Origin of the sequence: Cohnella kolymensis (assembly GCF_000829465.1) — a bacterium.
GTDB lineage: Bacteria > Bacillota > Bacilli > Paenibacillales > Paenibacillaceae > Cohnella > Cohnella kolymensis.
This window is the reverse complement of the sequence record NZ_JXAL01000009.1, coordinates 1-48,338: the sequence shown is the minus strand read 5'-3', so window position 1 is coordinate 48,338 and position 48,338 is coordinate 1. Positions and strand designations below refer to the sequence as shown.

Annotated in this window: 44 protein-coding genes, 2 tRNA genes, 3 pseudogenes and 1 riboswitch; of the genes and pseudogenes, 5 read left to right on the top strand and 44 right to left on the bottom strand. The window is 53.5% G+C overall.

Annotated features, from left to right (window positions below):
- Nucleotides 1–21 precede the first annotated feature (21 nt).
- From rpmA to SD71_RS07875, 41 genes and pseudogenes are all read right to left on the bottom strand, one after another.
- Complete coding sequence (rpmA, locus tag SD71_RS08075; RefSeq protein WP_041061938.1) at nucleotides 22–333, bottom strand: 50S ribosomal protein L27; 312 nt, start codon at nucleotides 331–333, stop codon at nucleotides 22–24.
- Nucleotides 334–337: 4 nt separating this feature from the next.
- Nucleotides 338–682 (bottom strand): ribosomal-processing cysteine protease Prp, encoded by a 345-nt coding sequence (locus tag SD71_RS08070; protein WP_041061937.1) that lies wholly within the window; start codon nucleotides 680–682, stop codon nucleotides 338–340.
- Between the two features lie 12 nt (nucleotides 683–694).
- Nucleotides 695–1,006, bottom strand: coding sequence for a 50S ribosomal protein L21 (rplU, locus tag SD71_RS08065; RefSeq protein ID WP_041061936.1), 312 nt, complete (start codon nucleotides 1,004–1,006; stop codon nucleotides 695–697).
- 188 nt (nucleotides 1,007–1,194) lie between these two features.
- On the bottom strand, nucleotides 1,195–2,430 hold the full coding sequence (locus SD71_RS08060; RefSeq protein WP_041061935.1) for an Rne/Rng family ribonuclease: 1,236 nt from the start codon (nucleotides 2,428–2,430) through the stop codon (nucleotides 1,195–1,197).
- A 32-nt stretch (nucleotides 2,431–2,462) separates the two neighbouring features.
- Nucleotides 2,463–3,338: a M50 family metallopeptidase gene (locus tag SD71_RS08055; RefSeq protein ID WP_041061934.1), complete on the bottom strand. Its 876-nt coding sequence runs from the start codon at nucleotides 3,336–3,338 to the stop codon at nucleotides 2,463–2,465.
- Nucleotides 3,331–3,576, bottom strand: a complete 246-nt coding sequence (locus SD71_RS08050; protein ID WP_235427039.1) for a M23 family metallopeptidase — start codon at nucleotides 3,574–3,576, stop codon at nucleotides 3,331–3,333. The genes SD71_RS08055 and SD71_RS08050 overlap by 8 nt, the downstream gene beginning before the upstream one ends.
- A complete protein-coding gene (locus SD71_RS08045) occupies nucleotides 3,540–4,286 on the bottom strand; it encodes a hypothetical protein (RefSeq protein ID WP_041061930.1) in 747 nt (248 codons plus the stop codon). Before SD71_RS08045 ends, SD71_RS08050 begins: the two co-directional genes overlap by 37 nt.
- Before the next feature lie 147 nt (nucleotides 4,287–4,433).
- Nucleotides 4,434–5,580, bottom strand: a pseudogene (locus SD71_RS08040) (FtsW/RodA/SpoVE family cell cycle protein).
- Between the two features lie 6 nt (nucleotides 5,581–5,586).
- Nucleotides 5,587–6,381, bottom strand: a complete 795-nt coding sequence (gene minD, locus SD71_RS08035; RefSeq protein ID WP_041061929.1) for a septum site-determining protein MinD — start codon at nucleotides 6,379–6,381, stop codon at nucleotides 5,587–5,589.
- A 3-nt stretch (nucleotides 6,382–6,384) separates the two neighbouring features.
- Complete coding sequence (locus SD71_RS08030) at nucleotides 6,385–7,047, bottom strand: septum site-determining protein MinC (RefSeq protein ID WP_041061927.1); 663 nt, start codon at nucleotides 7,045–7,047, stop codon at nucleotides 6,385–6,387.
- A gap of 65 nt (nucleotides 7,048–7,112) precedes the next feature.
- Nucleotides 7,113–7,637: a rod shape-determining protein MreD gene (mreD, locus tag SD71_RS08025; protein ID WP_041061926.1), complete on the bottom strand. Its 525-nt coding sequence runs from the start codon at nucleotides 7,635–7,637 to the stop codon at nucleotides 7,113–7,115.
- Nucleotides 7,638–7,639: 2 nt separating this feature from the next.
- Nucleotides 7,640–8,509 carry a rod shape-determining protein MreC gene (gene mreC / locus SD71_RS08020; protein ID WP_326998723.1) on the bottom strand — a complete coding sequence of 290 codons (870 nt, stop codon included), beginning with the start codon at nucleotides 8,507–8,509 and terminating at the stop codon, nucleotides 7,640–7,642.
- Between the two features lie 35 nt (nucleotides 8,510–8,544).
- Nucleotides 8,545–9,576 carry a rod shape-determining protein gene (locus tag SD71_RS08015; protein ID WP_041061925.1) on the bottom strand — a complete coding sequence of 344 codons (1,032 nt, stop codon included), beginning with the start codon at nucleotides 9,574–9,576 and terminating at the stop codon, nucleotides 8,545–8,547.
- A 39-nt stretch (nucleotides 9,577–9,615) separates the two neighbouring features.
- A complete protein-coding gene (radC, locus tag SD71_RS08010) occupies nucleotides 9,616–10,305 on the bottom strand; it encodes a RadC family protein (protein WP_041061924.1) in 690 nt (229 codons plus the stop codon).
- A gap of 47 nt (nucleotides 10,306–10,352) precedes the next feature.
- Nucleotides 10,353–10,964: a Maf family protein gene (locus SD71_RS08005; protein WP_041061923.1), complete on the bottom strand. Its 612-nt coding sequence runs from the start codon at nucleotides 10,962–10,964 to the stop codon at nucleotides 10,353–10,355.
- A 21-nt stretch (nucleotides 10,965–10,985) separates the two neighbouring features.
- Nucleotides 10,986–11,228: a DUF4321 domain-containing protein gene (locus SD71_RS08000; RefSeq protein WP_041061921.1), complete on the bottom strand. Its 243-nt coding sequence runs from the start codon at nucleotides 11,226–11,228 to the stop codon at nucleotides 10,986–10,988.
- 139 nt (nucleotides 11,229–11,367) lie between these two features.
- Nucleotides 11,368–12,600 (bottom strand): SPOR domain-containing protein, encoded by a 1,233-nt coding sequence (locus SD71_RS07995; RefSeq protein WP_041061918.1) that lies wholly within the window; start codon nucleotides 12,598–12,600, stop codon nucleotides 11,368–11,370.
- Between the two features lie 151 nt (nucleotides 12,601–12,751).
- Nucleotides 12,752–14,176, bottom strand: a complete 1,425-nt coding sequence (gene murC, locus SD71_RS07990; RefSeq protein WP_052476076.1) for a UDP-N-acetylmuramate--L-alanine ligase — start codon at nucleotides 14,174–14,176, stop codon at nucleotides 12,752–12,754.
- Nucleotides 14,148–15,536, bottom strand: coding sequence for a bifunctional folylpolyglutamate synthase/dihydrofolate synthase (locus SD71_RS07985; protein WP_041061915.1), 1,389 nt, complete (start codon nucleotides 15,534–15,536; stop codon nucleotides 14,148–14,150). The genes murC and SD71_RS07985 overlap by 29 nt, the downstream gene beginning before the upstream one ends.
- 16 nt (nucleotides 15,537–15,552) lie before the next feature.
- A pseudogene (locus tag SD71_RS07980) lies at nucleotides 15,553–18,223 on the bottom strand (valine--tRNA ligase).
- A gap of 405 nt (nucleotides 18,224–18,628) precedes the next feature.
- On the bottom strand, nucleotides 18,629–19,975 hold the full coding sequence (locus SD71_RS07975) for a LysM peptidoglycan-binding domain-containing protein (protein WP_041061913.1): 1,347 nt from the start codon (nucleotides 19,973–19,975) through the stop codon (nucleotides 18,629–18,631).
- A gap of 407 nt (nucleotides 19,976–20,382) precedes the next feature.
- On the bottom strand, nucleotides 20,383–21,684 hold the full coding sequence (gene hemL / locus SD71_RS07970) for a glutamate-1-semialdehyde 2,1-aminomutase (RefSeq protein ID WP_041061911.1): 1,302 nt from the start codon (nucleotides 21,682–21,684) through the stop codon (nucleotides 20,383–20,385).
- A gap of 35 nt (nucleotides 21,685–21,719) precedes the next feature.
- Nucleotides 21,720–22,709, bottom strand: a complete 990-nt coding sequence (gene hemB, locus SD71_RS07965) for a porphobilinogen synthase (protein ID WP_041061910.1) — start codon at nucleotides 22,707–22,709, stop codon at nucleotides 21,720–21,722.
- Between the two features lie 6 nt (nucleotides 22,710–22,715).
- The gene (gene cobA / locus SD71_RS07960; RefSeq protein WP_041061909.1) at nucleotides 22,716–24,266 is read right to left on the bottom strand and encodes a uroporphyrinogen-III C-methyltransferase; all 1,551 of its coding nucleotides are present in this window, start codon (nucleotides 24,264–24,266) and stop codon (nucleotides 22,716–22,718) included.
- A gap of 4 nt (nucleotides 24,267–24,270) precedes the next feature.
- Nucleotides 24,271–25,209 (bottom strand): hydroxymethylbilane synthase, encoded by a 939-nt coding sequence (gene hemC / locus SD71_RS07955; RefSeq protein WP_041061908.1) that lies wholly within the window; start codon nucleotides 25,207–25,209, stop codon nucleotides 24,271–24,273.
- Nucleotides 25,210–25,216: 7 nt separating this feature from the next.
- Entirely contained in the window at nucleotides 25,217–25,870 is a 654-nt protein-coding gene (locus SD71_RS07950; protein ID WP_152619384.1) for a precorrin-2 dehydrogenase/sirohydrochlorin ferrochelatase family protein, read from the bottom strand.
- 42 nt (nucleotides 25,871–25,912) lie between these two features.
- Nucleotides 25,913–26,734: a cytochrome c biogenesis protein CcsA gene (gene ccsA / locus SD71_RS07945; RefSeq protein ID WP_041061905.1), complete on the bottom strand. Its 822-nt coding sequence runs from the start codon at nucleotides 26,732–26,734 to the stop codon at nucleotides 25,913–25,915.
- A gap of 28 nt (nucleotides 26,735–26,762) precedes the next feature.
- On the bottom strand, nucleotides 26,763–28,175 hold the full coding sequence (gene hemA, locus SD71_RS07940; protein ID WP_041061939.1) for a glutamyl-tRNA reductase: 1,413 nt from the start codon (nucleotides 28,173–28,175) through the stop codon (nucleotides 26,763–26,765).
- A 240-nt stretch (nucleotides 28,176–28,415) separates the two neighbouring features.
- A complete protein-coding gene (gene speD, locus SD71_RS07935) occupies nucleotides 28,416–28,814 on the bottom strand; it encodes an adenosylmethionine decarboxylase (protein WP_041061903.1) in 399 nt (132 codons plus the stop codon).
- Nucleotides 28,815–29,173: 359 nt separating this feature from the next.
- The gene (locus SD71_RS07925) at nucleotides 29,174–29,623 is read right to left on the bottom strand and encodes a non-ribosomal peptide synthetase module (protein ID WP_235427037.1); all 450 of its coding nucleotides are present in this window, start codon (nucleotides 29,621–29,623) and stop codon (nucleotides 29,174–29,176) included.
- A gap of 16 nt (nucleotides 29,624–29,639) precedes the next feature.
- Nucleotides 29,640–29,765, bottom strand: coding sequence for a hypothetical protein (locus SD71_RS25530; protein ID WP_268747722.1), 126 nt, complete (start codon nucleotides 29,763–29,765; stop codon nucleotides 29,640–29,642).
- A gap of 153 nt (nucleotides 29,766–29,918) precedes the next feature.
- A complete protein-coding gene (yihA, locus tag SD71_RS07920) occupies nucleotides 29,919–30,563 on the bottom strand; it encodes a ribosome biogenesis GTP-binding protein YihA/YsxC (RefSeq protein WP_041061901.1) in 645 nt (214 codons plus the stop codon).
- A gap of 18 nt (nucleotides 30,564–30,581) precedes the next feature.
- Nucleotides 30,582–33,020, bottom strand: coding sequence for an endopeptidase La (lon, locus tag SD71_RS07915; protein ID WP_041061898.1), 2,439 nt, complete (start codon nucleotides 33,018–33,020; stop codon nucleotides 30,582–30,584).
- A 111-nt stretch (nucleotides 33,021–33,131) separates the two neighbouring features.
- Nucleotides 33,132–34,898, bottom strand: coding sequence for an ATP-dependent protease LonB (lonB, locus tag SD71_RS07910; RefSeq protein WP_235427036.1), 1,767 nt, complete (start codon nucleotides 34,896–34,898; stop codon nucleotides 33,132–33,134).
- Between the two features lie 304 nt (nucleotides 34,899–35,202).
- The gene (locus SD71_RS07905) at nucleotides 35,203–38,391 is read right to left on the bottom strand and encodes a DEAD/DEAH box helicase (protein WP_052476075.1); all 3,189 of its coding nucleotides are present in this window, start codon (nucleotides 38,389–38,391) and stop codon (nucleotides 35,203–35,205) included.
- Between the two features lie 27 nt (nucleotides 38,392–38,418).
- Nucleotides 38,419–38,901 carry a PCYCGC motif-containing (lipo)protein gene (locus SD71_RS07900; protein WP_041061896.1) on the bottom strand — a complete coding sequence of 161 codons (483 nt, stop codon included), beginning with the start codon at nucleotides 38,899–38,901 and terminating at the stop codon, nucleotides 38,419–38,421.
- Between the two features lie 4 nt (nucleotides 38,902–38,905).
- The gene (gene ispG, locus SD71_RS07895; RefSeq protein ID WP_041061894.1) at nucleotides 38,906–40,003 is read right to left on the bottom strand and encodes a flavodoxin-dependent (E)-4-hydroxy-3-methylbut-2-enyl-diphosphate synthase; all 1,098 of its coding nucleotides are present in this window, start codon (nucleotides 40,001–40,003) and stop codon (nucleotides 38,906–38,908) included.
- Nucleotides 40,004–40,109: 106 nt separating this feature from the next.
- Nucleotides 40,110–41,365 (bottom strand): annotated as a pseudogene (clpX, locus tag SD71_RS07890) (ATP-dependent protease ATP-binding subunit ClpX).
- Nucleotides 41,366–41,378: 13 nt separating this feature from the next.
- Nucleotides 41,379–41,966: an ATP-dependent Clp endopeptidase proteolytic subunit ClpP gene (gene clpP, locus SD71_RS07885; protein ID WP_041061892.1), complete on the bottom strand. Its 588-nt coding sequence runs from the start codon at nucleotides 41,964–41,966 to the stop codon at nucleotides 41,379–41,381.
- Nucleotides 41,967–42,147: 181 nt separating this feature from the next.
- The gene (tig, locus tag SD71_RS07880; RefSeq protein WP_041061889.1) at nucleotides 42,148–43,437 is read right to left on the bottom strand and encodes a trigger factor; all 1,290 of its coding nucleotides are present in this window, start codon (nucleotides 43,435–43,437) and stop codon (nucleotides 42,148–42,150) included.
- A gap of 98 nt (nucleotides 43,438–43,535) precedes the next feature.
- Nucleotides 43,536–44,459: a HEAT repeat domain-containing protein gene (locus SD71_RS07875; RefSeq protein ID WP_041061886.1), complete on the bottom strand. Its 924-nt coding sequence runs from the start codon at nucleotides 44,457–44,459 to the stop codon at nucleotides 43,536–43,538.
- A 226-nt stretch (nucleotides 44,460–44,685) separates the two neighbouring features.
- On the opposite strand from SD71_RS07875, the gene SD71_RS07870 reads away from it, so the two are divergent.
- The 4 genes from SD71_RS07870 to SD71_RS07855 all read left to right on the top strand — a co-directional run bounded on the left by SD71_RS07870 (nucleotide 44,686) and on the right by SD71_RS07855 (nucleotide 46,141).
- A tRNA-Gly gene (locus SD71_RS07870) sits at nucleotides 44,686–44,759 on the top strand.
- A 347-nt stretch (nucleotides 44,760–45,106) separates the two neighbouring features.
- Nucleotides 45,107–45,556: a spore coat protein gene (locus SD71_RS07865; protein ID WP_052476077.1), complete on the top strand. Its 450-nt coding sequence runs from the start codon at nucleotides 45,107–45,109 to the stop codon at nucleotides 45,554–45,556.
- An 87-nt stretch (nucleotides 45,557–45,643) separates the two neighbouring features.
- A complete protein-coding gene (locus SD71_RS07860; protein WP_052476074.1) occupies nucleotides 45,644–45,994 on the top strand; it encodes a DUF2512 family protein in 351 nt (116 codons plus the stop codon).
- A gap of 70 nt (nucleotides 45,995–46,064) precedes the next feature.
- A tRNA-Arg gene (locus SD71_RS07855) sits at nucleotides 46,065–46,141 on the top strand.
- A gap of 191 nt (nucleotides 46,142–46,332) precedes the next feature.
- Here SD71_RS07855 and SD71_RS07850 read toward each other — a convergent pair.
- Nucleotides 46,333–46,572 carry a helix-turn-helix domain-containing protein gene (locus SD71_RS07850; protein WP_041061877.1) on the bottom strand — a complete coding sequence of 80 codons (240 nt, stop codon included), beginning with the start codon at nucleotides 46,570–46,572 and terminating at the stop codon, nucleotides 46,333–46,335.
- A 62-nt stretch (nucleotides 46,573–46,634) separates the two neighbouring features.
- Between SD71_RS07850 and SD71_RS07845 the strand changes: the two genes are divergently transcribed.
- The gene (locus tag SD71_RS07845) at nucleotides 46,635–46,862 is read left to right on the top strand and encodes a helix-turn-helix transcriptional regulator (RefSeq protein ID WP_041061874.1); all 228 of its coding nucleotides are present in this window, start codon (nucleotides 46,635–46,637) and stop codon (nucleotides 46,860–46,862) included.
- A gap of 152 nt (nucleotides 46,863–47,014) precedes the next feature.
- A riboswitch (cyclic di-GMP riboswitch) is annotated at nucleotides 47,015–47,099 on the bottom strand.
- Nucleotides 47,100–47,264: 165 nt separating this feature from the next.
- Here the strand turns inward: SD71_RS07845 and SD71_RS07840 are convergent.
- Entirely contained in the window at nucleotides 47,265–47,639 is a 375-nt protein-coding gene (locus SD71_RS07840; RefSeq protein ID WP_041061871.1) for a hypothetical protein, read from the bottom strand.
- Nucleotides 47,636–47,836 carry a hypothetical protein gene (locus SD71_RS07835; RefSeq protein WP_041061869.1) on the bottom strand — a complete coding sequence of 67 codons (201 nt, stop codon included), beginning with the start codon at nucleotides 47,834–47,836 and terminating at the stop codon, nucleotides 47,636–47,638. Before SD71_RS07835 ends, SD71_RS07840 begins: the two co-directional genes overlap by 4 nt.
- Nucleotides 47,837–48,338: the final 502 nt, after the last annotated feature.

The window sequence follows — 48,338 nt, the reverse complement described above, 5'->3', positions numbered from 1 at the left end:
CCGGGGTTCTGGATGCGATATTTAAACTTCAAGAGCGGCTGCAACAGGCGCTTGCTCCGCCGGGTATACGCTCACTTTCTTGCGATCGCGTCCCCAACGTTCGAACTTGACGACGCCTTCCACTTTCGCGAAGAGAGTGTCGTCTTTGCCGATGCCTACGTTGTTGCCCGGGTGAATCTTGGTGCCGCGCTGGCGTACCAAGATGCTGCCCGCAGTAACGGCTTGACCGTCAGCACGCTTTGCGCCGAGGCGCTTCGAGTGGCTGTCACGTCCGTTCTTCGTCGATCCGACCCCTTTTTTCGAGGCGAACAACTGAAGATTCAGCTTCAACATGGTGTCATCCTCCTTTTTCCGTAAATGTTTCTTTTATAATCACGTGTTTACTGTAAGATTCAACGATGGATTCAAGAGCGGCGACCATCCCTTCCAGCAGCAGCTGGACCTGGTCGTTCCGCACGGGATCAGCGCTGCGCGGCGCCTCCGCAATGAGCAGTCCGGACCGTGATTCCGCCTCGGGAACAAGTCCCGTCAGTTTCTCGATCGCATTGACTGCTCCGATGGCAACCGCAGACACGCCGGCGCAGACGATATCCTTGCCGGGGTCGTTGTAGAAAGCGTGACCCGAAACGGTAAACCGCGTAATATGCCTGTCAACATTGCGCACGATCGTTATCGTGATCATCTTGGCTGCCTCTTATGCCTTAATGTTCTCGATCGTCACTTTCGTGTACGGTTGACGATGGCCTTGCTTGCGCTTGTAGTTCTTCTTAGGCTTGTATTTGAAAACGATGATCTTCTCGCCTTTGACATGCTGCTCGACTTTGCCCGTTACGGACGCGCCGGACACCATCGGACTTCCCGTTGTCAAACCGTTGTCGTTAGATACGGCCAATACTCGGTCAAACGTGATGCTGTCGCCTTCGCTTGCGGAGAGTTTCTCCACGAAGATCACATCGCCTGCTTGAACTTTATATTGCTTGCCGCCGGTTTCAATAATCGCGTACATCTGGTGCACCTCCTCATACTTAGACTCGCCTCATGGGGTGCCGGATGCCACAGCCTAAAGCCGCCAGGACAGCGCCGATCTTATCGACCCGTTAAAGTGCGGTTACAGCATGCAAAATCTTCAGAATTGCACGCACTTGAAGATTCTATCACAAATCGCCGCAGGTTTCAATGTTCTGCGTGTACTTTTTATCTGGAAGCGATCTTTCCCCGCCCTTTGCATGTCGGGCACGTCTCGAAAAAATAGCTGGATACGCTTTGTCTTGCCTTCTTACGAGTAATTTCAAGCAGACCGAGACGCGTCCAACCGACAACCTGGCATTTCGTACGATCCCGTTTCATCGTCGTCTCCAGCCGCTGAACGACTTGCTGGCGGTGCTCTTCTTTCTCCATATCGATGAAGTCCACTATAATAATGCCGCCGATGTCCCTGAGCCGAAGCAATCGGGCGATTTCCTCGGCTGCCTCCAGATTCGTGCGGAATACGGTCTGTTCTAAATCTACAGAGCCGGTGTATTTGCCCGTATTTACATCGATTACGGATAAGGCCTCGGTCTGGTCCCACGCCACATCGCCGCCGGACTCCAGCCGGATTCGGGATTGGAACGCCCGTTCCAGCTGGTCGCTGATTCCGAATCGCTGAAACAGGGGGATGGAATCCGCATATAACCGGGCCTTATTTTCTAGGGCGGGCGCCGTTTGGCGCAAATATGCCTTGGCTTCTTCCAGGCAGTTTGTATCATCGATGATCAGCTCCTCCGTGTCGGGGGTAATAATGTCCCTAATGACACGATGGACAAGCCCGAAATCACGGTGAAGCTCGCTTGGGGCGGATGCCGCTTCGCTGCGGGCCAGCACCCCCTGCCACAGGCTGCGCAATGATTCCAGGTCTTCAGCGAGAGCCGGGCGGCTTTCTCCCTCGGCGTTCGTACGCATAATAACGCCTTCTCCTTTGGCGCGAATTTCATCCGCCAGCGTTTTCAGGCGAGCACGTTCGCTTTCCCGCTCGATCTTCTTGGATATGCCGACATAATCCGCGGTCGGCATATAGACCAGCCATCGTCCGGGTAACGAGAAATGAGTCGTTACTCTGGCCCCCTTGCCGCCGAACGGTTCCTTCATCACCTGAACCAGAAGCTCATCTCCGGGCTTCATCAGCTCGGCAATGGAAGGCTTCTCCTTCGGCTGCTTGTCCAAATGCGGATGAAGCGCATCGTCAATATACAGAAAGGCGTTCTTCGACAAGCCGATGTCGACGAAGGCCGCTTCCATGCCGGGCAGTACATTCACGACACGGCCTTTGTACACGTTCCCGATCAGAGAGCTGCTTTCCGTTTTCTCAACGCTGAATTCCGTCAGGCGCCCATCCTCCAAAAGTGCCGATTGGGTCACATTTGGCGAGCAATGAACAAACAGCTGCTTCATGCAAACCTCCACTGGGTGCTATTTTCTCTATTTTACATGAAAAAACGAAAATTCGCATTCCCCGCTGTCAATCGCCCGAGAAAACCGTCGATAATCGTCTTTTCGGGCACGACTTTGGCAATTTTTCCCCTTTTCATGACGTAAACAAGATGATACTGCTCTTTCATGAACAGACGGATGATATTAAAAAGCGGCCTGTCATCGGTAATAACGATAGGGCGGGACAATGTGCCTTCATTCATTCGATGTTCGGAACGCTCGCTGCGATGAACAAGAAAACGGAGAAACACGAACGGAACGTTGCGCATGTAATACCAGTTGGAGTAACAGAGGAAAATGCCTACCGCAAGCAGATTCAGCTGCAATAACCCGCCGTTCAGGACCGGATATACCGCTGCCGCAACGATAAGCCCGCTGAAAACAAGGCTGATTCTCGCGGTCCATAACAATGTACGGTGATACGGGACATGGAGGCTGATCCATGCCTGCAGTATGCGGCCTCCATCCAAAGGCAATACCGGGAGTAAATTAAAAAGGCCGATCAGTACGTTAGCACGCACGAAATCGTCCGACCATCCGATATCCACCCATCCCGCCAAACCCAGCAGCCATCCTGCCAAAGCCAATACGGCATTCTGCAGCGGGCCGGCGATGGCTACCCACACTTCCTCCCGGACCGGCAGCGTGCCCGCTTCCTCCACTTCCATTACTCCGCCGAAAGGGAGCAGCTTCACTTCGCGGACCGTCCATCCGAAACGCAGCGCAGCTGCCATATGCCCGAACTCGTGCCACAATACGATCACAAATAATGTCGCCAGCTCCAAAAAGCGCCCTGTCGCTACCGAGGCCAGCATGACAAGCACAAAAAGAGGATGCAGACGAAAGACGATTCCGCGCCATTTAATCAAAAGGCACCACGTCCGCAGGGTCGACCGATTTCCCCTTTTGCTGCACGGTGAAATAAAGCACCCCTTCGTGATCCCCGCCGGCGGACGTTTTCAGCCGTCCGAGCTTGTCACCTGTCTCCAGCCAATCGTTCAGCTTCACCGACGCGCTCTCGAGGTTGCCGTACACCGTGATCACCTGATTCGGATGCTGGACCAGGACGGTCACCCCGCCCTCGCTGTCCTTGACGATTTGCTGCACACGTCCGGTATATACCGCCAGAACATCGCTGCCCCCGACCGCCGCCACGTGGACGCCGGTTCCGCTTTGCGCAAGCTTTGGACGACTCTTCCTTTCACCGGAGGGACCGTATCCTCAGGTTTCAATACGGCGGACACTTCTTGTGTTTTCACTGAATCGCGGCTCATTGGAAAGAAAGAAGGGGATCCTCCGAACGTTTCCCCATACCAGGCCTCCACCGCTTGGAAGTCCATGTCCGTCGTAACCGCCGATACGAGCCAGTCATGGGCTTGCGGACTTCCCGGCAGCTCCAGCTTGAAATACCCCCATATTGCGGCGAAAAGAACCGTAGACCAAACAAGCCGCAGCGAAAAGCCCCGAAGGAGGCGTCCAACATCAAACTTTCCGCTCGAGTGAGGGGGTGCAGCGGGGGAATCGGACGTCGGCTTCAGCCCTTTGACGCCTGCCCACCCCCTGTTGTCATACGTCAGCCGGCGCTGCCTTTCTTTCCACCATAGCTCGGGATCGGGCTCGGATATTATGGTTTCAGGAATCAAGGAGGGGGGTTCCGGTGACTTATAGCTTGAAACATGTTCGACCTCAATAGCCGGCGGCTCCTTCAATTCCGTCTGACGCACGCCGGAATCCGGCATATTGTCACTCGTGTGCTGCCCGATCAGCTGCTGAATCCGCTCCCGCCTGCGCTGACGGACATTATCCCGTGTCTGCATGGCAAAGCCCTCCTTGTCCGCATCTCTACACTATCAACTTATGGCGGACAAGCGGGTATTAGACCAAGCTGTCAGGGATCTTAGTTCGATATCCCTTCCGTTCAGGATTCGGGCAAAAAAAAAAAAAAAAACGGGAGAAGCTCCCGCTTAAGTGTCCATCTCGTATTTCTCCTGATGCGCCCGAATGCTGAAAATGAGTCCGATCGACATCATGTTGAGCAGCAGCGACGTGCCGCCGTAGCTTATGAACGGCAGCGTAATGCCCGTGATCGGCATTAGCCCGATCATCATCCCGATGTTCTCAAAAATCTGGAACACCATCATGGTCGCGATTCCTATGATGATAAAGGAGCCTCGCAAATCATAACACTTGTAGGCGATCAGAATCATTCGATAAATAAAGATGAAGTACAGGAGAAGCAGCACGGCCGCTCCCTGGAAACCGAACTCTTCTCCTACGACCACGAAGATGGAATCGGAATACATGTAGGGAATGAATCGCTTTTGCTTCGATTCGCCCTGCATATAACCGTCGCCGGCTAACCCGCCGGAGCCTATGGCGATCTGGGCGTATTGAGATTGGCGGCTCTCGTCGGCCGAGGCTTGGTCGGGGTGGATGTACGTGTTGATCCGGGCATACCAGTGACCCTTTTCGTGGCCGTCCAAATAGGTTTTGATTTCCGTGTTAAAGCTGTTGAATAAGGTGACAAAAAGCAGCAACCCGCCTACGACCGCAGCCAATCCGATCAGCACATAAGAATAACGCACGTTTCCGATCCACAGCATCCCGAGGACGATGAACACGTAAATGATCGCATTACCCAAGTCGGGTTGCATCATAACAAGAAGGAACGGGATGAAAGCGGCGGCGGCTACAACCAGCACATCGCTGCGCATCCGCAGCGGGTCGCCTTCACGGCGTCCTAATATCGCTGCGACTGCTATGATAAGAAAAAGCTTTATCACTTCCGCAGGCTGAAACGAGAACAATCCCAGGTTGAACCAGCTGCGCGCTCCGTTTTTCACTTCTGCGAAAAAAAAACACGAGAACGAGCAATATAATTCCAAGCGCATACCAGACATACCAGGTTTTAAGAATAAGACGGTAATCGATCAAGGTGGAAAAAATGACGACACCAAAACCGACCCCGTAAAACATGAGGGTTTTGATGTCGGAACTCTCATATAGAGGGTTATCGTGCGTTGCGCTTCGTATAAGGATGGTGCTGATTGCCATAAATAACCCGAGGATCATCAGCATCAGCCAGTCCATTTTTTTAAGTCGGTTCAGCAAGCGAACTCATCCCATTCCCAAAAACTTCTTTACCTTGTGGAACATGCCGGATTTATCATCCAGCTGCGACAATGGGACGGTCTCTCCCAATATACGGCGGGCGATATTACGATAGGCGATCGCGGCACGGGAAGAAGGGTTCATTACCGTGGGCTCGCCCTGATTAGCGGCTCTAATCACCATCTCATCATCCGGCACGATGCCGATCAAGTCAATGGCTAGAACCTGGCAAATGTCGTCGATTTCCAGCATATCGCCGTTCTTGAGCAGGTTCGGCCGTATACGATTGATGATAAGCTTAGGAGACGGAAAACGGTCCTTCTCCAGCAAGCCGATGACGCGGTCTGCGTCCCTGACCGCGGCATTCTCCGGAGTCGTGACCACAATCGCCTGATCCGCTCCTGCGATGGCGTTGCGGAATCCTTGTTCAATGCCGGCGGGGCAGTCGATGATCACATAATCATAGTCCGGCTTCAAGCTCTCGATAATTTGCCTGACCTGATCCGGGGTAATGTCGTTCTTGTCTTTGGTCTGGGCGGCGGGAAGCATATACAGCTCGTCGAACCGCTTGTCTTTGATCAGTGCTTGGTTAACGCGGCATCGGCCGTCAGCGACATCGATCAGATCGTAGATAATCCGATTTTCAAGACCCATAACCACATCCAGATTGCGCAAACCGATATCCGTGTCGACCATGCACACTTTTTTACCCATTATCGCGAGTGCAGTACCCAAGTTGGCCGAAGTCGTGGTTTTACCCACTCCGCCTTTACCGGATGTAACAACGATCGCTTCTCCCATGATCTACACTCCTTTGAACTGCATGAGTTCCTTGCGGTGGCGGCTCAGGCTCGTCATCTTATCGATCGACATCGTGCCGTCACGTAAGAATGCGTATTCCATCCAAGGCTCCGCCGACGTCCATTCATCCGGAGGCCGGCTGATAATCTCCGCTATTCTAAGCTGCGTCGGCTTCATCAAAGAAGCCGCGATGATCGCTGCCTCATTGCCGGAGGATCCCGCGTGCACCGTTCCCCGAAGAGCTCCGAGCACATACACGTCGCCGGTACAGCGTATCGCACCTCCGGGATTGACATCACCCAACAGAAGCAGGTGCCCGTCGAACTCCAATGTCTGGCCGGACCTTACAATGCCTGCCATCGTATGTAAGCCGGGAGCGGCGGAAGAGTTCGCATCGGCCTCGGGAGGGTTGCTTTCAATCGATTGGATGATCAGGTTCCCTTGCCTGCGAATAACGGAACGGATCCGCTCCTTGTCTTCTTCTTCCAACATGCGGGTACCGAGCTTGATGAAAACATGTATGATCGGTCCTGTGAACTGCTTCTCATGCTTGTCGAGCTTGCTGTGCAATTCGTCCAGCAATGTGACGAATTCGCACCGGTCATCAAGGAGAAACACCAAGCCTTCTTTGGTGCCCTTAATCGTAATGTGAGATTTGCCGGCCACTTTTTCCGCTCCTCCCTACGTGTAATGAAATTCTGCTTAAGCATGCAGAATTCCTGCCTGAGTAGTTAATCGGAGCTTTCATCTGCTGAAGACAGCGAAGGATGAACCAGCCATCGACGAATCGGAACGTAGAGAATCAGTGCAATCAGCAGTTGAATCAATACCGTAGGTGCGATCTGCCAGTACATGACGAATCCTAGCGCAAGGTCTGTGAGGCTGAACAATTTGTAAATGAAATAGACGAGCGTATCCAGCACAACGCCGGCAACCATTAACAGCCACATAAAAAAACCGAGTGAGAAAGTCCGGCGTTCTGAGATAAGTCCGGCCAAATAACCTACCAATCCCATACCGAAGGCATAGGGTCCGATCAGGAAGCCGTAATACTGCATATCCGATAATATTCCGAAACCGAGACCGAATAAGAATGCCCTGTGGCGGCCTGAAAATCCGGCGACAAACATCGTCATGATAAAGGACAGATGCGGAAGCAAACGTTCACTCCAGTCGGAAGGCACCAGCCACGGGACAACGGCACTTTCCACGATCAGGAGCGCCAAAGTGCATATGATCACCCGATTGATCCGCATGGTCAAGGTCCTTCCACGTCGGGAGCGACAACAACGAATACTTCCCTAAGGTGATCGAATTTGGCGGCAGGCGTAATCGTTGCGGTCTGCGTCAGACCGAAGTCCCCGACTTGCTTGCTTTTTACGGTGCCGATCACGATACCCTTGGGGAAGACGCCGCCATAGCCGGAAGTGATGACGGTATCGTTCTCTTGCAGAGGATCGTTCTCGTCGATTTTAGTCATTAAGAGCGTGTGAGTTTGTTCGTCATATTCTATAATTCCGAATGATTCCGTTTCCCTGCCTTGAACCGTTGCGGATACAGGCATACCTTTGGCGGTATTCGCGTCGAGACTTGTAACGAGCGTCACGGTGGATGTGAAATTGGACACCCGGCTGACCAGCCCGACCAAGCCGTCCTCGGTCGTCACAGCCATCTGCGGTTTGAGGCCGTCTCGCGAACCCAGGTTGATTTTGATCGTGTTCTCATACGGGTTGGACGTCGCGCCTGCCACCTGTGCAATCATGTAACGGTAATTATTGAACTGCTTCTGACGTTCGGTAAACGACAATTTTTCCTTCAGGCGGGCATTCTCCGCATCAAGCGAATTAAAGCGGATTTGATCCTGTGTATACTTGGCCACCGTACGGCGGAGGACTTCATTTTCCTTATATACATCGGAAAGCCGGCCGAGGTCGCGGAAGAAATCCGCAACCGCTCCGACCGGCCGGTACAATGCTCCTTGCGCAGTCCCAAATGCGTCGTTGACAAACCTCTCCGGCCAAGTGAGACGGGGACGGCCTAAAGTGAAACCCATGAGGGCGATGAATAGGATGAGCCCGATCATAAGAATGAATGGCCTTTTGTTACGCATTAATTTAAAGATCTTCACTCACCTGCTTTCCCGTCAATGAGAGCGGCTGCTTATCAGCGGCCGGATCGGGATGCCGAGCCTTTGGATTTGAAGAGATGTATGTTATCCAATGCTCTGCCTGTGCCAATGGCTACACAATCAAGCGGATTCTCGGCTACGATAACCGGCATGCCGGTTTCCCGCGCCAGCAGCTTGTCCAGATTACGGAGCAAAGCTCCTCCGCCCGTAAGTACGATTCCCCGGTCCATAATATCTGCAGAAAGCTCCGGAGGACATTTCTCCAAAGTAACTTTTACGGCATCGATGATGGCATTCACGGTATCCGCCAAAGCTTCCGACACTTCGTCCGAAGTGATGGCAAGCGTTTTGGGCAGTCCGGTTACGAGATCGCGCCCGCGGATCTCGATGGATTCGACACGGTCAAGCGGGGTTGCAGAACCGATTTCCATTTTGAGCTGTTCCGACGTGCGCTCACCGATCATCAGATTGTAAAGGCGTTTAATATATTGGATGATCGCTTCGTCCATTTCGTCGCCGGCAATACGGATCGACCGGCTCGTAACAATGCCTCCGAGCGAAATGACGGCAACTTCCGTCGTCCCGCCGCCGATATCGACCACCATGCTGCCGGTAGGTTCCCAGACAGGCAAATCGGCGCCGATGGCAGCCGCGAACGGCTCTTCAATCGTATAAGCTTCCCGAGCTCCGGCTTGTTTGGTTGCATCCTCGACAGCGCGTTTCTCTACGGCTGTAATACCGGAAGGCACGCAAACCATTACGTTCGGATGGCGCGGGAACATCGAGCGCGGCTTCTGGGCGCTGCGAATAAAGTATTTGATCATGGTCGCAGTCGTTTCGAAATCGGCGATTACGCCGTCTTTCATCGGACGGATGGCGACGATGTTACCCGGTGTGCGTCCGATCATCCTTTTGGCGTCGCCGCCGACGGCCTCGATTTTCTTCGTATCGGTGCGCAGGGCCACAACGGACGGCTCCCTAACGACGATGCCTCTTCCTTTTACATAAACAAGTGTGTTTGCGGTTCCTAGGTCAATCCCCAAATCTCGTGTAAATCCTCCAAACATCTGCTGTACCTCCTGGTCTAGACAATCCTTATTATTATATTACAAGCAGCCCATTTCCTTCAAACTAATATAGCGATTGTCACCGATTACCAAATGGTCCAGCACATCGATTCCGATCAGCTGCCCCGCTTCCATCAACCGCTTCGTCAGCTGGATATCTTCCGGACTTGGAGTCGGATCCCCGCTGGGATGATTGTGGGCGCAGAGGATGGATGCGCTGCTGCGCCGGATTGCGGCGCGAAATACTTCTCTTGGATGAACGATCGAAGCGTTCAAGCTTCCAATGGATAAAGTTTGCCGTCCGATGACATGATTCTTCGTATTCAGGAACAAGCAGACAAAATGCTCCTCCCGGTAACGCCGCAAATCCTCCATCAGCAGGTCTGCGGCATCCTGTGGACAGCCGATCTTCACCGTCTCCGGCAGCCGGGAACGCGCAATGCGCCGGCCCAGTTCGATGGACGCCTGAAGCTGAATCGCCTTCGCAGGCCCGATGCCGCGAATATGCGTCAGATCGTCCCAATTGCATTCCGCCAAGCTCCGCAGTCCGCCGCATTCGTTCAAAATGCGCTGAGCCAGGTGGATCGAGGATTCATTGCTGGTTCCCGTACGCAGCAATATGGCGAGCAGCTCGGCATGGCTTAGCGCCGAGGCGCCCTGCTGCTGCATACGTTCGCGCGGCCGCTCCTGGGTTGGAATCTCCCTGATTCTGAATGAACGTTGTTCCACTTTCGCGTCCTACCTTCAAAACCCGCGTCGGCCGCGGAATTGGCTTGTCAGGGAAGGCTGACCCCGAATTGTTCGAGTTGAACGGCAAGCAGCGACAGCGGCAGTCCAACCACGTTAAAATAATCACCTTCGATAGAATCGACGAGCAAAGCGCCGAGCTCCTGGATCCCGTATGCACCGGCTTTATCCTTGGACTCCCCCGTCGCAACATATCGGGCAATTTGCTCTTCAGTCAAGCTTCTCATTCGCACTCGGGTAATACGGTGGGAAGTTACGGAAAGGCCGTCGGACGGCCGCACGCAGGACACGCCTGTGAACACTTCATGGGTTCGGCCTGCCAACTGATGCAGCATATTTCGAGCTTCTTCCTCATCTTTCGGCTTACCCATAACTTTGTCGTCCAAAACAACGATCGTATCGCTGCCGACAACGATGGAATCCCTGTCCGACGGTTCCGCAAGGGATTCTATGACCGCACCGGCCTTTCTTCGCGCCAGCCCCTCGACAATCTGCACCGGAGTCCAATCCTTCGGGGTATCCTCATCGGCTTGACTCGGCACGACTTGAAGCGGGAGACCCAAGATCTTAATCAGCTCTTGCCTCCGGGGAGATGAGGATGCGAGAATCAATGCCGGACGGCCGGGGGAGGCGCTGCTCATGAGGGCGACTTCCTTTCGATATTACTTTCTGCGGTAAAGCCAGATTGCCGCAATAGCGCCAATCACGCTCAACAGGGTTAAATTAATGTTTAAGTTCAGGTGATAGCTGATAACCGATAGATCCGCGGCCGGAGACCAGTTGATCCTGATCGCCCGGGTCAAAAAGCTGAGACCCGGAACCTCTTGCAGCCACTTGGCAACCAAAGCGCCTGCCAATACACCTAATGTGACATATAAGAGGAGAATCCATCCGTTTTTCTTCATAATTCCTCGTCTCCCACCATTTTTTGACACCCATCTTCTCATTATACGGTTCTCTGACAGGTCGCACAATGCACAAAACAAGAACAGCCCCTTGGAAGCAGGCTGTCCCGTTCTAAAGTCCCATTGGAGCACGCGGTGATTATGGCTTAACAGGCGGTTGCAGACCTATCCGCATATCGCGATCCGCTATTAGAGCTTTCATGATTGCGGTTTGGGCACTCCACAAATGATAGCGCGAAGGTTTTCGGTTATATTCCGTCATAGACATGACGGCGGAATTCAACGCCTGGATTAACGATTTGCCGGCTTCTTTGGCTTCGCCCTTCAATCCTTCCGCAGCAGCGGTTGTCTGCAGCCATGCCCGGTGTGCTTGCTGCAGGGAAGCCGCATGCTCAGAGCTAAGCGCCTTGGGTTCATTATCCTGCAAACCGGCAGCCGTGAATTCCGTCAACAAACCGATCAGCTCTCCGCTTGATTTCATCAGACCGGCCAGCCCTTGAGGATGCACGGTCGAGGAAATCGTAACCGGTTCCCCTTCCAGCGGCTTAATGTACACTTCTGTGCCGGACATCTGCGCCGCCAGAAGTTCAGCCTCGTTACGGGTCGCCGCAACGCCTGCGTAGATCCGGTAACCTTCGTTGGTGTCCGCCGCTGCCGCCAGCCCCTTCCCATCCAACTCCTGCGCGGCTCCATGCATGCTGTCTTCACTGCGAAATACGCCGTACTGCAGCAGATAGTATACATCACCCGGAATCTCCGACACTGCCTGCTCTCCATTCGGGGTTGATGTCACGGCGTCATCCTGAGCAGGGACGGCAGCCGTCGGCAGCGCGCCGCCGGCCGCTTGCACCGACGACTGCGTCGGCGGCTCGTTCACTCCCCCCGTTCGGCTTGGAAACAGAGGTTCTCCGGTGAACAATGACAACACCATATATCCGAACAACGCTCCCGTAGCAACCGCGGCGGTAACCGATAGAAAAACCCTCCACCACGAAGGTCCGTTTCTTGCGGCTAACCCGGTTCTCAGCCAGCCGGCCGGAGGCTCAGCGTCAAGTTCGATTTCGGGTCCGTCCGTCAAGCTCCATTTTTCCTCAGCGACTTCATTAAGAACAGGAGGAGCCTGTTCCCTCGGGCGCAGAGCGACCGGGTCGGAACGGCGAATCATTTCCTCCAATGCATGGATATCATTAAAAGGCGTGTCCCAAGACGCAAACACGTCTACAGCGACCTGGGGCTGAACTTCGCTCGAAAGTCCATGGTCCTGCTTGTCCTGCTGCTGTACGGCCGTACTCCTCCGCTGTCGCTCAATCGGTTTCGGCTCGGGCTTTTTGGGCGGCTCAAATCGAAAGGTCATCCTCGCTTTTTGCTCCATGCTGCTTCTCCCCTTGTCCCACAATCTAGTAATCAGAATATGAGAGAAGAGAGAGAAATATGATTCGAATAAGGAAAGCAAAAGAAAAGAGCCTCCCGCAGCGAGATGTTCGCTTCGAGACGGCTCTTTATTCATTCACACAGTATTCGGTTCAGGCTTTACCCTGACGTTCGCGCAGCAGCCGTGCCAGACCGTCTGCCGCTTTCCAGATATCGCCCGCGCCCATTGTCAGGACAAGGTCACCCGGCGAGACCCGCTCGGCCAGCAGATCCCGCACCTCTTCTTTAGTGGGAACGTAGCTGACGTTCGGGTTGCTGTTCTCGGCAATCATCTCGACCAGCTTCCGCGAATTAACGCCTTCGATTTTCTGCTCGCCGGCAGGGGAGTAGATGTCGGTAATAATCACTTCGTCCGCATCTTGAAATGCCCGGCTAAAGGCATCCAGAAGAAAGAAGGTCCGCGTGTAACGCTGGGGTTGAAATACCGCTATAATCCGTTTCCCGGTTGCTTTTGCGGCCTGAATCGTCGCTTGTATTTCCGTGGGATGGTGCGCGTAGTCATCAATGACCAGCATGTCCATCACTTCGCCAAGCACTTGAAACCGGCGTTTGGCGCCGCGGAACTCTTGAATCGCCTTTGCAATCGCATCGAAAGGCGCTCCCGCCTCAAGACACACAATAACGGTGGCGAGGGCGTTGTACACGTTATGGCGCCCCGGAACGGACAGTGTCACCGTGCCCAGCTCCGCCTCGCCCTTGCGCACTGTAAACGAAGCGCATCGATCGCCCAGCTTGATGTGTGAAGCCGTATAATCCGCCTCGTTCTCCACCGCATAGGTCACAATTCTGGACCCTTTCACCTTCGGCAGAAGGGAGCGGATATTCTCGTCATCCGAACAAACGACGGCACAGCCATCCGGCCTTATATTTTGAAGGAAAGAAACATACGCTTCTTTCAGCTTGTTGAAATCCCCGTCATAATTCTCAAGGTGATCCGCTTCAATATTGGTAACGACACCGACAGCCGGCTCGTACTTGAGAAAAGACCCGTCGCTCTCGTCGGCCTCGGCGACGACGAAATCTCCTTTGCCCGCCTTTGCGTTCGTTCCGAGATTCACGATTTCTCCGCCGATGATATAAGTAGGATCCAATCCGCACAGCTCCATAACCAATGCGATCATGGAAGACGTCGTCGTCTTGCCGTGTGCGCCCGCTACCGCGATACCCGTTCGGGCGTTAAGCAGCCGCGCCAGCATTTCAGCGCGGTGCAGGGTTGGAATGTTCAGCTGCTCCGCAGCTTTCCGTTCGACGTTGTCTTTGGACAACGCCGTGGAATATACGACCAGATCGGCACCGTTCACATTGTTCGGTTCGTGTCCGATGTAAATTTGGGCTCCTTTGGCAGCCAATTTTTCCGTCAACTCTTGGCCTACGACATCGGAACCGGATACTTGATATCCCATCTCAAGCATAACACGGGCGATGGCGCTCATGCCGTAACCCCCTATGCCGATAAAATGCACATGTTCAGAAGTTCGCAACGTCGCTTCACCAGCCTTTTTCAGATTTCGTTCCATGGAGCAGCCATGACCGGACATCTGCAATCAAATACAGAGTTCCGGTGACCACGCTAAGCGTATTCCCGGATTGGGACGACTGCCCGGCGCTCTCGCGCAGAAGTTCTAAAGCCCGCCGCCAATCCGGCTCCATGATCACGTTCCGCGGCCGTCCAAGCTCCTCGCGCAGTCGGTTTGCGACGGCGGCCAGCTCGGCCGCGTTCATTTTTTTATGAAAATCGGGTTCCGTGACAATGAGCGTATCCACCAGTGGTAGTATATGCCGCAAAGTTTGCTCGTGATTCTTATTGGGCATCATCGCGATCATCACGTTCAGCTTGTCATACTTGTAAATTTCACCAAGCGCGGCGGCAAGCGCCTCCATCCCTTCAGGGTTATGCGCGCCGTCGATCAGAATGCGAGGCTGCCTCGACACCATTTCAAGCCGGCCCGCCCACTCAGTTGACGCAAGCCCCGCCGCTAAATCTTCGTCGTCCACAATTAACGCGTAATACTGTCTGAGCACCTCCAGCGTCATTACCGCAACTGCGGCATTAGCGACTTGGTGGGCTCCGTTTAACGTTATGGTCAACGAATCGATTCTGCGGTGCGGTCCTTGAAAAGAAAATTTTTGCTCGTCTTCCCGCGCCGAGATCGTCTGATAAGAAAATTGGTCATCCAGCATGTACAGCGACGCTTTCTTGTCCGCTGCCGTCCGCCTGACGACGCTTACGGCTTCCGGCTGCGTCACGGCGGTGACAACGGGAACTCCGGCCTTGATAATACCGGCCTTTTCCTCCGCGATCTCCGTCAACGTCGCTCCGAGCACATCCATATGGTCGTGCCCGACATTCGTAATCACACTCACAACCGGCATTACGATATTGGTTACATCCAGCCGGCCACCCAAGCCCGTTTCCCAGACGACATAGTCCGGGTACACTTCCGTGCCGTAATAGAGCACAGCCAGAGCAGTCGTTATTTCAAACATCGTCACGGGACCATGCTCGCTCTCCGCCAGCTCGTCTGCGGCCGGCTTCAGCCGGTTTGCCAGCTTCAGAAGAACCTCATCGTCAATATCCTGTCCGTTATATTGCAAACGGTTGGAATAGGAAGTGAGGTATGGAGACGTGAACGTTCCGACATCGTAACCGGATTGCCTCAGCACACTCGTCAAATAAGCGCAAACCGAGCCTTTTCCGTTCGTACCCGCCACATGGATAAACTTTAACCTCCGCTCGGGGTGGTTAAACCTTTCGAGCAGCTTGAAGATTCGCTCCAAGCCGGGGCGAATACCGAACGAGGTAAGACCGGTGATCCATTCCATCGCTTCGCCAGCCGTGTGAAAGTATGCCGCCTCTGAGGTCATCTCGTTAGTCATATCCAGCTTCCCCCCGTCATCCCCGCAGCTCGGCAATCCGGGCCAGCACTTTATCGCGCTTTTCCCTGTAATCATGTCCTTTGGCACGCTCTTGTTCCACTACGTGCGCCGGAGCCTTGGCTGTATATCCTTCATTGGCGAGCTTCTTTTCTACGCGTTCCACTTCTGCGGTCAAATGCTCCACTTCCTTGTTCAGCCGGGCAATTTCTTGCTCGATGTCGATCAAGCCTGCGAGAGGAAAATACAGCTCCGCTCCGGTAATAATCGCCGTCATCGCCTTGTCCGGCGCGGCGAGTGCAGCGTCGAGCGTCAGAGAAGAAGTGTTGCAGAAACGGCTCACATACTCTTCGTTGCGGCGAAGAATGGCTTCTTCCGACGCGCCTGTCGGCTTGATGAGCAGCTCAATCTTTTTTGCCCGGGGATACGTTCACTTCTGCGCGAACGTTACGCACAGCGCGGATCGCCTCCATGAGCAATTCCATTTCTTTCACCGCATCCGCAGCTTCAAACCGCGCATTCTCGGTCGGCCAGGAAGCGAGCGTAATCGTATCGCCCGGCTCGTGCGGGAGATGCTGCCAGATTTCTTCCGAAAGGAACGGCATGAAAGGATGCAGCAAACGCAGGGTTCGGTCCAGCACGTAAGCCAGCACCGATTGCGTGCTCCGTTTGGCGTCCGCGTCATTGCCGTACAGAGTCAGCTTGGCGAACTCGATATACCAGTCGCAAAGGTCATCCCATATGAAATTGTACAGCAGACGTCCGGTTTCCCCGAATTCGTAGTTTTCCATTAACCGGGTAATATCTCTCGCCGTTTCATTGAACCGGTGCAAGATCCAGCGATCGGCAGTGGACAGGTGCCCGTTCAGGTCGATGTTTTCGAAGCGGAAGCCTTCCAAGTTCATCAATGCAAAGCGCGAAGCGTTCCAGATTTTGTTCGCGAAGTTGCGCGCCTGCTCCACCTTCTCGAAGCGGAAACGCAAATCTTGACCAGGAGTGCTGCCCGTCGAAATCATGAACCGCATCGCATCCGCACCGTACTGACGGATGACGTCAAGCGGATCCACGCCGTTGCCTAGGGATTTGGACATTTTGCGGCCTTCGGCGTCGCGGACGAGACCGTGTATGAGCACATCCTTGAACGGGATTTGTTCCGTAAATTCAAGCGCGGTGAAAATCATCCGGGCGACCCAGAAGTAAATGATGTCATAACCCGTCACAAGCACATCGGTCGGATAATATTTCTTCAGATCCTCCGTCTGCTCAGGCCAGCCCAGCGTTGAGAACGGCCACAGAGCGGAACTGAACCACGTATCGAGCACATCCTCGTCCCGCTTCAAGCTGCCGCTGCCGCATTTCGGGCATACAGACAAATCTTCGCGTGCAACGTGCGTTTCACCGCAGTCCTGGCAATACCAGGCCGGTATCCGGTGACCCCACCACAGTTGACGTGAAATACACCAATCCCGCACGTTTTCGATCCAATGCAAATATATTTTTTCGAATCTGTCCGGAACGAAGTTGACGCCTTGCCCCGACTTTTGCGAATGGATCGCCTGTTCTGCCAGCGGCTTCATCGCAACGAACCACTGCGTAGACAAATAAGGCTCCACAATGGCGCCGGAGCGCTCACTGTGCCCGACTTGATGGACATGATCTTCAATGCGGACGCACACGCCTTGATCCTGCAAGTCCTTGACGATCGCCTTGCGGCAATCCGCGCGATCCATACCTTGGTAAGGACCGGCGTTCTCGTTCATCCGACCGCCCTCGTCCATGACGGTAATTTGCGGAAGCTCATGGCGGGTGCCGACCTCAAAATCGTTCGGATCGTGCGCAGGCGTAATTTTCACAGCTCCGCTTCCGAATTCTTTGTCTACATATTCATCTGCGATGATCGGAATTTCCCGGTTCACGATCGGCAGCAGCAGCATTTTCCCGATCAGATGCTTGTAGCGATCGTCTTCCGGGTGGACCGCTACTGCGGTATCGCCGAGCATCGTTTCCGGACGGGTGGTGGCAACGGTCAAATGCCCGCTCCCGTCGGCCAGCGGATACCGAAGATGATACAAGTGGCCGTTCACTTCTTTATATTCGACTTCAATGTCGGACAACGCCGTACGCGCAGCCGGATCCCAGTTGATTATCCTTTTGCCGCGGTAGATGAGGCCTTTCTCGTATAAGCGGACGAATACCTCCCGCACAGCTTGAGACAGCCCTTCGTCCAGCGTAAAACGTTCGCGCGAGTAATCGAGACTGAGCCCAATTTTGGACCATTGATCCCGAATCGTGCCTGCGTAGTGATCCTTCCATTCCCATACTTTCTCCAGGAATGCTTCCCGGCCCAGGTCATACCTGGTTTGGCCTTCCTCGCGGAGCTTCTGTTCCACCTTCGTCTGGGTGGCAATTCCCGCATGGTCGGTACCCGGCAGCCAAAGCGCGTCATACCCTTGCATTCGCTTGAAGCGAACGAGTATATCCTGCAAAGTAAAATCAAGGGCATGACCGATGTGAAGCATGCCGGTCACGTTCGGAGGAGGAATGACGATCGTATACTTGGGCGCGTCGGGACGGCGGCCTGCCTGAAAATAACCGCTGCTGATCCAGTGCTCATACCATTTGTTCTCCGCGCTTGCCGGATCGTATGTTGTCGGCAGCTCCACGTTAAGCGGTTCTCGAGTTTCGGACATAACGGATACAACCTCCATGGGTCTCATAAAAATACAAAAACCTCCCGTCGCAAAGGACGAAAGGTTAAACTTCCGTGGTACCACCTTCGTTCCGTCCGGCATCCGTCGCCGAGCGGCACTCGTTGCAAGATAACGGCTGCTGCCGTCCTGTTCTATAGAGCGCAGAGGCGCCTATTCAAACAGAAAACTCCAGGGCGACCTGTAGCAGCTTGTGTCCTGCGGAACCTCCCAGCGCTGCCAAGGCAGCGGCTCCGCTCTCTGAAGGAATGGACTGCGTACTCTTCCCTTTCCGTGTCTTTCTACACTATTCTACCTGCCGGTTGAGGGAGAGTCAACCAGGCGCAGCGTTACAAAAAAGCGATCGGGCGGGCGCAGGTCCGCTCAATCGCTTCAGTCTCACTTCGGTTAAGGTATATACAACACTTGCCCTTCCGATAAGTACGGGTCATGCAAACGGTTATAAAGCTGCAGCTCCCGCGGCTGAACATTGTAGCGGGTGGCTATACCGTCGAGAGTGTCTTCCCTCTGAACAATACACAATTTCACTTTCTTGAACGTATTCGTGTCAGCGCCGTAGCTAAGGAACAACCGCGTCCACTCGAGCTCGTCGCCGGTCGTCGCAGGCGCATTATTCTGTGCTGCGGCTGCATAATCGGCTTGAGCCGCTTCCTGCTCTTTGAGTTCGGCCTCCCGTTTCGCGCCGCTCTCTCCCAATTGGGACAAAAGCCCGACACCGGACTGGATCCGGATGACCGTATCGACCGGCTTGGCGGCTGCCGGCAGCTTGTGCTCCGGCTTTTCCTCCAGCTTTTGCGGCGGCTCTTCAAGCTTTTGCGGCCAATACTCCTCTTGATTCAGTTCGAACCCGTACTCCGGTCTTTCTTCCGCCTGCTGTTGCAGTTCGGCTTCCGCTTCCGCCCAAGCGGCGGCTTCATCCTCATCCCTCGACTGCTCCGTGCTGTCGGCACGTTGCTCAAAATCGAAATTACCGTACGATGCAGGGTTAGAAGATTGCTCGTCGTTGTCAACCGATAGGGAATCCGGCTCATTGTCTTTCCGCAGGAGTTCGTCGCTCTGAAACATGGAGAGCCAGCCGTTCGGCTTCGGGTCCTCTTGCGGCGGGTCTGTCTGTTGTTCTGCATCTGACGGATCGGCGCTTTGCGCCTCATATTGAGGATATGCTTGCTGAGAGGAATGCCAATCCGCCTCGTGTCCATATGGCTCATCCGCCGCAAACCGCTCTTCACGGTCGGCGGTTCTATCCTCAGCCCACGCCTGTTCAGGCTGTCGATCGGTTTCAGGTGCGGGTGCGGGTGTCGGCTCGGGCTCAGGCTGCGCTTGATGCACAACCGTGAAGCTGTCATCCCGCCACACCGGAGCTTGAGAAGCCGATACTTGCAGCCCCTGCAGGGACAATACTCCGGTAACATTCAATGTACGGCTGGAAATCAGGTCCACGTCAAAATTGTCTATTTCGACAGCTAACTCTTCCACTTTCGTGATACGGTTCAGCGGCAGCGAAATTTCAACCGGTATCCAATGCTCCAACTGCGATTCGGCCCTGGTTTGCTGCGATCGATATACCCCGGACAGAAGCAGATGGCCCTTTAAAAGCACATGATCGTCTTGCGGAAGCGCCTGCATGTGAGGCACCAGCTCGATCTCCTCCAGCTCTTCGATTGCGGCTACATCCTCGGGCAGGCTGACACGTTCGTAAATATCAAAACGCAACCCGCTCAATTGATCCGTCACAACGGAATCCTCCTTTCGGCATAAGCGCCCGATCACGCAAATCGGGTCCTTTACAACTCACTAATTATCTATATGCCGAGGATATGCGGGCATGCCTGTCACCGGGGAAAAAGCAAACAACCCCGAGCGGAGCTGTATGCAAGGCCGATTGCCGGCCTTACAGCTTACGGCCGCAGGCGGTTTGGTCCGTGTAAGGGCGGTTGCTGGCCTTACATCTTGTGCCCGCAGGCGGTTTTGCCGCTTTATAGCTTCCCACGTGAGCAAGTTGGCTGCTGTAAGACGGTATTGCCGCTTTACAGCTTCCCGCGCGGTCGACCTCGTTTGACTACTGTTTGACAGCTGTACAAAAAAACAACGGCAGCTTCGCACTCATTCGTGCAAACCTGCCGTTGCCGGTTCATTGCTATTTACAGTTGTTGTAGAGCTTGCCGATGAGCTTCAATCGTGGCGTCGATGTCGGCGTCGGTGTGGGCGGTGGACATGAACCAGCCTTCGAAAGGAGACGGCGCGATGTTCACTCCGCGGTCCAGCAGGCCGCGGAACACGCTGCGGAACGTTTCAGCATTCGCCGTGCGGGCGACATCATAGTTGATGACATGCTGATCGGTGAAAAACGGGCAGATCATCGAGCCGACGCGGTTGATCGTCATCGGCACTCCCGTTTGCTGAGCGTTCTTTTCCAATCCGCTTTGAAGCCGCATTGCAAGCCGCTCCAACAGCTGGTACGCCTCCTCGGTCATCATCTGCAACGTTGTGTACCCCGCAACCATCGCCAATGGGTTCCCGGACAGCGTGCCTGCCTGATATATAGGTCCGACCGGCGCCATTTGCTCCATAATCTCCCGTTTGCCGCCGTACGCTCCGACAGGGAGACCTCCGCCGATCACTTTGCCCAGACAGGTCAGATCCGGTGTCACGTCATATAAACCTTGCGCACAATTGCGATGAACCCTGAACCCGGTCATGACCTCGTCAAAAATGAGCAGGCTCCCATTAGAAGAAGTGAGCTCCCGCAAGCCGGACAAAAATCCCGGCAACGGCGGCACGACCCCCATGTTGCCGGCCACCGGTTCAACGATGATTGCCGCGATTTCTTCGCCGAAACGTTCGAAAGCTATTTTAACCGCATTCAGATCGTTATAAGGAACCGTGATCGTATGGGAAGCGACGCTTTCCGGAACCCCGGGGCTGTCAGGCAGCCCTAACGTGGCAACACCGGAGCCGGCTTTAATAAGCAAGCTGTCCGCATGCCCATGATAAGAACCTTCAAACTTCAATATTTTACTGCGCTTCGTATATCCCCGGGCAAGCCTTATAGCGCTCATCGTCGCCTCGGTTCCGGAGTTCACCATCCTCACAATGTCGATGGAAGGAACTCTTTCGCACACGAGCTCTGCCATCAGAGTCTCAATTTCCGTGGGAGCGCCGAAGCTCGTTCCTTTTTCAGCCGTACGCTTGATCGCCTCCACCACGTCGGGATGAGCATGGCCTGCGATCAGCGGGCCCCACGAGAGAACATAGTCGATATAGGTTTGCCCGTCGATGTCCGTAATGCGGCTGCCTTGAGCTCGGTCTATGACGAGCGGCGTCAAGCCTACCGATTTAAAAGCACGCACCGGGCTGTTCACACCGCCGGGAATGAATTGTTTGGCGCGTTCGAATGCGGCTTTGGACCGGGTGTCGTTGCGCGAAGTGCGATTAGCGTCCATGTTCATTCACATCCTATAAATTGGGATTGGAAAAATCAGCCCTGCTGCAGCCAGCGAGCGGCATCCTTGGCGTGGTAGGTGATGATCAGATCCGCACCCGCACGCTTCATGCCGAGCAGCGTTTCCATGACGATTGCCCGCTCGTCGATCCATCCTTGCATGGCCGCCGCTTTGACCATCGAGTATTCCGCGCTCACGTTGTATACCACCAAAGGCAAATTATAGCGGTCTCTGAGCATCCTCACGACATCCAGGTAAGCCAGCCCGGGCTTGACCATCAGGAAATCGGCGCCTTCCGCAATATCCGACTCGGCTTCACGGAGCGCTTCACGCGAATTGGCCGGATCCATCTGATAGGTTTTGCGATCGCCGAACTGCGGCGAGGAATGGGCGGCTTCGCGGAAAGGACCGTAATACGCCGAGGAATATTTGACCGAATAGGACATGATCGGAATATGTTTGTATCCCGCTTCGTCCAAGCCTTCGCGGATGGCCGCCACGAAACCGTCCATCATGTTGGAAGGCGCGATGATATCCGCCCCCGCTTTAGCTTGCGACACGGCAGTTTTCACAAGAAGAGCCAAAGACTCGTCGTTGTCGATGTCCGCTCCGCATTCAGTCGTATGAACGACCCCGCAATGACCGTGGTCCGTGAACTGGCACAAGCAAGTGTCGGCCACGACAACCAGATCGGGATACAGTGATTTGATCCGCCGAATCGCCTTCTGAACAATTCCATTCTCATCGTAAGCGGAACTGCCGACAGCATCCTTCTCGGAAGGTACGCCGAACACGAGAACGGATTGTATACCGAGCGACACCATTTCGTTGATTTCTTCTTCCATGTTGTCAAGCGACCAATGATAGACACCCGGCATAGAGCTGATCTCTTCTTTGATGCCATTGCCTTCGGTCACGAAAATAGGCGCTATGAAGTCATTAACCTCGACGCTTGTTTCTCTCACCATGCTTCGCAGTCCAGCGGAGTTGCGCAATCTGCGATGTCTTACTAAAGGATAAGCCATTGTCAATTACTCTCCCTTCAATATCCTTCTTCTATCCGCCAATGCCTGCACAAGTCCGTCTATCGTTGAATCCTCGGGAACGACGGTGACGTGCAAGCCGTTCTGTTCGGCGGTTCTGGCCGTGATCGGGCCGATACAAGCAATTTCGATATTTTGCAATGCTGCGGCAGGGTCTTCAATCCCCAGCTGTCGCAGCGCCTGTAGTAAATTATGAACGGTGGAGGAGCTTGTAAAAGTAATGAAATGAATTTCACCGTTTGCTATCATTTCAGGAAGCCAGAGGTCCTGAGGAGCAGCGAAAACCGTTTCATAGACATCGATTTCCACAGGCTCGGCACCCATGGCCTTCAGTTCGTTCGGCAGCAGCTCGCGGGCCAGGTCGCCCCTTGGCAGCAGCGCCTTCTGGCCGGGCTTCACCAAGCCGTCCAAACGGTCCAGCATGCCTTCCGCGCGAAAATTCTCAGGCAGTAAATCCGCCAGAATCCCGCGCGCAGCAAGCGCAGCAGAGGTTTTCGGCCCCACAGCCACGAATTTGGCCTTGTGGAAGCGCCGGATATCGATGCTGAAACGATCCAGCCAGTGAAAAAAGAATTCCACTCCGTTGACGCTTGTCAGCATGACCCAATCGTATGCTTCCGCGTCAGCGAGCGCCTTGCGAATGGCATTAATCGTTGCTGACGCCTTCGGAGCTCTCGTCTCGATGACGGGAAACTCGTACGGCTCTCCGCCTAACTCGTCGATTTTGGCGGCCAGCTCGCTCGCTTGCGATCGTGCCCGGGTAACCAGCACCCTTTGCCCGAATAAAGGCCTGTCCTCAACCCAAGCGAGAGTTTCGCGCTGCCGCACGACCTCGCCGACGATAATGACGGCCGGAGGCTGAAAATCCGCTTCCTTGACTTTCCGTTCAATGTCCCGGAGCGTTCCTACCAGGGTTTTCTGCTCCGCGCGTGTCCCCCATTGCACAAGAGCTACCGGAGTTGCGGGCGCTCGTCCGTGCTTCATTAACTGTTCGCTGATATATCCGATTTTGGACACACCCATCAAAAACACGAGAGTGCCCGTCGCATTCGTTACCTTGTCCCATTGAATGGAACGGTCCAGCTTATCGGGGCTTTCATGGCCGGTAATGACGGAAAAGGAGGATGCCAAATCCCGGTGTGTAACGGGAATTCCCGCATAAGCCGGAACGGAAATTGCTGAAGTGATGCCTGGAATAATCTCATAGGAAATGTCGTTCCGCCTGAGCAGATCGGCTTCTTCCCCTACCCTGCCGAATACGGTAGGGTCCCCGCCTTTCAAACGGGTGACGGTTCTGCCCTGCAGCGCGAGATCCACCAGCAGTTGGTTGATATCTTCCTGCTTCATCGTGTGACGGTCCGGAAGTTTGCCGACATAGATGCGTTCCGCGTCCGGCCGCGCATGATTCAGCAGCTGCGGACCCGCCAGCCGGTCGAACACGACGACATCCGAGCGCTGCAAGGCTTCCAATCCGCGCACCGTAATCAGCTTGGGGTCACCCGGCCCCGCGCCGACCAGATATACTTTACCTTTTGACATCGGCTTATTCCCTCGATTCGGCCAGGATTTGGTCCGCTCCTCTTAGCAGCAGTGCTTGCGCCACATCGAAGCCTACCTGCTCCGGATCGTTCCCGGTAACGGATTCTCTGAGCAGCCGGAATCCGTCCGGCGAAGCAACCATGCCTGTTAGTGTCAATGGCGCATCAGGTTCAGCGGACTGCGCTTGCGCATAGGCGCCGATCGGCACCTGGCAGCCGCCGTTCAACAACCCCAGCAGGCGCCGTTCGGCTGCAACCGTACGTGCCGTAACCGGATCATTGAGGCGAGAAAGCAGTGCCATCACCTCTTCATCATCGATCCGGCACTCCACCGCCAAAGCTCCTTGTCCGACGGCCGGCAAACAATCGTCAGGGGAAAGGTATGAAGTGATCCGGTCTTTCCAGCCCATCCTGTGCAGACCGGCCGCCGCCAGAAGAATGGCATCGAATCCTTCGTCGGAAAGCTTGCGAAGCCGCGTATCGATATTGCCGCGAATGGACTCTATCCGCAGGTCCGGTCGAGCCGCCTGGAGCTGCGCCGCACGGCGCAGGCTGCTTGTGCCGACCTTGGCACCTTGAGGAAGTTCCTGCAAACCCGCTGCATCGGAAGAGATCAGGCAGTCGCGGGGATCCTCCCTCTTCGGCACAGCACCGATCGTCAACCCTTCCGGCAGCTCAAAGGGCATATCCTTCATGCTATGTATCGCCAAATCAATCTCTTTATCAAGCAGCGCTTGTTCGATTTCTTTGACGAACAGGCCTTTGCCTCCGACTTTGGAGAGAGTGACGTCCAGGATCCGGTCTCCGCGCGTGACGATCGGTTTCACTTCGAACTGATAGTCCAATCCCGCATCACGGCATATTTGCCGCATCAGTTCTATCGTCTGATTCGTTTGTGTTAATGCAAGCGAGCTCTGCCGGCTGCCGACGATGATTGTGCGCATATTCTCTCTATCCCCTCGTGTAATTTGCTCTCTGCCTCAGTCGTTCCACAAGCTTTCCTTTATCCTGCAGCCAGGATGCCGACCGCCATTCTTCCAATGCGTCTTCGGTAACCGCCGCATTCAGCAGCTTCCGCCTCTCGGAGGAATCTTCCACTTCCGATTTGACGATAGATCGGACGGTCTCCAAAACTTTGACATACTCGGCATACTCCGGGCCATACCTGACAGCCATCTCATTCACGACGCGTGCAGCGAGAGCGGGCGCAGCACCGGAGGTGCTCGCGGTCACAATCAAATCGCCGCGGCGGAGAACCGCAGGCACGATAAAGTCGCCGCCCGCTCCGTCATCCGCGACATTCGCATGAATGCCCCTTGCCCTTGCCGCCTGTGCGGCTTGAGCGTTAATGTCCTGCCGGTCCGTAGCGGCAAAGACAAGTGCAGCACCATCCAGGTCCTCATCCTGCATCGGCCGCTTGGCCCATTCGATCTTACCCGCGTGCACCAACTCCCGCAGATGCTCCGTCAAGCCGAGGCTGAAGACCGAAACGGCCGCGCCGGCTTCCAGGAGACCTGATATTTTGCGTTCCGCCACCGAACCGCCGCCGATGACAACACAACGCCGCCCTTCAAGATTAAGCATTAACGGATACCATCGTGACAACGGTCATCGACTCCTCTCGATTCGATCGCGGACCTCTGAATTCTACAGCCAGCGATGAAAGGAAGATAATGAATTCATAAAGAAGCCGAGGATCAGCAAAGCATAGCTGAGCAAATTCAAGCGTGCCAGCCTTGCTCCGTTGTCTTGAGACACCGCTTTACGAAATAAATAGACGACATACACCACTCCGGCCGCCGCGGAAAGCAGCACCTTCTCGTCCCACAAGTGCGCTGAGCTGCCGTCCATCAACAGCGCGGCGACGCCCGTCGACAATGAAAGCAGCAGCAGAGGCACTCCGATCAATCCGGCCCGAAAAGCATAACGATCGATAATCTCCAGACTGGGCATTCGGCTCATGATGTGCGACCATTTCTTGCTTTTCAGCCGCGAATGAAGAAAAAGATACATGCCGCCCAAGAGAGCCGCGATCGTCAATATGGCAAATGCTATGGTGATCAAGCTGATGTGGATGACGAGCAGCCGGCGGGCAACTTCCCAAGGTGCCAGGGCCATCTCGTGCTTTGGCCGCTGAAGCAGATTCAACGCCAGGATGGCGAATCCGACCACATTAACCAGCAGAACGAGAAGCTCGGCCCTTATCCATCGATTCAGAATGAAGGAGACCGACACGAGCAGCCAAGACACGAAAAACAGATACTCTCTCAAATTCATGGTAGGCACGGAAAAGTGCTCGACCAGAATCATCAGCAAAAAACCCGTTTGCAATACCCAAACAAAAACAAGGAGCCCTGTTCCTACTCTTCGGGCGCTCCGGTTGCCGGAAGCGGCGTCGGACACAAAGAACAGCAGGCTCAGGGCGTATATATACAGTACGGCATCGGACAGCCAATCTTGCGTTACCATGGGGGCATCGCCTCCCGTATCCCTTGCTTTATCTGAGTGCGCCGGCAAGCTTGGAAAGGAGGCTGTCGACATCCAGCGTCGCGTCCGGGCTCTTACCTGCAGCAGCAGCGGCAGCAACAGCGGCATCCTTGCGGGACATCGCTTCCGCCTTCTCCTCGGCTTTCAGCTCGGCGACCTGCTCATCCAAATCGAACAGCTGAACGAAAAGCTTCAAAGCTTCGTCGCTCCGCTTGTCCGCGGCCAGCTCTTTAATGCGCAAAATGGGATCGTGTATGACTTGATTGACAATACTCTTCGTTAATTTGCGAATGACTTTAACTTGCCGATCATCAAGCTCCGGCAGTTTGCGGAGCAGGCTTTCCAGCGTTTGCTCCTGAATGCCGGCCGCTTTCTCCTGAAGTGCGCGGATGAGCGGACTGACACCCAGTGTAGCATACCAGCTGCGATACGCTTCCTGCTCTTCGGCAATCATCTCTTCGATAATCGCGGCTTCTTTGCGCCTTTTGGCGATATTGGTCTCGACTACGCCTTCCAGGTCATCGATGTCATAGAGGAAGACGTTCGGAATGTCGCTGCTGGAAGGATCGATGTCACGCGGCACCGCAATGTCAATCAAGAACATCGGCCGATTCTTCCGCCCGGACATCGCAGATTCGATCTGCTCCCGTGTAAGTACGAAACGCTGCGCGCCTGTACTGCTGATGACGATGTCCGCGTCATGCAGACGCTGCACCGCATCTTCCATCGCCATCGCGTTTCCCTGAAACTTGTGCGCCAGCTCCTGCGCCCGCTCCAAGGTCCGATTGACGACGAACATTTCTTTGGCACCGTTGCTGTGCAAATGCTGAGCCGTTAATTCGCTCATTTTGCCGGCACCTACGATCATGACCTTCTTATCGTCAAAGCGGCCGAATATACGCTTGCCCAATTCGACTGCCGCATAACTGACCGAAACGGCGCTCTCGCCGATCGACGTCTCGGAATGAGCACGCTTGGCGACCGTGACAGCTTGTTTGAAAAGACGGTTAAACAAAGTTCCCGTTGCTTGGTGCTCCTGGGCCAGCAAGAACGCATCTCGGACTTGACCGAGAATTTGCGTTTCACCGATGACCATGGAATCCAGGCCGCAGGCTACCCGGAACAAATGTTCAACGGCCTGGTCATCTTCATGCATATATAGGTAAGGGTTAAATTGCGCGCGAGGTACCTGGAACCATTGCTCCATGAAAGCGCGGATGTAATGTCCGCATAAATGCCGCCGATCGACGACGGCATATAACTCCGTCCGGTTACAGGTGGCCACGATTACTCCCTCGAGAATGCCCGTAGTCTGCTTCAGCGCCTCAAGCGCTAGAGGCAGTTGCTGTTCCGCCAGCGCGAACCGTTCGCGAATCTCCACGGGGGCGGTACGATAGTTCAATCCTACGACGATCATTTGCACGAGCATTCACCTGCCTTTCTTGAGGGAGCCGATAGCCGATCCTGTTAATCAAAGAATATTATATCATAGTTCCACAGGCTCGTTCTTTCCAATTATGAACACTTTTTGACCGGAAGAAGCCGAGCTTTTATTCTATTGTCGTCGACATGCAGCCGGTCTATTCCACTTTTTGCTTGTCCGCGGAGGGTGTATTGAAAAACCCATGGGGCCGCGGCCTCATGGGTTTGACTTAAGCAGTTATTAAACGAGCTCGACCTGCTTCATTGACGGCTCTACCACTTGCATTTCGCCGACGCCGCGGATCAATTTCTTCGCATAGGTTTTTTCCGGTTTCAGAACGTTTACTAAGTAGTCGATTGCAGCCTGAGGATCAACCGTTTCGCCGCAAGTATAACAATCAATAGCAGCAAAACCCTTCTCAGGATACGTGTGAATGGAGATGTGACTCTCCGACAGCAGTACCAATACAGTTGCGCCCTGGGGCTCGAATTGTTTGGATTGAACCGAGAGAACGGTTGCGCCGCATGCTTCGGCTGCCTCCACCATGTGCGATTGAAGAAGTTCTGCGCTGTTCAAGAGATCGATGTTGCCTCCCCATGTATCAACCGCAACGTGCCGTCCGAAAGTTGAATATTCCATCTTTCGGTTCCCCCTTCCTAGGAATAAAATGTGTTACTGATTTCATCCGCTAGGACCTACGTCATTCACTTGGAGGGAATCTGCTCTCACACCGCATTCCTTGAGTGAATCCTGGTTCCTATTGTGTTGTCAACGAATCTAAAAATACCATCTATTCGGTGTAAATGCAACAGTTTTTTTTAGGAAGAATTTTTTCACTTTTCGCCCTTGCCCCGCCTGGCTCCAAGAGGCATTCCAAACCTGGAATTCGAAAAGCAAGCTCTGTCCCAAAATATGCGCAAAAGACGGCGAAAGTGCGATATTTCCGAAAAAAGAAAAGAGCCGCATAAATGGGGCTCCTTGTGCATGTTATCAAGTTCTCAAGCTTCCAGAGCAAACAGTGTCCGGCTATGATATTTCAATCTCTGATCGATGTCCGAAATGTGCAGGGGATCTTTCGTCTTGTTACGGATATCCAGCAGCTCATTCACGGAGCCCTGCAATCGCTGGATCTCTTCCTCAACCGAACAGAGGTTGAATTGCGCTTCCAACCGTCCCAGCGTATCTCTGTGCTCGAATACAGTACGGATATTATTGCCGTTAGCTTCTACGATCCGGGAAACGGAGCCATTCACATAGTGATAAACCATCGTGAACCCGGGATAAATCCGATTGACTACGGCATCGCCTTTGAAACCGGCAACGAGCTTGCGTAAAGTATCGGTAAGTTTAAGGTGAACGACGCGGCAGGTAAGCGAACAGCGATATTGTCCGTTCATTCTTTCGAAGGTCAAGCGGATCGCTTCTCCTCCGCTTTCATCCTCCAGCATGACTTCCTGGTTTCCGTTATCCCAGAACAGACCTTGGCAGTCTCAGCTGCTGGTTCTCGCAAAGGGAAATCAATCGCGGCATTTCGGCTTCCGTCAGTGTAAGGCTCGCATTGACATACTCCGTGGCTACCCGTTGAGCCATAAAATCTCCTCAATTCCCTTTTCTTGCAAAGTATCTTACTTTGTTACTTAACCCTATTATACTTGAATGCAAACACCCTTACCTGACAGCGAGCCGTGATTTTTCCGTAAAAAACCTTCAAAAAACGATGCCTCCCGCGATCCTGACGGATTTTTACCCGTTATCCTCTGTTTCCTGCATGATGTTGCGGGGTTCAGAGGGGTCGTTAGACGGTATTTCTGCCGCTTGCGCAATCAGGCTCCATAATTCGTCTCTTCCCTGTCCCGTTTCCGATGAAAACAGCATCAATGGTACGTGACCGGGCATGCCGAGGGTTTGGCGTATGATTTTGGAATGTTTGGGCCATTGCGAACGGGATACTTTATCCGTCTTGGTCGCCACGACACACATCGGAATCTCGTAATGGGAAAGCCATTGATACATCTTCTGGTCTTCTGCAGACGGAGGGTGCCTGAAGTCCACGAGCTGCAGCACAAGTTTAAGCGGATCACGGTCGCGTAAGTATTGTTCGATCATCTTGCCCCATGCTTGCCGCTCGGTCTTGGACACTCTTGCGTAGCCATAGCCCGGAAAGTCTACAAAGTAAAGATCGTCATTGATCTTGTAATAATTAAGCGTTTGCGTTTTTCCCGGCTGCGAGCTGGTTCGGGCTAAGTTGCGTCTCAGCAGCATCTTGTTGATGAGCGAGGATTTACCCACATTGGAACGGCCGGCGAGGGCCACTTCCGGTAAACCATCCTCCGGAAATTGGCTCGGGCCGACCGCGCTGATGACAAATTCAGTTTGCTTGATTTTCATGGTACGTGACGTCTCCCATCAATGTGTGCCGACAGGCGGCGTATCCTCCGGTTTATTATCGACCGCAGGTCTAAGCGCAGGGTTTCCATTCTGCATCTCATTGTCTTCGGAACCCGAAGGCTGCCGGCCGAACGGTTCGGCCAAGGCATGCTGGAGCACCTCATCCATGTGCGATACCGGAACGAAAGTCATATCCTCCCGGACGCTTTCCGGAATATCCCTCAAATCGCGCTCGTTATCCTTCGGTATGAGCACCTTCGTAATTCCGGCCCGATGCGCCGCCAAGGACTTCTCCTTAAGCCCCCCGATCGGAAGCACACGACCGCGCAAGGTGATTTCGCCGGTCATCGCAACTGCTCTGGACACACGTCTTCCGGTAAGCGCCGATATCAAGGCCGTAGCCATCGTAATACCGGCAGATGGTCCATCTTTGGGGATCGCCCCTTCAGGAATATGAATATGAATGTCGTTCTTGTCATGGAATTGCGGATCGATTCCGAGTTCCTTGGCGCGGCTGCGCGTGTAGCTGAAAGCTGCCTGGGCCGATTCTTTCATGACGTCGCCCAGCTGGCCGGTTAAAGTCAGCTTGCCGCTGCCGGGCATCACCGTGACTTCGATGACCAGCGTGTCGCCGCCCACTTCCGTCCATGCAAGTCCGGTAACCGCACCGATCTGATCCTCCATCTCCGCCATACCGTAGCGGTATTTGCCCGGACCGAGCAATTCCTTTAATCGAGCGGCATCCACCACGTAAGGAGCTGCGCTTGGATCCGCGACAATCGCCTTAGCCGCTTTCCGGCAAATCGATGCAAGCTGCTGTTCCATGTTGCGGACGCCCGCTTCGCGTGTATACTCCCGGATCATAGCTAACAAGGCTTCGCTTTCCATAACGAGTTGATCTTCAGCCAACCCGTGGTCGCGCTTCTGCTTTGGAAGCAGGTGGCGCTGAGCAATTTGCAGCTTCTCGAGTTCGGTGTAGCCCGGAATGTAAAGCAGCTCCATCCGGTCCAACAGAGGACGCGGTATGTTATGCATCACGTTCGCTGTCGTCACGAACATGACATTGGAAAGGTCAAACGGCATCTCAATGTAATGATCGCTGAAGGTCGCATTCTGCTCGGGATCCAGAACCTCAAGCAGCGCCGATGACGGGTCTCCGCGGAAGTCCATGGCCATCTTGTCGATTTCGTCGAGCAGGAACACCGGGTTAGCGGTTCCCGCATTCCGCATGCCTTGAACGATGCGGTCAGGCATCGCGCCGACATAAGTACGGCGGTGACCGCGGATCTCCGCCTCATCACGAACGCCGCCCAGCGAAATCCGCACGAATTCCCGGCCCAGCGATGTTGCGATCGAACGGGCCAGCGAGGTCTTACCGACGCCGGGAGGCCCCACAAGACACAGTATCGGACCTTTAAGTTTCTTGACCAGCTTCTGAACGGCCAGATATTCAAGAACACGCTCTTTCGGCTTCTCGAGACCATAGTGCTCTTGTTCCATAATTTTTTCCGCTTTGGAGATGTCGAGATCGTCTTCCGTCTGTTTGTTCCACGGCAAGGCGAGCAGCCACTCTACATAAGTGCGGATAACGGCCCCTTCGGCCGAGGATGCGGGCATCTTCTCAAGACGATCGATTTCCTTCTCCACTTTTGCCGCGATTTTCTCCGGCAAATCGGCTTCGGCGAGCTGCGCTCTCAATTCCTCGACCTCGCCGGCGCGGCCTTCCTTATCGCCCAGTTCTTTCTGAATAGCTTTCATCTGCTCCCGAAGGTAATATTCCTTCTGGGTTTTCTCCATCTGTTTCTTCACGCGCTGGCTAATCTTGCGTTCCAGTTCCAGCACTTCACGTTCGTTATTGAGAAAATCCAGCAGCTTCTCGAGCCGCGGACGAACGTCGACAGTCTCGAGAATCTCTTGCTTATCTTTGATCTTCAGCGACAGATGACTCGTAATGACATCGGCCAAACGGCCCGGCTGATCGATGTCCGATACTGCGGCCAGCGTCTCCGGGGTCACCTTCTTGGAAAGGTTGATATAATGCTCGAATTGGCTGAGCACGGCGCGCATGAGCGCATCCAGCTCGGAATCGTTGCTCGGCCCTTCTTGCAGCTCATGCGCCAATACTTCATAAAATTCTTCATTAGGCAAGTATTGCTCAATCTCCGCCCGGCTGACGCCTTCGACGAGAACGCGGATCGTGCCGTTAGGAAGCTTCAACATCTGACGTACTTTCGCAATTGTTCCAACCTGATAAATATCTTCCTGCGTCGGCTCCTCAATGTTGACCTCAGATTGGGAGCAGAGCAGAATCATATGATCGTCCACCATGCATTGTTCCAGTGCTTTGACCGATTTCTCACGGCCAACATCCAGATGAAGCACCATGCTGGGATAGACGAGCAGCCCGCGCAGGGGCAGCAAAGGGATGGAACGACTTTTCGGTTTGCTCGAACCCATGATTCGCCCTCCTCTGGAATAATTGGAATACTCCAGTCATTGTACCAAATGTGATCTCCTGCCGCAAAAAGAGGGCCGCCCCTCAGGACGGCTATGTTCCTACAATGTTCATTACCCTTGTAACCGGGAAGTGGACGCATCCCGTGCGCCGGATTCCTGTTGGACCGTGCCCGCATGCAGGATGGAGCCTGCCGGGGCGGCCGCAAAAGTGTCCGCGGCCACGGGAAGTTCGGCGATTTGCCAGCGGTTCTCCGTCTGCATCATTTCGTCCCCGAACACGTGGCGGAAAACCTCTTCCATCCGATCGACCGGTATCACCTTGACGTCCTCCAGCCCCTCGAAGATGGCCTGCCAATTCTCTTTCGGAATGATGACGGTCTTGGCGCCGGCTTGGAACGCCGCCTCCACTTTGGCAATGACTCCGCCTACCGGCTTAACGCCGCCGTGGATGCTGATCTCTCCTGTCAGCGCCAGCTTGTTATCGACCGGTTTCCCGGTCATTGCAGATGCAATCGCAACAGCCATGGCTACCCCTGCCGACGGCCCATCCACCGGAGTACCTCCGGGAAAGTTAATATGCAGATCGTAATTTTCAGGCTGGAAACCGTTGCGGCGCAGCACCGTCAACACATTGTCCAAAGAACCTTTGGCCATGCCTTTTCTGCGCAGCGTGCGCTGACCGCCCCCGAGTTCTTCTTCATCTACAACTCCGGTGATATTGAACTGGCCCCGCCCGGCGGCTGCAGGAATCGCCGTGACCTCGATTTCCAGCAGCGCACCCATGTTCGGGCCGTAAACCGCCAATCCGTTGACCAGTCCCACCTGCGGCTCCGCAGGAATTTTGCGGTCGGGCCTCGGCGGCAGCTGGCTGCTGTTCACCACCCATTCCACGTCCTCGGCACCAAGCTGCTCACGGTTTTCCGACAATGACAGGCCGGCGGCCAATTGAATAATGTTGACAGCCTCGCGGCCGTTCGTGGCGTACCGTTTGACAACCTCAATAGCCTCAGGCTGCGGCTGAAAGCCGATCTTCTGAATCGCATTCTCCGCAATCTGCCCGATTTCCGCAGGCAGCAAAGGCCGGAAAAACACTTCCATACAGCGGCTGCGCAGAGCAGGTGGCAGATCGCCCGGCGACCTGGTGGTCGCGCCCACCAGACGAAAATCCGCAGGCAAGCCGTTCTGGAAAATATCATGTATATACATCGGTATGTTGCCGTCTTCCGAATGGTAATAGGCGCTCTCAAGGAACACCTTGCGATCCTCCAACACTTTTAACAGCTTATTCAGCTGTATCGGGTGCAGTTCGCCGATCTCATCGATAAACAGGATCCCGCCATGGGCCTTGGTGACGGCTCCGGGCTTCGGCTGCGGAATCCCGGCTACGCCCATCGCCCCTGCCACCCTGATAAATCGGGTCATGGACGGAACCGATGAGCGGATCCGCGGATCGCCTCGCTCATCGAAACGAGCCGTCGTCGCATCGATTTCGGTAAACTTGGCGTCCTGCCGGAATGGAGACAGCTTGTTCTTTTTGGCTTCCTCTAGAATGACCCTCGCTGCAGCCGTTTTGCCGACCCCTGGGGGTCCGTAGACGAGCACATGCTGAGGGTTGCTGCTGCATAAAGCAGCCTTAAGCGCGCGCAGCCCTTCCTTTTGCCCGACAATGTCCGTAATGCTTGCCGGCCTCGTTTTCTCAGACAACGGCTTCGTTAACGAAATGGATCTCAGCTTGCGCAGCTTGTCCATTTCCTTGCGGGATTCGCGATCGACGGCACTGCGGTTGCTTTTCTGGTTACGGAGCAAGTTCCAGAAATAAATGCCGATAACAACGGCAAAAAAGACTTGAACGAGCATAAGTACAGCGCTTAATGACACAGAAGTCCATCCTCCCCAATAACGCCCTCTGAAGGCGCTGCATTCTTTTCAAGACAAAAAAACCGACACCCGGGCCTGTGACGACTGCGCGCGGCCCGAAAGCGCCGGCAAAGTCGCACGGTGACGACTGTGCGCGATCGATGATCGCTTGCAATCAGTCGCACAATACTTGGTAGTATTGCCCGAATATCGGAGGATGTAGTCGTCGTCAGGGTCGGATACATTCAGATTTGGAGCAGCTCGCGGATATCCTCCTCGGTCAGAGTGGACAGGGCGGCATTCCCAGGCTGAATGATTTCTTCGATCAAGTCTTTTTACGCTGCTGCAGCTCCAGCATTTTCTCTTCGATCGTACCCTGTGCAACAAGTCGGATCACCTGCACGACGTTCTTCTGGCCGATCCGGTGCGCCCGGTCCGCAGCCTGCTGCTCGACCGCGGGATTCCACCATAAATCGTAGAGCACCACTGTATCCGCCCCGGTTAAATTCAACCCGGTGCCGCCGGCCTTGAGGGAGATCAGGAACATGTCGCGGGCCCCGTCGTTGAACTCCTGGCACATTTCAACACGCTCGGCAGACGGGGTGGATCCGTCCAGATAAAAGTACGGCAGCCGCATCTCGTCAAGCTTGCCCCGGATGATAGCCAGCATGGAGGTGAACTGCGAGAAAATGAGCATCCGTTTGCCGCTCGCCAGACACTCGTCGATAATTTCGAGGAGCTGTTCGAGCTTGCCTGAGGAGCCCTCGTATCCATCGATGAACAATGCCGGATGGCAGCAAAGCTGCCGCAGTCTCGTTAAGCCGGCTAATATCTTCATCCTGCTTTTCTGGAAACCGTTCGCCGCCAAGTCACGCGCCACATCGCTCTGCAGCTTTTCCAGATAACCCAAATAGAGCTGTTTCTGCTCGGTGGACAGCTCGGACGGCTGCACGCTTTCGATTTTGTCCGGAAGCTCGGTCAGCACCTCGCGCTTGAGCCTGCGAAGGATAAACGGTCGTACCATACGGGAGACTTTGTCCCTGGGAAGATCCGAGAATGACTTTCTCCCCGCGAATAAACCCGGAAATACCGCGTCAAAAATGGACCACAGCTCTTCAAGCGAATTCTCGATCGGGGTGCCGGTCAGCGCAAAGCGCTGTCCTGCACGCAGCCTGCGAACCGCATGGGCAGTCAGCGACGCATGGTTTTTAATCGCTTGCGCCTCGTCCAGAAAAAGCGCCCGGAACGTTTGCTTTTCGTACCAGTCGATGTCCCGCCGCAGCAGAGGGTAGGAGGTGATCCAGACGTCGGCATCGGAGGTGTCGGACATCAGCTCGGTCCTTTCCTGCCGGTCTCCTGCGGCGACGATCGTTCTGAGCTGAGGGGCGAACTTCTTGCATTCGCGTTCCCAGTTGTAAATGAGCGAAGCCGGACACACGATCAGTACCGGCGCGGCCGCCCCATCTTCACCAGATCCCTTGTTCGTCTCCGAAGCGATATAGGCGATGCTTTGAATCGTTTTGCCCAAGCCCATATCATCCGCCAGAATGCCGCCCAACCCGTAGTGAGATAAGGTCTTCAACCATTGAAAACCGTACTTCTGATAATCGCGGAGAATGGGATCCAAACCCGGAGGCACTTCAAAGTCCAGGTTATCGGGATTCCGAAGGTTGTCCCAAAGCTTGCGCAGCGTCTTGCCGAGCTGTACGCCGGGCGTATTGCCGAATTGGTCCATCAGCTGAAAGCTTTTCACGGCAGGCAGGCGTATTCGGCTTCCGTTCATTTCAGGCTTCCGCAAATCCAGTTCGTCGAACAGCCGATGAATTTCTCTAAACCCTTCCTGCTCAAGAGACAGGAAAGCTCCGTCGGGCATACGGTAATATTTCTTTTTCTCAACGACATTGCGCAGAAGATTCTGAATTTGCTCGTCATCCATGCCTTCCATGTCGAATGAGACTTCCAGCCAGTTCGTGCCGACATCAACATCAAGACGCGCTTTGGGCCGGAATTCGACCGTGCGGAGAACGGATTTCACGGAAGACGTAGCGTAAATCTCCACATGCTCTTCCAATTGGGGCAGTATCTGAAATAGAAAATCGTAGATGTCTTCTTCGTTATCCAGATACACTTCCCGGCCGTTAAACTTGAACGACGACCGTTCGATAAGCCCCATGATCCTGTTTTCCTTCTCCAGATCTCTCATCAGGATCACGTCGGCTCTCGGCGGTGCCATCTCGTTATGCGAAAGCGGGACGATGACAATTTCTCCGTAAATGTACTCCAGCTTTGCCACGAGCCTGTCATCCTCGAAATCCAGATGAAGCTCGGCCTTGAGCGGAGGATTGACGATCCGGTCGGCGATTTGGGGCGATATGGTCACATCTGCAAATTGTTTCAGACCCCGAACGACCCGATCGATGAACGGCTCGATCTGCTCGTCGGATATGAGCAGCCGCGTATGCTTCTCGTGATGAAAAAGGTTTTTCAGCTCTGCAATACGCTTCAGCTCGTCGGCATCGGCTTTGTAAAACACGCCGTCGATAATGGCCATGCCGTAGTTCTCGAGGAATACCGCATTCTTGAGTCCCTCAATTTCCAGCTGATACCCTTCGCCGGCCGCCTGCTTCAGTTGTGCGCTAATCGGCAGCGGGCCTTCCGCCAGTTGCAGCGGAATACCTGTCCCGTCAGCGTCTTCGTACCGAATATTGACTTGATCCAGCATAGGCAGCAGTTCACCCCAAATGGCCGGAGGGATCATCAGAATCCGTTCTTCGCGGTGAGAATAAGTGGGAAAAGTGTGAAACAGCCCTTTATAAATTTCTTCACTGCCTGCTGCCGCGATTAGCGCCTCAATGACTCGCGCATCCTGATCTTGAAAGTAGTGTTCTGAAGGGTCGTAGGTGAAGTGTTTGGCGAAAATCATAGGTGTCCCCGAGTCAACATGCTTTAAGAATTCTTTCATCTTCTGCACGATGTACAAACGGGACACACCGATTTTCATCGATAAAGCGAGCATCGGATTGTTAGAATAGCCGCTCAGTACTTTACAGGAATACTCCACCTGAAGCGGCTCCGCATCGGCGGAGCGATCGCGCCCGTCTGTCGGTTGGGAGCCCCGGTTTAATGCCCGGTCGAATAAAAATATCGCCTGGCGCGTCAGATGACTATCTCTGTCGGATATCGTGCCGCTTAACACATCGGCCGCTTCGTCCTGCTCCTCTACAAGCGCGAGGAGCACCGCCGCGATATGCATGCAAAAAGACTGAGGAGCATACGCAACGCATTCGCAGCTGGCATCGAGATCACCGTTATCATCGAACGCGATCCTCACTTGGTATCGGCTGCGCGCGTTTCCTTTTACTTCAGCCCGCACAACCCCGTCAGGCAGCCTCCGAATCGTGTCGACTTGACCCGATCGGAAGTAAGACTCGCCGCGCATGTAAGAAGCGGCGCCGCACAGCTCTTGGACCAACTGCTTGTTCAGAACGCGAATTGTCGCTTTTTTACCAGCCATTGTTATATCATCCCGCATTCCATTCGATTAAGCATTCGGCATAGGAGTGACCGTCGGATTCCCATACCCGGAAGAATATTGCCGATCGATCAACTGCCGAATCTCCAGAGTGCTTGCACCCTGCTGCTTCAGCTGCGCGGCCGTGATGGCGATTTCCAGGCATACTCCGCACCTGGTCCCATGGTCGTCCCACACAACGGAACCGTCTTCGCGCACACTATTGATGAAACAGTTAAGGTTGCTTTTGTGTCCGGCGCTTTCCCCGCAGCCGCAGAAACACGGAATCCATTGCAGCGTATCTTTCAGCTTGCCGGCTGCGGTGTAAGCCGTAACGACTTCAGGCGACAGATGATCCAAAAAAGAAGGCAGCTTCTCTAAAGAAGCTGTCTCTTCCTGTAAATCGCCGTTCGGCGCATGGTGAACATGAGCGTTCTGCTGCGTATCATTCGAACCGCATGAAGACAGAATGAACAAAGCTGCAGCCATCAGCGGATAAAATATTTTGTGCATCGGATCAATGTTTCCTTCCTGGAATGACCCCTGTTTCCGTATAAACCGCAACAATGTGGTCAATCTCTTTCTTCAACTCATCGACGAGGTCCGCTTCCGGTACTTTGCGAATCATCTCGCCATAACGGAAAAGCATTCCTTCCCCGCGGGCGCCGGCTATGCCGATATCCGCTTCGCGCGCTTCCCCCGGGCCGTTCACCGCGCAGCCCAGCACGGATACTTTGATCGGAACTTTCAATTTGGACAGGTAACCTTCCACTTCGTTGGCTACCGCGAACAAATCGATATCCAGACGTCCGCATGTCGGACAGGAGACCAAAGTGGGTGCATCTGTGATGAGGCCGAAGGTTTTGAGCAATTCTCTTGCAACCTTGATTTCCTCCACGGGATCGGCGCTTAAGGAAATCCGCATCGTATTCCCGATACCCTGGTTAAGCAGTACACCGAGTCCTGCGGCGCTTTTGATCGTACCGGAGAAAAGAGTTCCGGCTTCCGTAATACCCAGGTGCAGGGGATATCGGATCACCTCGGCCGCTTTCGTATAAGCTTCTATCGCCATCGGAACGTCGGAGGCTTTCAAGGAAACGATGATATCGTGAAAATCGAGCTCCTCGAGAATGCCGATATGGAACAGCGCGCTTTCCACCATCGCTTCGGCAGTCGGGTAACCGTATTTTTCCAGCAAATGATTCTCCAGGGAACCCGCGTTAACTCCGATCCGGATCGGGATGCCCCTCTCCTTGCAGGCGTTCACGACGGCTTCCACCTTTTCCCGCCGACCGATGTTGCCCGGATTGATGCGGACTTTATCGATACCGTTCTCTATAGCCGCCAAAGCTAAACGATAGTCAAAATGAATGTCGGCAACCAAAGGAATGGAAATTTCTTTTTTGATCGCTTTGATCGCTTCCGCCGCTTCTTTGTTGTTCACCGTCACACGAACCAGCTGGCAGCCGGCTTCCTCCAACCGCTTGATCTCGGCCACAGTGGCGGCAACGTCAGCGGTCTTGGTTGTACACATGCTTTGAAGGATGACTTGATTGTTCCCGCCGATCGTCAAATTCCCGACACGGACAGGCACGGTATCAGTGCGTTTGAACATGATAAGGTTTCTCCCCCGTATACGCCAAAGTCCACCCCGCAGATCGGCGGGGTGGAACCGGCAGCTTTAGGCGAACACCGTACAGCCCTTGGGCTTTCGTCCTGTGTTACGCGCTCTCTTCTTTTTTCTTGCCTTTTTTGGTGGTGAGTTCCGGCGCCATCTTCTCCTTGACCGACTTCTCGGTGACCAGGCAATTGACGACGTCGTCGCGGGAAGGCACTTCATACATCACTTCAAGCATGATGCCTTCGATGATGGCCCGCAAGCCCCGCGCTCCGGTATTGCGCTTGATCGCCTCGCGAGCGATCTCTTCAAGCGCGCCTTTGTCGAATTCGAGCTTCACATTGTCCATCTCGAGAAGCTTCTGGTATTGCTTCACCAGCGCATTCTTCGGTTCCGACAATATGCGGACGAGCGCTGGCTCATCCAACGGCTCAAGTGTGGAGATGACGGGCAGACGGCCGACAAACTCGGGGATAAGTCCGAATTTCAGCAAATCTTCCGGTTGAGCCAGAGACAGATATTCGCCCGGCTTCATCTCTTTCTGGCCTTCCAGCGCGGAGCTGAACCCGATCACTTTTTTACCGATTCTGCGTTTGATGAGCTGCTCCAGACCATCAAATGCGCCGCCGCAAATGAACAGGATGTTCGTTGTATCGATTTGGATAAATTCTTGATGCGGATGCTTGCGTCCGCCCTGCGGAGGAACCGAAGCAACCGTGCCCTCCAGAATCTTGAGAAGCGCCTGTTGAACACCTTCGCCCGACACGTCCCGGGTAATGGAAGGGTTCTCGGATTTGCGCGCCACTTTATCAATTCATCGATGTAGATGATGCCGCGTTCGGCCTTCTCCACATCGTAATCTGCCGCTTGAATAAGCTTCAGCAAAATATTTTCGACGTCCTCACCGACATATCCGGCTTCCGTCAAGGAAGTCGCGTCGGCGATCGCGAACGGGACATTCAGAATTTTGGCCATTGTCTGAGCGAGCAGCGTTTTCCCCGATCCGGTCGGGCCTACAAGCATGATGTTGCTCTTCTGAAGCTCGACATCTTCAAGCTTGGCTTGGGAGTTAATCCGCTTGTAATGGTTGTACACCGCTACGGACAACGATTTCTTGGCTTGCTCCTGACCGATGACATATTGATCCAGAATGTTCCGGATGTCCTTCGGCTTTGGAATATCTTTCAGATCAAGCTCTTCCTCGTGGCCGAGCTCCTCTTCGACGATTTCCGTGCAAAGCTCGATGCACTCATCGCATATATACACGCCGGGACCGGCGACAAGCTTTCTCACCTGATCCTGCGACTTACCGCAGAACGAACATTTCAACTGACCTTTTTCGTCGCTGAATTTGAACATGAAATCACTCCTTTTATGCCAAAATGGGTGCGGTGATGATACGGTCGACTAACCGGTACTCCACGGCTTCTTCCGCACTCATGAAATTATCTCGGTCGGTATCGCGCTCGATCTTCTCGTACGGCTGACCGGTGCGCTCTACATAGATCCGGTTCAACTTTTCCTTCGTTTTGACAATCCAATCGGCATGGATTTTGATGTCCGATGCCTGACCTCTTACACCGCCCAGCGGCTGGTGAATCATAATCTCGCTGTTCGGCAGAGCATAGCGTTTGCCCGGAGCGCCCGCTGTGAGCAGCAAAGAGCCCATGCTGGCGGCCATTCCGACGCAGATGGTGGAAACATCCGGTTTGATGAACTGCATCGTATCATAAATACCCAAGCCGGACGTAACTGAACCGCCGGGGGAATTGATGTACAGACTGATATCCTTCTCGGGATCTTCAGCGGCCAAAAAAAGCAGTTGGGCGATGACGAGATTGGCAACGTCGTCATCAATCGTGCTGCCGAGAAAAATGATGCGGTCCTTCAACAATCTTGAGTAAATGTCATACGACCGTTCTCCGCGGTTCGTTTGTTCGACGACCATAGGCACCAACATGTAACCAACCCCATTTCCAACTGTCTTGAAATCTCGGTAATATTCTAACACGTTCAATACGGAATGTCATGTTGAACGGCCCGGTGTGTTCAACATCTGTGATATCCGGCTTACTGTAGTATACGCAAGGTTAAAAATAAGGCACGCGGCTTGCACGTGCCTTATCGATTAATGTTGTGATTTAGGCTGTTTTACTTTCATCCACGAGGAATTTGACCGCTTTGCGCACCTTCAGGTCTGCACCCAGATTGTCGAGGTATCCTTGGGCCGCGAACAGGCTGCGAAGCTCTTCCGCCGAACGGCCGTAAAGCTTGGAGAGGCTCTCGAGCTCTTCATTGATATCCTCTTCGGACACTTCAAGGTTCTCCGCTTTTGCAACTTCTTCAAGGACTAGATTGTTGCGTACGCGCTTCTCGGCGTCGCCCTTCATTTGCTCTTTCAGAGCGGCTTCGTCTTGGCCGCTGAACTGGAAGTACAACTCCAGGTTCATACCTTGCTGGCTCAGACGGTTCTCGAAATCCTTCATCATCTGGTCGACTTCTGCATCGATCATGACGGATGGGATTTCAACCTCCGCGCCCTCCGCTGCTTTGTCGACAACTGCGGCTTCACGCGTGCTCTCCGCGTCCTTCGCTTTCCGTTCCTTCAGCTTGTTCGTCAAATCCGCTTTGTATTCCTCCAGCGTATCGAACTCGCTCACGTCTTTCGCGAACTCATCGTCCAGCGCCGGCAGGCTTTTGCGTTTGATCTCATGCAGCTTCACTTTGAATACAACCGGTTTGCCGGCCAGATTCTCAGCCTGGTAGTTCTCCGGGAAAGTGACATTGATCTCCTTCTCCTCGGCAATATTCAATCCGACGACTTGCTCTTCAAAGCCGGGAATGAACGAACCCGATCCGAGCTCCAGCGAAAAACGCTCGCCTTTGCCGCCTTCGAAAGGCTCGCCGTCAAGGAAACCTTCGAAGTCGATGACCGTGTGGTCGCCCATTTGAGCAGGACCTTCATCTACAACGACAAGCTCCGCATGGCGCTGCTGAAGGCGTTCCAGTTCGGCGTTTACTTCTTCCTCGCTGACGTCGGTGTCTGCTGCAGGTACTTCCAATCCTTTGTAGGCGCCGAGCTTCACTTCAGGCTTAACCATCACTTTTGCTTTGAACTTGAACGATTGGCCTTTGCCGAATTGCTCGACATCTACATCGGGACGGTCGATCGGTTCGATTCCGGTCATTTCCACGGCGTTGGTGTACGCTTCAGGAAGCAGGATGTCGATCGCGTCCTGGTACAGGCTTTCAACTCCGAAACGGGCTTCAAATATGGTGCGCGGAACTTTTCCTTTGCGGAATCCGGGCACGTTCGCTTTTTGCGCTACTTTTTTGAAAGCCTTGTCCAATGCTTTCGCAACTTGCTCGGCCTCGACTTCAACGTCAAGAACGCCGAGGTTCTTCTCTATCTTTTCCCAATTTGCTTTCATTATATGCTTTCCCCTCCGTAACATCTTGCCGCGTTCGCACGGCATAAACCATTACATTATAAATCATCGGCGACCGGCATTCAAGGCACAGTTATCCGTCATTGAACGGTTGGCCGCGGTTCGGCGGCATATTGGCGGAGCCAGCGCAACGCCTGCTCATAACGAAACCGGAGGTCACCCGTGATCCCATATTGTTCGCGTACCCATTCGTCTCCTTGTTTGCCGTGCAGCTTCTCCAATAACAGCTGATGCAGCGCAGCCGCCCATAAGTCGGAAGAGCCGTCGCTATTTTCGGCCATACCGTTGTACATAGAAGTTCCATAGGCCGCCTGTACGCACTCTTTCCACATTTCTTCGGCAAAATAGGACAGCGTCGGATCCGAGACCTCCGCCATGCTTTTCAACCTTTCCAACACTTGCAGGACTCCTTGAGGAAAATCGGCGAACGACATCGGTGTGTCCGAAGCCTCTACCGTCAAGCTCTCTCCGTCTCTCCATAGGGAGACCGGCCCGGCGGCGCCTTGCTTGCGAAGAACCTGCAGGGCGCGGAATTGTACAGGCGGCAGATATTCTTTCGCGGCCAGCCACTGCCGCAGCAGCGGCTCAATATCCGGGTGTTCCAAATGCAGGAGCTGGCCGAGAGCAACGAGCTGCTTCTCCGGATCCTCTCCATTCTGAAGCGAATCGAGCAGTCTCGGAATATAGCCGGTATCTTCTTGCGAGCGGTGCGTCACTCGGCGGCGAACCCAATCTTCCTCCGCCTGCTCTTCTTCCTCCTCTTGCTGCCAGTCGTCCGTCACATCCCCGCCTAGCGCGTCGGGAAAAGCCGCATCCAGCCATCCCAGCAGAGCCTGCCATTCCGTATGGTGGCGCTCCGCTTCCCCGCGGCATTGGAGCAAAAAGGTCAAAAGCGCCTTGGCGTCGCCATAACGCTCTGTCTCCAGCATTTTCGTCAATTGTATTTGATAATAATCAAGAGTTTTTGGAAATAACACCAAGTTATCTTTGGTGCCGTCCGTCATCGGTAATGCCCCTTCCAACCGGCTTGTAGCCGCAGGTTCGGTTCCCTCGCATTATATCACGAACAGGATGACAAATGGAAAACTGCTGGGCACAGTGTGCAGTTGCTTCCTCTGTTTAGTGAATAGCGGAACTCCGTTCCTCTAATGTCTCCAACCCGTCGCTCCACTCTAGCTGATTGATTCACAGGCCGCTTGTATGCTATGATAGCTCTTGCTTCAGCAGTGCGCGGGTGTAGTTCAATGGCAGAACGCCAGCTTCCCAAGCTTGAGGCGAGGGTTCGATTCCCTTCACCCGCTCCATATGAAACTCTTCTTCGGAAGGGAAGACGAACCCTTAGCGGTTCGACCGCCCGTAGAAGCTCCTTGAATAATCTTAGTAGGACGCGCGTCAACATCCACCTCCACCCGTTCCCGCAGGGAACATTTCAATCAAGGATGTTGAGTATTCCCTTCACCCGCTCCAATACATAAACGACGAAGAAGCCCTTCACATGAGGGCTTCTTATTTTTTAGGCATATCCGCTTGGACATCTAACCTTCAGCATTATTAGGCATATGGTATCCCATCATATTTATGGAGGGATTGTAAGGTGTACGATTACGAACGGCAGCCGAGACCCCATTTAGCATGGCATGAAACGCTTGAAATGCATGAACTGGTCGCCATGCAAGCCAGCAATCTGATGGATTTCAAAATGAACCTTCCGAAAGTTCAGGATCCTGCCCTTCGCGGCTTATACTCGGAGGCTATACAAGGTATGCAGCAAAACTTAAGCGAACTTCTTCCTTTCTACTCGAAAGCCCCGGTTCCGCCGAAACCGCCTGTGAGGGATATGCCTCCTGCAGATTTAACGCCATTTTTCTCCGGACACCTGCTTGGTTTCGCCAAAAGCGCAGTTCGCAATTATGCCATAGCCATCACGGAGACGGCAACGCCGGCTTTGAGAGACACTTTCCAAAGACAGCTTCTCCGAGCGATACAGCTTCACGGCAAAGTGTTTTATTTCATGCTGGAACGCGGTTATTATCCGGCTTACAACCTGCAGCAGCTGCTTGGCAACGATGTGAAAATGGCGCAAAAAGCGATGTCTATGTAAACGGCGTAATATTTTTGTGCCGCTGAGGAACAATGACAATAAACCCGAGTTAACTATATAGTTGCCGCTGCTAAAGGAGATCAACTGATGAAATTCGTTCTGAAATGGCTGATTAACGGTGTGATTGTTTCCTCCCTCTTGGTTTTCTACACGGACATCGATTATATAACGGCAGCCTTCATTGCTTCGGTGCTGTCCGTGATCGAGTATTTTATCGGAGATCAGCTTCTCTTACGTGCGACAAATAATACCGTGGCCACAATTGCGGACGGTGTGGGCGCTCTGCTGTTTCTGGGAGTCGTCGCAGATTCCATGAACCTGGAGCTCTCTTTCGGCGAATCCCTGGTTATTGCGGCTATTTTGGCGATCTCGGAATGGATCATTCACCGGTATATCTTCAAACCGATCAACTTGATGGTCGAACCCGGCACAACTTAGCGCCGTTAGAAATTTTCCTCAAATCGGCTCTTGAGTCGATGCACCGGTCTGTGATAGAATAATCAAGTTCGTCCCAGTAGCTCAGTTGGATAGAGCACTCGCCTTCTAAGCGAGTTGTCGGGGGTTCGAATCCCTCCTGGGACGCCATTACAACTTAACACGTGAATTTTAATAAACTTCAAAAAACCCGGAATGCCCTGAAATAACAAGGATTCCGGGTTTTTGTATGTATTCCTTCCATTAATAAGAATCCGTTTGAACACGATAAAAACGGGAAATGTTTTACACATTTTTTACACTCACAACGCCATTCACACAGTGAGAGCGAAACAGTTTATTTAGGAAAAACTGAGCTCATCTAAGGTCACACCATAGAAACGAGCCAGCTTGATTGCGGTGGATACATAAATACTGGCAGGGTATCGTTCATATTTGTAAAGTGTTCTTGTAGAAATATTCAACGCATTCGCTACGTACTCCACGGAATAGCCCGCTGCTTCTCTGGCGTTGCGCAATGATGGTTCCATGTTTTTGCTCTCGGATTCGAGAAGGCGCAAATACCTTCTAGCTAATTCCATACACTGTTCTCCACCTTTGTTGTATAATCGAAAAAGGCAATTTTATGTAATTGGAGGTATCCATGGCTCTTCAGATGAGGAGCCGTTTGCCGGAATGGTTTAAGAAAACGGGAAAGAAACAAGTCGATTTAGCGCGTCATCTTGATGTGTCCCAAGCACATATATCTCAGGTCTGCCACAACAAAGAGCAACTTTCTGTCGAAAACTTAAAATTGGCAGCTGACTTCTTCGGATGCTATATGGATGATCTCGTCGAACTGATTCACGTTTCCGATAATGGCAAACGGTAGAGGGCATTTCATGCTCCCTCCTACGATGAGTCTTAAGCCATTACTTAAGTTTTGTTTCCAAAAAATGCAACCTAATACACATGCTAGGTTGCTGAGGTAGCTGTCCTTTCAAGAAAACATTAGAGTCGGAAGAGCACTCACATCACCCCATCTTCGGCACCTGGCTGGCATAGCGGATCCGCATTAGCCCCTATAGTTTTGCGTCGCCGGCTTTCACCGGGTTTGCTCGTTCGGTTGGATATTATTTCTATGTTTCAAAGTTCAATTGATTGGGTAAACCTGTTCGTTCATTGTAACCCCATCTTAATCGAGTTGAATACTAGACTTTAGTTATAAACAAATTTCGACAAAGTACGACTTATTGACTAATCATTTGTCCCTTGGCTACATTTCCCATCCCTGTTAATTTCCCGTTAACTTCACTCCGGCATAGCGACTCGTTCTTTCGAGCACTTCCGTCCGGACCTTGCCCCATAAGAGCAGTAAGGTATGTTTATAGCCTCGACACAGGTATTCCGCATCCAAACCTCTTGCAGTATGTCTCTGGGCGTATACCTTGATGCCTCGCTCTTTCAACTTTCGTTTAATTAAAATATGTTCATTCAGCGCTTCACTTTGAACGCCTTTAAGTTCTTGGATAAGCACGATGTCAGTGTTCAGGCCCGACTTTTCAATTGTGGCTATATCCTTCTCGAGGTAATCCAGCATCACCGGTAGAATTAGAAAGTCCTTCACCCATGCCATTTCCTCTTTATCAATATTTCTCGGCGTACTCATGCCTGTTTCCTGCTCACCGGCTGCGCGGCCAGGATCCTCCCAACTTCAAACGACCGGAATGCCTGCTTTACTGTATCGAATCCCCGCACCTTACCGTCACGCACCTTATGAACGCTGATCTGTCGTTTTGTGATGTTTCCCTTGCTGTCCTGGTAGATGATCTCCACGATCTGACCGACACACTTTTCGATCGGCATGCTGTTCACTCCTAATAGGAACGTTTGTTCTCACATTATAAACCGAACAAATGTTCTTATCAATATAAAAATATTTTGATAATCCCTAAGGTTCGACATCGGGCTGCGTGGTAAATAAGGGTTTACGTTGTGGCAGCCGCCGTTAAAGAGTGCATGGAAAAAAAATATATAGTAAAACGCTAAAGGAGCCGGCCCCTGACTCCCCCATCACAGGCCCCGGTTCGTTTGTTGAGCATAAATTTTCATCTCATTGTTAATGGTAAAACGTGGAGTTAATGATAAAAAGGAGATTCATCAGTCATGCCTAAATGGGTTCAAGAACAGAATTTCAGACAACCTCAAAGATGTGTGGGTTGTTACTGGGGAAGTTGGAACGGAACCAAACAGTTTTGTTCAAAATCCCGATGTATAAAAAAGATTGACGTAGATTAGCAAGGCAAAAAAMCAGCGATAATGTCATGATAGTCCACTGGTGCATCCGCTATTTACCAACATAAATAAA

What these genes read in the sequence shown, in the direction of transcription:
- hemC (WP_041061908.1), bottom strand. Translation starts at nt 25,209, where the DNA reads ATGCGCACAATCATCGTCGGCAGCCGGCAGAGCTCGCTTGCATTAACA.
- hemL (WP_041061911.1), bottom strand. Translation starts at nt 21,684, where the DNA reads ATGGACGCTAATCGCACTTCGCGCAACGACACCCGGTCCAAAGCCGCA.
- SD71_RS07905 (WP_052476075.1), bottom strand. Translation starts at nt 38,391, where the DNA reads ATGGCTGGTAAAAAAGCGACAATTCGCGTTCTGAACAAGCAGTTGGTC.
- clpP (WP_041061892.1), bottom strand. Translation starts at nt 41,966, where the DNA reads ATGTTGGTGCCTATGGTCGTCGAACAAACGAACCGCGGAGAACGGTCG.
- SD71_RS07860 (WP_052476074.1), top strand. Translation starts at nt 45,644, where the DNA reads ATGAAATTCGTTCTGAAATGGCTGATTAACGGTGTGATTGTTTCCTCC.
- speD (WP_041061903.1), bottom strand. Translation starts at nt 28,814, where the DNA reads ATGGAATATTCAACTTTCGGACGGCACGTTGCGGTTGATACATGGGGA.
- yihA (WP_041061901.1), bottom strand. Translation starts at nt 30,563, where the DNA reads ATGAAAATCAAGCAAACTGAATTTGTCATCAGCGCGGTCGGCCCGAGC.
- SD71_RS08000 (WP_041061921.1), bottom strand. Translation starts at nt 11,228, where the DNA reads ATGAAGAAAAACGGATGGATTCTCCTCTTATATGTCACATTAGGTGTA.
- minD (WP_041061929.1), bottom strand. Translation starts at nt 6,381, where the DNA reads ATGGGAGAAGCGATCGTTGTTACATCCGGTAAAGGCGGAGTGGGTAAA.
- lon (WP_041061898.1), bottom strand. Translation starts at nt 33,020, where the DNA reads ATGGGTTCGAGCAAACCGAAAAGTCGTTCCATCCCTTTGCTGCCCCTG.
- rpmA (WP_041061938.1), bottom strand. Translation starts at nt 333, where the DNA reads ATGTTGAAGCTGAATCTTCAGTTGTTCGCCTCGAAAAAAGGGGTCGGA.
- SD71_RS07865 (WP_052476077.1), top strand. Translation starts at nt 45,107, where the DNA reads ATGCATGAACTGGTCGCCATGCAAGCCAGCAATCTGATGGATTTCAAA.
- SD71_RS07925 (WP_235427037.1), bottom strand. Translation starts at nt 29,623, where the DNA reads ATGCTGGAGGATGAAAGCGGAGGAGAAGCGATCCGCTTGACCTTCGAA.
- SD71_RS07835 (WP_041061869.1), bottom strand. Translation starts at nt 47,836, where the DNA reads ATGCCGATCGAAAAGTGTGTCGGTCAGATCGTGGAGATCATCTACCAG.
- SD71_RS07875 (WP_041061886.1), bottom strand. Translation starts at nt 44,459, where the DNA reads ATGACGGACGGCACCAAAGATAACTTGGTGTTATTTCCAAAAACTCTT.
- SD71_RS25530 (WP_268747722.1), bottom strand. Translation starts at nt 29,765, where the DNA reads ATGGCTCAACGGGTAGCCACGGAGTATGTCAATGCGAGCCTTACACTG.
- hemB (WP_041061910.1), bottom strand. Translation starts at nt 22,709, where the DNA reads ATGGCTTATCCTTTAGTAAGACATCGCAGATTGCGCAACTCCGCTGGA.
- SD71_RS08060 (WP_041061935.1), bottom strand. Translation starts at nt 2,430, where the DNA reads ATGAAGCAGCTGTTTGTTCATTGCTCGCCAAATGTGACCCAATCGGCA.
- murC (WP_052476076.1), bottom strand. Translation starts at nt 14,176, where the DNA reads ATGGAACGAAATCTGAAAAAGGCTGGTGAAGCGACGTTGCGAACTTCT.
- SD71_RS08015 (WP_041061925.1), bottom strand. Translation starts at nt 9,576, where the DNA reads ATGTTTGGAGGATTTACACGAGATTTGGGGATTGACCTAGGAACCGCA.
- SD71_RS08070 (WP_041061937.1), bottom strand. Translation starts at nt 682, where the DNA reads ATGATCACGATAACGATCGTGCGCAATGTTGACAGGCATATTACGCGG.
- SD71_RS07850 (WP_041061877.1), bottom strand. Translation starts at nt 46,572, where the DNA reads ATGGAATTAGCTAGAAGGTATTTGCGCCTTCTCGAATCCGAGAGCAAA.
- mreD (WP_041061926.1), bottom strand. Translation starts at nt 7,637, where the DNA reads ATGCGGATCAATCGGGTGATCATATGCACTTTGGCGCTCCTGATCGTG.
- ispG (WP_041061894.1), bottom strand. Translation starts at nt 40,003, where the DNA reads ATGTTCAAACGCACTGATACCGTGCCTGTCCGTGTCGGGAATTTGACG.
- ccsA (WP_041061905.1), bottom strand. Translation starts at nt 26,734, where the DNA reads ATGGTAACGCAAGATTGGCTGTCCGATGCCGTACTGTATATATACGCC.
- SD71_RS08045 (WP_041061930.1), bottom strand. Translation starts at nt 4,286, where the DNA reads ATGCAGACACGGGATAATGTCCGTCAGCGCAGGCGGGAGCGGATTCAG.
- SD71_RS07900 (WP_041061896.1), bottom strand. Translation starts at nt 38,901, where the DNA reads ATGCACAAAATATTTTATCCGCTGATGGCTGCAGCTTTGTTCATTCTG.
- rplU (WP_041061936.1), bottom strand. Translation starts at nt 1,006, where the DNA reads ATGTACGCGATTATTGAAACCGGCGGCAAGCAATATAAAGTTCAAGCA.
- SD71_RS07995 (WP_041061918.1), bottom strand. Translation starts at nt 12,600, where the DNA reads ATGGAGCAAAAAGCGAGGATGACCTTTCGATTTGAGCCGCCCAAAAAG.
- SD71_RS08005 (WP_041061923.1), bottom strand. Translation starts at nt 10,964, where the DNA reads ATGAGCAGCGCCTCCCCCGGCCGTCCGGCATTGATTCTCGCATCCTCA.
- cobA (WP_041061909.1), bottom strand. Translation starts at nt 24,266, where the DNA reads ATGTCAAAAGGTAAAGTATATCTGGTCGGCGCGGGGCCGGGTGACCCC.
- tig (WP_041061889.1), bottom strand. Translation starts at nt 43,437, where the DNA reads ATGAAAGCAAATTGGGAAAAGATAGAGAAGAACCTCGGCGTTCTTGAC.
- SD71_RS07845 (WP_041061874.1), top strand. Translation starts at nt 46,635, where the DNA reads ATGGCTCTTCAGATGAGGAGCCGTTTGCCGGAATGGTTTAAGAAAACG.
- SD71_RS07840 (WP_041061871.1), bottom strand. Translation starts at nt 47,639, where the DNA reads ATGAGTACGCCGAGAAATATTGATAAAGAGGAAATGGCATGGGTGAAG.
- SD71_RS07985 (WP_041061915.1), bottom strand. Translation starts at nt 15,536, where the DNA reads ATGACTAACGAGATGACCTCAGAGGCGGCATACTTTCACACGGCTGGC.